The organism is Cryobacterium aureum (assembly GCF_002954245.1).
GTDB classification, from domain to species: Bacteria; Actinomycetota; Actinomycetes; order Actinomycetales; family Microbacteriaceae; genus Cryobacterium; species Cryobacterium aureum.
The window spans coordinates 1-57,671 of the sequence record NZ_PPTG01000048.1 but is presented as its reverse complement, the minus strand read 5'-3'; the positions used below and the strand labels follow the sequence as shown (position 1 = coordinate 57,671).

Here is a 57,671-nt window from a genome sequence, read left to right as displayed (position 1 = left end):
GTTGCACGTCGACGAAACCGCCGGTCACGGCCAGATCGGGGTGAGCGAAGGCGACTGCTTCGACCAGGGCGGTGATTGCAGCCTGGCCGTCAGCGGAGTTGGTACCGTGCGAGATGGCGACGAGCGCGGCGGGCACGGCACTCGACCGACCGGCACGCGGTCGTTCAGTTCTGGGCCGTTCGCCGAGCAGTGTCATGCCGCAGCGAGTAGTTCAGTCTCGACGGCGACCTCGATGTAGCCGCCGACCACACGGGTTTCGTAGGTGTTCAGCACGAGGGTGGGGTTGGTGAAGCATTCGCCGGTACCGAGGTCGTAGACCTCTTTGTGCAGCGGGGAAGCGATGGTGGGGCGGTCTCCCTTGGAACCGACGATGCCGCGGGCCATGACGTTGGCCTCGGTGTGCGGGTCGCGGTGGTCGACGGCGTAGATCTCGGTCGGCGAGAGCAGAAACAGTGCGATCTGCTTCATGCGAATGAGGGCTGCTTCACCCCAGCTGGGTTCCAGATCGGTCACGGCGCAGGCGCGCTCCCAGACCACTCTGGGGCGGGTCCGTTCAGCGTTCAGGCGGGTCTCATCCAGTGTCAGCGCCTGGTCTGTCATCGTCATCATGCACTCCCGGGGGTTCGTGTTGCGTTGGTCCCACGGTAGGCGAGCCATATTTCGGCCAGTCGCCCGCTATGTTTCCCCCGAGTGAAACCCGCCTCACAGCGGGAACGCCGCACTGTGGGGCTTTCGACCAGTACGGGACACACAAGCGACACGAGGGTGAAACTGCCCCGAACTACGCTCATAATCGCCCCGCTTTGAAAGGATGCTGATGCCAGCTTCTCGTGAAACCGCCTCCGCGTATTCTGCCCCAGACATCGCAGCATTCGATATGGATTCGACGCACGCCGTCACATCATTGAGCCCAGCGGATGCCGCCGGCACCGATTCAGACGCACCGCGTCGCGTCATCGTGATCGGTGGCGGCCCGGCCGCGCACCGCCTCACCGACGCCCTGCATTCCCGCGATACCGAGCACGCCCTCTCGATCACCGTGCTGGCCGAGGAGAACCACCGCCCCTACGACCGGGTGGCACTGAGCCAGCGGCTGGCCGGAATGATCGACCTCACTCTCGAGCCAACGGCGCCGTGGGACAGCGAGCGCATCGCGCTGCGCATCAACGAGCGGGCCACGAGCATCGACCGGGTCGCCCGCACGGTCACGACCGGGTCCGGAGCTGTGCTGGCGTACGACGACCTCGTGCTCGCCACCGGCTCCAGCGCCCCCGTACCGGAGCTGCCCGGCCGCGAACACATTCGGGTGTACCGCACCCTCGACGACGTCGATGCCCTCGTCGATGAACTCGCTGCTCTCACCGTCTCGCTCGGCCGCATCCCCAGGGTCGTCGTGGCCGGCGGCGGTCTGCTCGGCTTGGAAGCGGCTGGCGGGCTGCACAAGCTCGGCGCCGAGTCGGCCATCGTGCACTCCGGCGGCTGGCTCATGTCGGCCCAGCTCGACGAGGGCGGCGGACAGGCGCTCGGTCGGCTGATCGTGGCCCAAGGCATCGAACTGCACCTCGGCACCCGGGCCCGGACCATCCTCACGAACGACGACAACACCGCCGTGACCGGCCTGCAGCTCGGCAACGGCCGCGACATCGCCGCCGACCTGGTCGTCTACGCGATCGGCATCTCACCCCGCGACAAACTGGCCCGCTCAGCTGGACTCACCGTGGGCACCCGGGGCGGCGTCACGATCGGCAACGACTGCCGCACGAGCGACCCCCGCATCTGGGCGATCGGCGAGGTCGCCAGCTGGAACGGCCGCTGCGTCGGCCTGGTCGCTCCCGCCAACGCCATGGCCGAGGTCGTCGCCGATCGCTTGCTCGGCGGCATCGCCGAGTTCACGACCGTCGACGACGCCACCAAGCTCAAGCTGTCCGGCGTCGACGTTGCCAGCTTCGGCGACGCCCGGGCGACCACTCCTGGCTCGCTCGAGATCGTCTACGCCGACCCGGCCCGCGGGCTCTACCAGAAGCTCGTCATGACCAACGACGCCAAAACCCTGCTCGGCGGCATCTTCGTCGGCGACGCCACGCCGCACTCGGCGCTCCGCCCGATGGTGGGCCGCGAGCTCAGCAGTGAGCCCGCCGCCTACCTCTCCGCGGCCGGCGCCGAGGCTCCGGCCGGCGACGAACTCCCCGATGATGCCCTGGTCTGCTCCTGCAACATGGTCTCGGCCGGCGCCGTGCGGCAGGCCGTGCGCGGCGACGAGCACACTGTTGCCTGCACGGAACTGGGCGCGTTGAAGACCCGCACCCGGGCCGGCACTCAGTGCGGTTCGTGCGTGCCGCTGGTCAAAAAGATCCTCGAGGCCGAACTGACGGCATCCGGTCAAACCGTCTCGCACGCGCTGTGCGAGCATTTCGAACTGAGCCGCCAGAAACTATTCGAATCAGTTCGCGTGCTCGGACTCGTCTCGAGCGACGAGATCTTCTCCCGCTTCGGCGCGGGCCGCGGCTGCGATGTCTGCAAGCCCGCCGTCGGCTCCATTCTGGCCAGTCAGAACACCTCCTACATTCTGGATGCCGGCCGCGGCACCCTGCAGGACACCAACGACCGCGCCATGGCCAACATGCAGAAGGACGGCACCTACTCCGTGGTCCCTCGCATTCCGGGCGGGGAGATCACGCCGACCAAATTGGCCGTGATCGCGCAGGTCGCGCTGGATTTCGACCTCTATACCAAGATCACCGGCGGGCAGCGCATCGACCTGTTCGGCGCCCGCCTGGAACAGCTGCCCGATATCTGGCGCATCCTGGTGGACGCCGGGTTCGAGTCGGGGCAGGCCTACGGCAAGGCGCTGCGCAACGTGAAGTCCTGCGTCGGCTCCACCTGGTGCCGGTTCGGCGTGCAGGATGCCGTCGGCCTGGCGATTCGGTTGGAGCTGCGCTATCGCGGCCTGCGCGCTCCGCACAAGTTCAAGTTCGGGGTGTCGGGTTGCGCCCGGGAATGTGCAGAAGCCCGCGCGAAGGACGTGGGAATCATCGCGAGCGACAACGGCTGGAACATGTACGTCGGCGGTAACGGCGGTTTTCAACCCGCGCACGGGCAGCTGCTCGCGACCGACCTCGACGAGGAAACCCTGATCAGGTACATCGACCGCTACATGATGTATTACATCCGCACGGCCGATCGCATGCAGCGCACCGCCCGCTGGATGGAAGACGTGGAGGGCGGTCTCGAGCACGTGCGCGACGTCGTCATCAACGACTCGCTCGGTCTGGCCGAGGAGCTCGAACAGGCCATGCTGGCCCACGTCGACAACTACGAGGACGAGTGGGCCGCCACCCTCGCCGACCCGGAGCGCCTGCGCCGGTTCCGCTCCTTCGTGAATGCGCCGGCCGAACCCGACCCGAGCATCGCGCTCGTTACGGAGCGTGACCAAATACGACCGGCGACCCCGGCCGAACGAGCCTCGTCGAGTACTGTTCTACTAAGTGGAAGCCGCATTCCCGTTCGAAATGAGTAAGCAGATGACAGCCCAGAATTCCCGTACGGCTGGGTCAGTCAGCTCCAGTTCAGTCGTCTCCGGGCCCGTCACCGCAGGCCCCGTCACATTGGTGGGTGGCGGCCCCGGCGCCGCCGAGCTGCTGACCGTGGCCGCCGTGACCGCGCTCGCGCAAGCGGATGTCGTGTTGTTCGACCGCCTCGCGCCGAGCGACGACCTCGCTTCCCTCGCACCCCACGCGACGCTCATCGACGTCGGCAAGCGCGCCGGCAGCCACCCGGTGTCGCAAGCCGGAATCGAAGAGCTCATGGTCGAGCACGCGCTTGCCGGCAAACGCGTGGTGCGGCTAAAAGGCGGCGACCCCTACGTGTTCGGCCGCGGCAGCGAAGAAGTGCTCGCGTGCCATCGCAACGGCATTGCAGTGACCGTCGTCTCCGGCGTCACGAGCGCGATCGCGGTGCCGGCGGCGGCCGGGATTCCGCTGACCCACCGCGGCATCAGCCACGCGTTCACGGTGATCAGTGGCCACGCACCACTCACCGACAACGAACTCGAAGGACTCACCCTGCTCGGCAGCACAATCGTGGTACTGATGGGCGTCGGCACGTTGCCGACCCTCAGCCAGGGACTGCTCCGCCACGGCATGTCGGCGGAGATGGCCGTGGCCATTATCGAGCGCGGCTTCAGCAATACCCAGCGCACCACCGTAAGCACCCTGTCGGCGGTTCTGGCCGATGCCGCAGCGGCCGGCGTGCGTAGTCCCGCCGTTCTGGTCGTCGGCGAGGTCGTGCGTCTGGCCTTCAGCGGCGACGCCGCCGCCGAGGAACTCGTGGCCCGAGCGGCCGAGTTCGCGGGCACCGACTAATGACGGAAACCAACGATGTGACCGGGGGAAGCTCGGGCAGTGAGGCTGTGTCGGGAAGTGGGGCGGCGGCATCCGCTTCTCATCTGCCCGCACTCGATCTGCACGCACACCAGGTGCGCATGCCGGGAGCCGTCGAGCCGATCGAGGTCGCGGCACCGTTTCTGCAGCCGAACCAGCTCGAGGGTTTTCGTATCGGGGTGACGAGCGATCGCCGTTCGAGCGACCTGATTGACGCCTTCGAGCGGCGCGGCGCCCGCGTTGTGCACGCGCCGACCCTGCGCATCGCGCACTCGCAGCAGGACGGTCCGCTGCTCGATGACACCAGAACCCTGATCGCCGCGCGGCCCGATATTCTGCTCGCAACCACTGGCTACGGCGTGCGCCGCTGGTTCGAGGTGGCCGAGGCCGACGGTCTGGGCTCGGAACTGACCGACGCCCTGGCCGAGTCGACCATTCTGGTGCGCGGGCCGAAAGCGCGTGGCGGCATTCGCGCGACCGGGCTGGGTGACTCCGGAATGAGCGACTCGGAGACAACCGCGTCGCTCGTGGACAAGGTTCTGGCCGAGTACCCGCCCGGGCTCACGATCGGCATCCAGGTGCACGGTGCCACCGACGAGGTCCAGCTCGACCGGCTGCGTGCCGTGCACCAGCGCGTGCTGGTCGTGGCTCCCTACCGCTGGATCGCCATGGACGACACCGATGAGCGGGTCTACAAGCTCGTGGAGGCCATCTGCTCCCGGCAGTTGGACTGCGTTACGTTCACGAGCGCACCGGCCGTGCACGCCCTGTTCACCGCTGCGGAGGGAATGGATGTCTACCCCGAGCTGATTGCAGCGCTGCAGACCCAGGTGTGCGCGGCCTCCGTCGGCCCGGTGACCAGTGCGCCGCTGATTGCCGCGGGCATCGCGCCGATTCAACCGACCCGGTTTCGCATGGGCGCGTTGATCCGGTTGGTTTGCGAACACCTGGAACAGAACATGATCGAACGGGTCGAGACCCAGAACGGACTCGTGCAACTGCGCGGCTCCATCGTGCAGGTCAGCGACGAGCGCGTGCAGCTTCCACCGACGGCACTCGCGATTCTGCGTGCGCTCGTGCGGGCGCGCGGCGCCGTGGTCTCCCGCGAAGACCTGACACTCGCGCTGGCCGGCGACTCCGACGACCATGCCATGGAGGTCTCGCTGAGCCGGCTGCGGCAAACGCTCGGCGTGCCCGGGCTAGTCGCAACCGTGGTCAAGCGCGGCTACCGCCTGAACGTGTAGCGCTTCCGGTGACGCTGCTCTGCTCGCCTGTAGCTCGCGTTACGCGGGAGTTGCGTCAGTACGCGGGAGTTCGGGCGTGGCCAGAAGTCCCGCGCGCCGTGAAGCACGAAGGTTACGGGCGAGCGGATGCGTCGGCTTCGGCTTCTGGGGCTGTTTCGACAGCGGATGCTGCGGCATCCGTTTCAGAAGTAGGCGCAGCTTCGGCGTCAGCCGATTCGGCAGCAGGCTCAGCATCGGCCGGGTCCTCGGGCAGCTCCTCGAGCAGCCCGGGCGGCGGCGTGATCGTAACCAGGCCGTTTTTCACGTCAACGCTCGGCACGATGGCCTTCACGAACGGGATCATGACGTCGCCGGTCGGCGTCTTCACGATCAACAGGTCTTGTGCTGGCATGTGCTCGAGGCGACCGATGGTGCCGATGCGCACACCGTCACGCATGACGGCGAGGCCGACCAGCTGGTGGTCGTACCAGGCGTCTTCCTCATCCGACAGCTCGGCGACGTCCGCGTCGATCCAGAGGATCGCCTTTGCGAGCGTTTCGGCCGCGCTGCGGTCAACAATATCCTTGAAAAAACCGACCGCGTGCTGGTTGTACCAGCGCAGTTCGACGAGTTCGATCGTCTTGCCGTGCCAGGCCGAACCGGTCGGAACCTGCAGGGTGAACACGGCGCCCGGGACGAAACGTCGTCCCGGGTCATCCGTGAACAGTTCGAGCTTGATTGCTCCCTTGAGGCCGTGAGCCTTGGTCAGGCGCCCCACCCGTAATTGCTGGGTGCGGTCCTTCTCGCTATCGTCCACTGTCGCGTCGTTCACTGAACTAGAAATCGGTGTCGACGACGTCGACGCGTACGCGTCGACCATCGGCCAGAGCCGCAACGAGGGTGCGCAAGGCCTTGGCGGTGCGACCAGCACGACCAATGACCCGGCCGAGATCCTCGGGGTTCACACGAACCTCGAGCACCTCACCTCGCGGCGAATTCTTTTCTGCAACGTGCACATCGTCCGGGTGATCAACGATCCCCTTGACGAGGTGTTCGAGCGCGGGAGCAAGCAACAGTTACGCCTCTTCGGTTGCTTCGGCAGCAACCTCTTCTACCTTGGCGACCGGCTTCTCGGCCTTGGGCTTGAGAACCGGCTTCTTCTTCTCGTCGGCGACGAAAGCAGCCTTCGGTTCCTTCACCTTGACGGTGCTCTTGGCGTTCTTGTCGCCCTTGAAGATGCCCCAGTCGCCCGTGAGCTTGAGGAGTGCAGCAACCTGCTCGGTCGGCTGGGCGCCGACGCTGAGCCAGTACTGCGCACGCTCGGACTTAACCTCGATGACCGAGGGCTCCTCCGTGGGGTGGTAGATGCCGATTTCTTCGATGACACGACCGTCGCGCTTGGTGCGCGCGTCGGCAACGACGATGCGGTAGTACGGTGCACGGATCTTACCCATGCGCTTCAGACGGATTTTGACAGCCACAATTCTCCAGTGTTGATTCGGTGTTTGGCGAACCTTGGGCCGTGAGCGTGGGGGCACACTCGGCATAAGCTCTATAGGATCACGTTGCACCGAGATAGAGGGTCGGGCACAACGGATCGCGACTAATCATTGTGTCAGAGATTGCTCACATTGTGATAATCGAACCTCAACGGCTTTCACCGGCCCACCCAAGGAGCCCCCGTGCCACTCGAATTCGCCCGATCTGCCCGCTCCACCGTGGGCATCGAGTGGGAGGTCGCCCTCGTCGACCGCAACACCGGCGATCTGGTGTCGATCGCCGACGAGGTACTCGACGCCCTCTGCGGCCCGGACGGTTCGGCGCACCCCACCATCACCGGTGAACTCCTGCTCAATACGGTCGAGCTGGTGTCCGGCGTACACGACACCGTCGGCCACGCGGTAGCGGATGTCGCCAGCCAGCTCGGCGAGGTACGGCGCGTTCTGACCGACCGCGACGTGGATGTGATCTGTAGCGGCTCGCATCCGTTCGCCCAATGGTTCGACCAGACCATCACCGACAAGGCGCGCTACCACAAGCTCATCGACCGAACCCAGTGGTGGGGGCGCAACATGATGATCTGGGGCATTCACGTGCACGTGGGCATCGAGGACAAGGCCAAGGCCATTCCGATCATGAACGGCTTGCTGACCTACGTGCCGCATTTGCAGGCGCTCAGCGCGTCGAGCCCGTTTTGGGCCGGCGTCGACACCGGCTATGCCAGCAACCGTTCCCTCATGTTTCAGCAGCTGCCGACCGCCGGCCTGCCGTGGGATCTGCCCGACTGGGAGGCGTGGGAGCGCTACGTCGATGACATGGCGGTGACCGGCATCATCGAAGACGTCACCGAGGTGCGCTGGGACATCCGCCCATCACCGCGCTGGGGCACGATCGAGATTCGCGTCTGTGACGGCGTCTCGACCACCGTGGAGCTCGGCGCGATCGCCGCGTTCATCCAGTGCCTGGTCGAGTGGATGTCCACCCGCCTCGACGCGGGAGAAGACGTACCGCGCATGCAACCGTGGTTCGTGCGGGAAAACAAGTGGCGGGCGGCCCGGTACGGGCTGGACGCCGAGATTATCCTGGATGCGGCCGGCAACGAGTGCCTCGTAACGGATGACGTGCGTCGCCTCATCGAGACCCTCTCCCCCGTGGCCGAGCGGCTCGGCTGCCTGCCGGAGCTGCAGGGCCTCCACCGCATCATCGACGACGGCGGCAGCTATCAACGACAGCTCGCCGTGGCCGCGGCGAACGACGGCAGCCTGTCCGCGGTCGTTGCGGCGCTCAGCCACGAACTCGCGCAGGGGCTCGGCAGCTAGCATGGCGCACCGTCAACGGGCCGATGCGGCCCCTGCGGATGGCGGCCCGGAGAAGACCTGTGCGTCGTGTGGGCGCCGGATCGAGTGGCGGGCGAAGTGGGCGCGCGACTGGAATTCGGTGAAGTACTGTTCGGATTCGTGTCGTAACCGCGGGGTCACCGCAACCGATCTCCGGCTGGAAGAAGCGATCATCACGCTGCTCGCTGCCCGGACGCAGACCGCGACGATCTGTCCATCCGATGCGGCGAAGACGGTCGGCGGCGAGGAATGGCGCGATCTTATGGAACCGGCCAGACGAGCCGCCCGCCGCATGGTCGCCCGCGGTGAGCTGCAGATCACCCAGGGCGGCGCAGTGGTCGACCCATCGACCGCTCAGGGTCCAATTCGGCTGCGGCGGGCGCGCTAGGGGGCTGTCGATCCGGGCTGTGCGAGCGATCACGCCAGATAACATTTGGGTGAGGCAGCAACACGAGAGGTTTTCGAATGGCGAACGATCTAATCCTGGTGACTGGTGCGACCGGCAACGTCGGTCGCGTCGTGGTGGAACGGCTGCTCGCCGCCGGGCTCAGGGTACGGGCCGCGGGCCGTTCTACCGAATCTGTGGCCCGGATTTTCGGTGATCGGGTCGAGGCCGTCGCCCTCGACTTCACTGACAAGGCCACCTGGCCGGCCACATTCGCGGGCATCCAGCGGATGTTTTTGCTGCGGCCGCCGCATCTGGGCAAACCGAAGAAGCAGATGATTCCCGCTCTCGAGTTCGCGCAGCAATCTGGTGTGGAGCAGATGGTCTTTCTCTCGCTGCAGGGCGCCGAAAAGAACAAGGTCGTACCGCACGCCGCCATTGAGGCCTGGCTTCGTACCTCGGGGGTCGCCTGGACGTTCGTGCGCGCCTCGTTCTTTGACCAAAATCTCTCCACCACCCACCTGACCGACATTCGTGATCGCGACGAGATCGTCGTTCCGGCCGGGCGGGGCGCGACCGCATTCGTCGACGCGGAAGATATCGCAGCGATTGCCGCGGTCGCCCTGCTCGACCCGTCAGCCCACGCCGACACCGCCTATACCGTGACGGGAAGTGAGGCACTCACCTACCAGCAGGTTGCCCAGATCTTGACGGCCGAACTCGGCCGCCCCATTCGGTATGCACGGCCCGGCATCGTGCGCTACCTCCGACACGCACGCCGCACCCTCGGCATGCCGTGGGGCATGGTTTTGGTCACTGCTGCGATCTACACCACTGCCCGTCTCGGCATGGCGGCCGAGCTCACAGACACGGTGCGCACGGTCCTCGGCCGCGAACCCATTCGCTTCGCCGAATTCGCCCACCGCGAGCGCGCGGTCTGGAATCCCACACAGACGTCAGCCGACCTGCCCTCGACCTGACGATCCCGCTTCTGGTCGGCTACCTCGCCTGAAGACTCAGTTGCCGTGTGCCTCGATCGAAACCGGCTGCCATTCGTTCCACGTCGCCAGTCGTGACTCGTAGTCCTTCGTCGCGATGCCCAGGGGTGCCTTGCCGAAGAAGATACGCAGTGGCGGTTTCTGTGCATCGACGACCTTGAGGATCGCGCCCCGGGTGGCCTTCGGGTCACCGGGATCGTTTGCGGAGGGACGGCTCGCCGCTGCCTGTCGCACATCGGCGTACTCCGCCATCTCCTCGCTCCGCGAGGCGGAGGGACCCGACCAATCGGTCGAGAAGCCACCGGGTTCCACCAGCGTCACGTGGATACCGAAGCCTGCAACCTCCTGTGAGAGTGACTGCGAAAAGCCCTCGAGTGCCCACTTCGACGCATGGTAGATACCGACGGTGGGAAAGGCGCTGATACCGCCGATACTCGATACCTGGATGATGTGACCCGAACCCTGCTTTCGCATGACGGGCACCGCCGCTTGGGTGATCCAGAGCGCGCCGAACAGGTTCGTCTCGATTTGCGCTCGGGCCTCGCCTTCGGTCAATTCCTCGACCATGCCGAAATGACCGTACCCAGCGTTATTGACGACGATATCGAGCTGACCGAAGTGCTCGGCCGCCCTCTGCACGGCCGCGAAATCCGCATCCCGGTCCGTGACGTCGAGCCGAATCGGCAAAAAGGTATCCGGATACTTCTCAACGAGAGCATCGAGAGTATCCAGCTTTCGTGCGGTGCCTGCGACGCTGTCGCCACGCTCTAGCGCAGCTTCCGTCCACTCGCGGCCAAAGCCCTTGGACGCGCCAGTAATGAACCAGGTCTTGCTCATGGGTAAGTTCCTCTCAATGGATGACCGACACGGGAAACGTTCGACTCTCGCGCCCTGACCGCTCTAACTCTGGCGAACCTACTACGCGATCGCTGCGGTGGCGACCGGTCGCCGTCCCTCAGCATGTGGCTGCGGGGCCGAATTGAATCAGGCGTTTTTGCTGTCGCGCCAAGCCAGCCAGTCGATGGCTTTGCCCAGGTCGTAGTCCGGCCCGGTGATTCCGACGGTGAACAGGCGGGTACCGAGGTCGTAGAGTGCGTCCGCGTCAGCGATGGTACGCCCGCGAAGCTCGGTCGAGATTTCGATCTCGGCGATATCCCGGCCGACCTCGTCGCACCAGGCGCCGAGCACACCGAGCTTGTGCTCGAGTACTTCTGGGTTGGAGAACGAGTGCCAGATGTCGGCGTGCTGGGCGACGATGCGCAGCGTTTTCTTCTCGCCGCCGCCGCCGATGAGTACCGGGATGTCGCGGGTCGGCGGCGGGTTCAGCTTGGCCCAGCGGGCCTCGATGCGGTTCAGGCTGTCGTCGAGGGCGTTCAGCCGGGTGCCGGGGGTGCCGAACTCGTAGCCGTACTCCTGGTAGTCGCGCTCGAACCAGCCGGCGCCGGTTCCGAAGATGAAGCGTCCGCCGCTGATGTGGTCGATCGTGCGGGCCATGTCAGCCTGCAGATCGGCGTTGCGGTAGCTGTTGCAGTTGACCAGGGCCCCGAATTCGATTGTCGTGGTCTGCTCGGCCCAGGCGGCGAGGATGGTCCACGATTCGAAGTGCAGGCCGTCGGGCTCTCCGCTGAGCGGAAAGAAGTGGTCCCAGTTGAATGCGACGTCGAAGCCTCGCGCCTCGACCTCGGTGAGCGTGTCCCGAATCTTGGAGTACTCGGCGTGCTGCGGAGCGATCTGCACGCCGATGCGCACATTCTGGTTCATCGTTGAAGTCATACAACCAGCCTAGAGCCGCGCCGCGACCGAGAACTGGACGTGTTCAGAACGCGGGTTCCCAGCACGCACGCGCCGGGCCCACCTTATGAACACGGGCCCAGTCTATAAACTGGGCCCGTGGACGGGGCCTGGGCCCCGTCCACAAAATAGCCTTGGGCACCCGCGCAGAGGCTCAGCGCCTGTCCACCGCTCGAGCTGGGTCCGGGCCCACCTTATGAACACGGGCCCAGCCTATAAACTGGGCCCGTGGACGGGGCCTGGGCCCCGTCCACAAAATGGCCCGGCGCAGGTTGGCGAACTAGCGGCCGAGCATTTTCTGCAGTGCGGCCATTTCTTCTTCGGTGGGGCCGCCGGCCTTGCCCTTGCCGGGCTGGGCGCCGGAGCCGAGGCCGAACCCGGAGCCAGCGGCATCCGCTGACGCCGTCTCACTCACGGGCTTGACGCCCGAGGCGATCGCGGCGTTCTCGGCGGCACGCTTAGCCGGATTACCCGACTTGGAGCCCTTCTTCTTGGCCACCTGCTTGGGCTTGCCGCCGTAGCCGGCGCCGGGGATCGGGCCCATCCCTGGAATGTTGGGCATGCCGCCCTTGGCGACGGTCTTCATCATCTTGGCGGCCTGCTCGAAGCGCTGCACGAGCTGGTTGACCTCGGTGACGCTCGAGCCTGAGCCCCTGGCGATGCGCAGGCGGCGGGATCCGTTGAGCAGTTTCGGCGTGGTGCGCTCGAGCTTGGTCATCGACTGGATGATGGCCTCGGTGCGCACGATCTCGCGCTCGTCGAAGTTCTCGAGCTGGGCCTTCATGGCGCCGGCGCCGGGCAACATGCTCATCATCTTCTTGATCGAGCCCATGTTGCGCAGCTGCTGCATCTGGCCGAGGAAGTCGTCAAGGGTGAAGGTGTCGGTCGCGAACTTCTCGGCGACCTTGCGGGCCTCGTCTTCGTCGAACGCACCCTGCGCCTGCTCGATCAGGGTGAGGATGTCACCGAGGTCGAGGATGCGGCCGGCCATGCGGTCGGGGTGGAACGGCTCGAAGTCGTCGAGCCCTTCACCGGTGGAGGCGAACATGATCGGTCGCCCCGTCAGCGAAGCGACCGAGAGAGCCGCGCCACCGCGGGCGTCGCCGTCGAGCTTCGTGAGCACCACGCCGGTGAAGTCAACGCCATCCTGGAAGGCCTTCGCCGTGGCGACGGCGTCCTGGCCGATCATGGCGTCGATGACGAAGAGCACCTCGTCGGGATCGATCGCCTTGCGGATGTTGGCGGCCTGCTTCATGAGCTCGGCGTCGACGCCGAGGCGGCCAGCAGTGTCGACGATGACGACGTCGTGCACCTTCTGCAGGGCATACTTCACGCCGTCGCGAGCGACCTTGACCGGGTCGCCGACGCCGTTGCCGGGCTCGGGCGCGTAGACGGCGACGCCGGCCTGCTTCGCGACGACCTCGAGCTGGGTGACCGCGTTGGGGCGCTGCAGGTCGGCGGCGACGAGCAATGGCGTGTGGCCGTCTTTGGCGAGCCACTTGGCGAGCTTGCCGGCGAGGGTGGTCTTACCGGCACCCTGTAGTCCAGCGAGCATAATGATGGTCGGCGGCTTCTTGGCGAACTCCAGCCGGCGCTGCTGGCCGCCGAGAATGGTGATGAGTTCGTCGTTGACGATCTGCACGACCTGCTGGGCCGGGTTCAGCGCCTTGCTGACCTCGTCACCCAGGGCGCGCTCCCGTACCTTGCCGGTGAAGTCCTTGACGACCTCGAGGGCGACGTCGGCGTCGAGCAGCGCTCGGCGAATCTCGCGGACGGTACCGTCGACATCCGCTGCGCTGAGCTTGCCCTTGGTGCGGAGGTTTTTGAACGTCTCGGCAAGACGATCTGAGAGGTTTCCAAAAGTTGCCATGATGCGTTTAGTTTAACCGGTGGCCGCCGCTACTTCGAAACGGATGCGGCGGCGCGCCCGTTGTGTCGATTCGGGCGGGCGTCAGTTGATCACGGGCGGTGCGCTCGGTGCGATCAGCCGTTCGACCGCACGGATGACATTGGCACGTCGGGCTGCTATCGCCACCGAGTCGGAACCGCCGCCGTTCGTCAGTACCACGCCGGGCTCGTGCACCCAGGCGGAAGCAACGCCGAAGACGAGCGTCATGAGCTGCGCCGGCTCCCACGATGCGTCGACCCGGCCGGCGGCCTGGGCCAAACGGATGCGGCGCACCTGTTCGTCTCGATAACCCAGCATGACTTCCAGGGCCGGCAGCCAGGTACCGTCGGTCTCGAGACGCGCCCAGTCAATCATGCGCAGATGGTCGCCGTGCTGCATGGCGTGGTCGAACAAGGCTCCAGCGAAGGCCGGTACGTCGTGGTCGGTAAGCACAGCGTCACTCGAAAACTCGCGCAGATTGAGCTCCAAAACCTCGAGGAAGAGGTGCTTCTTGTCGGAGTAGTAGGCGTAGAGGCGTTCCTTGCTGGCCGACGCAGTCTTGGCGATGCGGTCGATGCGCGCTCCGGCGAGGCCGTAAGCGGCGAATTCTGCGCGCGCAGCCTCGAGAATCCGGGTCTGTGGGTCTGCTCCGTTGCGTGCCATACCCCTAACTATAGCCAACAATTCACGTAAAACGAACTAGTTCGTTTGGTTTTGCCGATAAGGTTGCAGCTATGTCGACCCAGCCTCGCAGTACCGTTCCGCCCGAATCAGTCAACACGATTGAACTCCAGGCCACGCCGCCCTCGTCCGCGGGCGCGGCATCCGCTTCGCTGAAGGACGCGGCCAACCCGCGCCGCTGGTGGCTGCTCGCCATTGTCGCGCTCGCCCAGCTCACCGTCGTGCTCGACGGGACCATTGTGAATATCGCGCTTCCGCAGGCGCAGATCGCGCTCGGCATGAGCGACGGCGACCGCACCTGGGTCGTCACCCTCTACTCGCTCGTGTTCGGGGCGCTGCTGCTGCTCGGCGGGCGCATCGCTGACTTCTGGGGGCGTGAGCGCTCCTTCATCGTGGGGATGGCCGGGTTCGCCATCGCGTCAGCCCTTGGTGGCGCCGCGCAGAGCACCTGGGAACTCCTGGCTGCCCGTGGACTGCAAGGGTTGTTCGCCGCTTTGCTCGCTCCGGCTTCGCTGGCCCTACTCACCGTGAACTTTCCCGGCGGCAAGGACCGGATCAAGGCTTTCGCTGTCTACGGAGCAATCGCCGGCGGCGGCGCGGCCGTCGGCCTCATTCTCGGCGGGGTGCTGACCGAATACGCGAGCTGGCGCTGGTGCCTCTACGTGAACGTGCCGATCGCCGTCGTCGCCATTGCGGCTGCCCTTCCGGTGATCCGGGAAAGTAAGGCAAACGGCAACACTCGGTACGACGTGCCGGGGGCTATTCTCGTGGCGTTCGGACTCGGATCCCTGGTCTTCGGCTTCGCCCAGGCCGAAAATGGCTGGGCCAGCTGGCCCGTGCTCATCTGTCTCCCACTCGGACTGGTGCTGCTGACACTGTTCGTGTTTGTGGAGAGTCGGTCCAATCATCCGCTGTTGCCGTTACGCATTATCGTCAACAAGGTGCGCGGCGGGGCCTTTCTGACCGCTTTGCTTTCCGGCGCTGCCCTGCTCGGCGGGCTGCTGTTTCTCACGCTCTACTTTCAGATCGTGTTGGGCTACACGCCGATTCAGTCCGGCCTCGCCTCACTGCCGATGACCGCGACGATCATGATCGGTGCGGGTGTACTGTCGAAGTTTCTGGCGCGTACCGGCGTGCGCATTCCGATGACCGTCGGACCGGTCGTCGGCGCAGCCGGCCTGCTCTGGCTGACTCAGATCACGGTGGGCGGAAACTATGCCTTCGAGGTGCTTCCGGGGCTGATTCTGCTCGGAACGGGTCTCGCCCTGATCTTCGTGCCACTGCAAAACGTGGCCCTGTCGGGCATCGCCGAGCATGACGCCGGCGCGGCGAGCGCTGCGGTGACGGCCATGCAGCAGATCGGCGGATCACTCGGAACCGCGTTGTTCACCGCGCTCTATACAGCCGCCGTAAGTTCATATCTGGTCGGAAAGGTACCTTCACAGGCCGCACAGTTCGGCGCGCTCGTCAGCGGCTACCAGTCCGCTTTTCTGTGGGCGGCCATCATCATCTTCGCGGCGGCGCCCATTGCATTCTTCCTGGTACGCCCGCGCAAGCAAGACCTGCTCGGCGCGGGGGCTGCGGTGCACCCGGGGTAGCCGGGCACGCTTCCCGCGCACGCTCCCGGCCCACCTTATGACCACGGGCCCAGTTTATAAGCTGGGCCCGGGGACGGGGCCCGGGCCCCGTCCAATTAGCTGTCTAGGGCCACTAGGACCGTGTCGCCGTGCACGTCGATCGTCACGACCAGCAGGCCGTCGGTATCGTCGGGGCTGATGGCATATTCGAGCACGGCGAAGTGCGCCTCGTTACCGGCGTGATGCGGGTGAAAGCCGATGCGCTGCAGGCGCAGCGAGCGCAGAAAGTCGATCTGCTGGTCGCCGGAATCCCAGATGATAGCGTTCTCGATCGCCTCCTGGTCCATCTCTTCAAGCTGCTCGGCGATGTACTGGCTCGTCACCGACACCTCGGCCGACAGGTCGGCCACGAGCGACTCCCTCACCTGCGAGTCCAAATCCTCCATCGAGCCGATCATGGCCGCAGCGATGTCGAGCGCCTCGGCGGTCACCGAATCTTCATCGGGCGAGCTGAGATCGATCTCGACGCTCTGGTCGCCGAGCTCGGCCGAATCCGACCAGTAGACCTCGCCCTCGTCTTCGTCGCCGAGAATTCCGAAGAAATCGTGTTCGATGCTCATAGTGCTCCTCTAAAATTCTTCATCAGCCGACGAGTTTCTGCGCGAATACGTGCGGGGTGAAACCGGTGAGGTCGTTGATACCCTCACCCTGCCCGACCAGTTTGATCGGAATGCCGGTCTTCTCCTGCACGGCCAGCACGAAACCGCCGCGCGCCGAACCGTCGAGCTTGGTCAGCACCAGGCCGGTCACCCCGGCGTGTTCGATGAACGCTTCGGCCTGGGCGAGCCCGTTCTGGCCGGTCGTGGCGTCGAGTACGAGCAGCACCTCGGCGATCGGCCCCTGCTTCTCGACGACCCGGCGAATCTTGGTGAGCTCGTCCATCAGGCCACCCTTGGTCTGCAGCCGCCCGGCGGTGTCGATGAGCACGATCTCGATGCCCTCGTTCTTCGCCTTCTCGACCGTTTGAAAGGCGACAGATGCCGGATCCTGGCCGGTCATTTGCGGCTTCACGATTTGCGCCCCTGCGCGTTCGGCCCAGGTCGACAGTTGTTCCACCGCCCCGGCCCGGAATGTGTCGGCCGCGCCGATCACGACGCTACGCCCGTAAGTATTGAGAAACTTCGCGAACTTGCCGATCGTCGTGGTCTTTCCGACGCCATTGACGCCGACGACGAGCACGACCGCGGGTCGCTCGGACAGTGTGAGGGTGGAGTCGAGTACGGATAGCCGCTCTTCGATGCCTTCGCGGAGCATCCGCTGCAGGTCGGCGGGGTCGGTCGTGTTGTATTTGGCCACCTTGGCGCGCAGGTCGGCGATGACCGCTTCGGTGACATTCGGGCCAAAATCCGCCTGCAGCAGGGCGTCCTCGAGGTCGTCCCAGGTGTCGGCGTCGATGGTCTTCTTCGCGAACATTCCGCGCAGTGCGCCGGAGAGGGACCAGGGGGTGCGTTCAGCCATGTCCCTAGCCTACGGGGGGTGTCGCCGCCTTGCGCGCGGAGAGCGGCGCCGGCCGCCATCACTCATGCCTCGACCGCGGCCGGCGCTGACTCAGCGGATGCCCAGCGCCGGTCTGCGCGAGCGACCCGTCGGCCGATCTATTTGGTGATCGCGAACCAACGAAAGTGCCGACGCAACCTCTGTGACGCCGCATGACAGTGTGTGACAGCACATGACCTCCGCACTGCACCCGTCATGGTGCTGCGCAGTAGCGTGAGTGTCGTCGCTTCGGTTCGTGAAACCCGGGGCGGCGCCGCAAACAGAGGGAGCCGACGTGCCGAACGAAACCGAGACTGTGCACACCACTGCAACCGGACCGAGCAGCGCACCGGTTGCGACCAAGCTGCCGGCAGCCCGTCCGCCGCGCCCGTCAACGCGCCCGAACGGCCAGTGGAAGATCGACGGAACCGAACCGCTCAACGGCAACGAGGTGTGGAAGCAGGTCGACAACGGCATCGCCGTCCGTGGCCGCATCGAGCAGATCTACTCCAAACAGGGTTTCGATTCGATCGACGGCACCGACCTGCACGGCCGTTTTCGCTGGTGGGGCCTCTACACGCAGCGTAAGCCCGGAATCGACGGCGGCAGGACCGCTACCCTCGAACCGGAAGAACTCGAGGACCGCTACTTCATGCTGCGGGTGCGCATCGACGGTGGCCAGCTCACCACCGAACAGGCCAGGGTGATCGGTGAGGTCTCCCGCGACTTCGGCCGCGACACCGCCGACATCACCGACCGGCAGAACGTGCAGCTGCACTGGATCCAGATCGAGGACATGCCGGAGATCTGGCGTCGCCTCGAATCCGTCGGGCTTGAAACCACTCAGGCCTGCGGCGACGTACCCCGCGTCTTCCTCGGCTCCCCCGTAGCCGGCATCGCCGCCGACGAGCTCATCGACCCGACCGAGGCTATCCAGGAGATCGCACGTAAATATCTCGGCACTGACGAATTCGCGAACCTGCCGCGTAAGTTCAAGACGGCCATTACCGGCCACCCCAGCCAGGACGTCGTGCACGAGATCAACGACATCGGTCTCGTGGCGGTCGAGCACCCCGAACTCGGCATCGGCTATGACCTGTGGGTGGGCGGCGCCCTCAGCACCACTCCGCGCTTCGCCGAACGGCTCGGCGCTTTTGTGGCCGAAGACCGAGTGTCCGAGGTCTGGCGCGGCGTCACCTCGATCTTTCGCGACTACGGTTACCGTCGCCTGCGCGGCAAAGCCCGTCTCAAGTTTCTGCTTGCCGAATGGGGTACCGAGAAATTCCGTCGTATTCTCGAAGACGAATATCTCGGATATCCCCTGCCCGACGGGCCCGCCGCACCGCGCCCGAAGACGCAGGGCGACCACATCGGAGTGCACAAGCAGAAGGACGGCCGGTTCTACATCGGCGTGGCCCCCTTCGTCGGGCGAGTCTCCGGCCAGACCCTCGTGAAGCTCGCCGACCTGCTCGAAGCCCACGGCTCGACCCGGCTGCGCACGACCCCGCACCAGAAAATCGTGGTGCTCGACGTGGCGGAAGAGCACGTGGAGCCCCTCATCGCGGCCCTCGACGAGATCGGGCTTTCGGCCCGCCCGAGCCTGTTCCGCCGCTCCACCGTCGCCTGCACCGGCATCGAATTCTGCAAGCTCGCCATCGTCGAAACCAAGCAGACGGCAACGGATGCAATCCTCGAGCTCGAAAAACGCCTCGCCAACATCGATGCCCCGCACCCGATCACCCTGCACGTCAACGGATGCCCCAACTCCTGCGCCCGCATCCAGGCGGCGGATATCGGGCTGAAGGGCCAGCTGCTGCCGGATGGCAACGGCGGTTCCACCCCCGGTTTCCAGGTGCACCTGGGTGGCGGCCTGGCCTCGGTCGATCGCGAAGAAGCCGGCCTCGGCCGCACCGTGCGCGGCCTCAAGGTGACCGCCGAGAATCTCGTCGACTATGTTGAACGACTTGTGCTGCGGTTTTTGGCCGCCCGCACCGACAACGAAACCTTTGCCGAGTGGGCACACCGCGCCGATGAGGAGGACCTCAAGTGAGCGCCATCAATCTGAATGCGCGCACGCTTAAAGCCAGTGCCGCTAAAGCCAGTACCGCGGCATCCGCTGCCCGTGACCTGCCGCCGCGCCGGCCAGCCGCCGAGCTGCAGGCCCTCGCCGAACGAGGCTCAGCCGAACTGGCCGCAGCTGCCAACGGCCGTGAGGCGACCGCGGCCGAGGTCGTCGCCTGGGTTGCCCGCAATTTCGGCGCCGGATCCGTTGCCGTCGCCTGCTCGATGGCCGACGCGGTGCTGCCCGAGATCGTGTCGCGGCAGCTGCCCGGCGTCGACGTGCTGTTTTTGGACACCGGCTACCACTTTGCCGAAACCTATGAGACCCGAGACGCCGTCGCCGCCGCTCTGCCGGTCACCGTCGTCGACGTGCTGCCCCTCACCACCGTGCCCGAGCAGGACGCCCAGCACGGCACCGAACTGTTTGCCCGCGATCCAAACGCCTGCTGCGCGATGCGCAAGGTCGAACCCCTGCAACGTTCCCTCGGCGGCTACGAACTCTGGTTCACCGGGGTGCGCCGCGACGAAGCTCCCACCCGCGCCAACACGCCGCTGGTCACCTGGGACGAACGCAACGGCCTGGTGAAAGTGAACCCGGTCGCCGCCTGGAGCTACGACGAACTCATGGACTACGCCACCGAACATCACGTTCCGGTGAACGTGCTGCTCTCCCAGGGCTATCCCTCCATCGGTTGTGCCCCCTGCACCGCGCCCGTCGCGGCGGGCGCCGATCCCCGTTCCGGCCGCTGGGCCACCCTCGAGAAGACAGAATGCGGGCTCCACCTATGAACTTCGCAACCCACCGCCTCTCCGAACTCGACGTGCTCGAGAGCGAAGCGATCCACATTATTCGCGAGGTCGTCGCCGAATTCGAACGCCCCGTACTGCTGTTCAGCGGCGGCAAGGATTCCGTCGTCGTGCTGCACCTCGCCGCCAAGGCCTTCTGGCCGGGCAAGATTCCCATCGAGCTGCTGCACGTCGACACCGGTCACAACTTTCCAGAGGTGCTCGAATTTCGCGACAAGACCGTGGCCGCCCACGGCGTGCGCCTCGTGGTTGCCCAGGTTCAGGACTACATCGATGACGGCCGCCTGGCCGAACGCGCCGACGGCACCCGCAACCCGTTGCAGACCCTTCCGCTGCTCGACGCGATCGCGGCCGGCCGGCACGATGCCGTCTTCGGCGGTGCCCGCCGCGACGAAGATAAAGCCCGCGCCAAGGAACGCATCCTTTCGCTACGTGACGAATTCGGCCAGTGGGACCCGCGCAACCAGCGTCCAGAGCTGTGGAACCTGTACAACGGCCGCCACACCGTGGGCCAGCACGTGCGTGCCTTCCCGATCAGCAACTGGACCGAACTCAACGTCTGGCGCTACATCGAACGCGAAAACATCGAGCTGCCCCCGCTCTATTACGCCCACGAACGCGAGGTCTACCGCCGCGACAACATGTGGCGTGCGATCAGCCCGGTCAGCCCGGCCAGGGCCGATGAAACCGTCGAACTTCGCACGGTGCGCTACCGCACGGTGGGCGATATGAGCTGCACCGGCGCGGTCGACTCGAATGCGGCATCCGTCGCCGATGTCGTGCGCGAGGTGGGCGTATCCACCATCACCGAGAGAGGCGCAACCCGCGCCGACGACCGCATCTCCGAAGCCGCCATGGAAGACCGCAAGAAGGAAGGCTACTTCTGATGCGCGCGCCAATCGCCGCCATCGGCGCTGCCCTGGCGGCGACGCTGCTGCTGAGCGGATGCTCCGGCGCGGCCTCCGCCGGAAGCGCGACCGGACCGGCCGAAGAACTACGTCTCGGCTATTTCGACAATCTCACCCACGCCCCGGCCCTGGTCGGCCTCGAGCAGGGATTCTTCGCCGATGCCCTCGGCGAGACGACCCTGAACGCCCTGGCTTTCGGAGCGGGTCCGGCCGCAATCGAGGCGCTCAGCGCCGGCGCGATCGATGCCGCCTATGTGGGTCCGAGCCCGGCCGTGAACACGTTCGTGCAGAGCGCCGGGCAGAGTGCGGTCATTGTGGCGGGCGCGACTATCGGCGGCGCCGCCCTCGTCGTGCGCGACGGTATCGACTCCCCCGCCGATCTTGCGGGCACGACGCTTGCGTCCCCTCAGCTCGGTAACACCCAGGACGTCGCCCTGCGTTCCTGGCTCGCAGATGAGGGTTACGAAACCAGCACGACCGGTGGCGGCGATGTGACGGTCGCGCCGACCGACAACGCCCGTGCGCTCACCCTGCTTCAGAGCGGGCAAATCGATGGCGCCTGGCTGCCAGAACCGTGGGTGTCCCGTCTGGTGCTCGAAGCGGATGCGCACGTGCTCGTCGAAGAGGCTGACCTGTGGCCGAACGGTGAGTTTCCCACGACCGTGCTGCTCGTCGGCGCCGATTTCAACCGCGACCACCCGGAAACCGTGCGGGCCCTGCTGGAGGGCCACACGGCATCCATTGCCTGGCTGAATGAGCATCCCACCGAGGCGGCAGCCGTGATCAACAAGAAACTCGCCGCCGATACCGGCAAGCCGCTCGCTGACGCGGTCATCGAGCGTGCCCTGGGTGGCCTGCACTTCACCAATGACCCCCTGGCCGACACTTTTCCGGTCTCGCTGCAGAAAGCGGTCGCCTCTGGCACCGCCAAAAACGGCGACCTCAATGGTTTATTTGACCTGACCCAGCTGAATGGCATTCTCGCCGCAGCGCCAGGCGCGCCCATTTCGGCCGCCGGACTCGGAACGGAGTAATCGCATGACCCTCATCATTGATACCCAGGATCTCGCCACCGAGGCCGCCGTTGCCACTCCAGAAGGCACGCTGTTTCGCTTCGCGACGGCGGGCTCCGTCGACGACGGCAAGTCCACCCTGGTCGGCCGGCTGCTGCACGACTCGAAGGCTATCCTCGCTGACCAGCTCGAAGCGGTCACCCGAACCTCCACTGAGCGCGGCTTCGGCGGCGAAAGCGGCGGAATCGACTTCGCCCTGCTGACCGACGGTCTGCGCGCCGAACGGGAGCAGGGCATCACCATCGACGTGGCCTACCGCTACTTCGCGACGCCCGCCCGCTCCTTCATCCTCGCCGACTGCCCCGGCCACGTGCAGTACACCCGCAACATGGTCACCGGCGCCACCACAGCGGATGCCGTCATCATGCTCATCGACGCCCGCAAGGGGGTGCTCGAGCAGACCCGCCGGCACCTCAGTGTCGTCGCCCTGCTGCGCGTGCCGCACGTGATCATCGCGGTGAACAAGATCGACCTGCTGGACTACAACGAGGCCGCGTACCGAGAGGTAGAGGCATCCGTTCGACTGGTCACCGCCGAACTCGGCATCGCTGACGTGCTGGTTATTCCCGTGTCGGCCCTCGTCGGCGACAACGTCGTCGACCGCTCCGAGCGCACCCCCTGGTATGCCGGACCGAGCCTACTCGAACTGCTCGAAACCCTCACCGTGATCGACGACCGGGGCGCAGCCAGCCAGGCCGCCGAGGCGTTCCGTCTGCCGGTTCAGCTCGTGCTGCGCCCACAGGGCGCTGTTGTCGTTGCCCCGGAACTCGCCGACTCCTACCGCGACTACCGGTCCTACGCCGGCCAAGTCGCCAGTGGCAGCATCAAGGTCGGCGATACCGTCAGCGTCGAGCCCGGCGGCGGCACCAGCACCGTTACCGGCATCGACTTCGCCGGGGTGCAACTCGCGGAGGCATTCGCGCCGCAGTCGATCGCACTGCGCCTGGCCGACGACCTCGACATTGCCCGTGGCGCCGTGATCGCAGCACGAGGCACCCTGCCGCCGGTCACTCGCACCCTGACGGCCGACCTGTTCTGGCTCGACCCGCGACCGCTCGCTCCTGGAGCCCGCGTGCTCGTGAAATTCGGCACAACCGTGCTGCAGGCCCTGGTCAGCGAGGTCACCGGTCGGCTCGACCTGACGACACTCGGCGTCGAACCGGCGACGAGCCTGACCGTGAACGACATCGGTCAGGCCAGCATCCGCTTGTCACGCGATCTGCCTGTTGAGCCCTACACGCAGAACCGCCGCTCCGGCGCGTTCCTCGTGATTCACCCGCAGGACGGCGCGACCCTCGCCGCTGGCATCGTCACCGCTCCCGGCGAGCCCACCCGAGCCGGCGACGGCTCTGGCGCCGGCTCGGAAGTGTCGCCGTGACCGTCTTGACCGACGTCTCTGTTGCCCAAGCCCCGCCCGCGCTGGAGCCGGTCGCGATCACCATCGACAGTCTCGGCAAGCGGTACGGCACCGGTCCGCTCGTGCTCGATAACATCAACCTGTCGATCGGGGCCGGCCAGTTTGTGTGCCTGCTCGGGGCAAGCGGATGCGGCAAGTCCACGCTGCTGAACATCATTGCCGGTCTGGAGAAGCCGACCGAGGGCGCTGTCACCGTGGCGAGCGGCAAGGCGGCCGTCATGTTCCAGGACGCCGCGCTTTTTCCGTGGCTGACCGCAGGACACAACGTAGAACTCGCTCTGAAACTGCGCGGGGTGCCGCGCAAGGACCGCCGCGCCGGAGCCCTGGAACTGCTCGATCTGGTCAACCTCGCCGATGCCGCCGACAAACGACCGCACGAGCTCTCCGGCGGCATGCGGCAGCGGGTAGCCCTGGCCCGTTCGCTCGCGCAGGACCGGAAGGTGCTGCTCATGGACGAACCTTTCGCCGCCCTCGACGCCATCACCCGCGATCTGCTGCACGAAGAGCTCGAACGGGTTTGGCGGCAGACCGGCCGCACCATCGTGTTCGTCACCCACAACGTGCGCGAGGCCGCCCGGCTGGGACAGCGCATCCTGCTGATGTCGTCCCGCCCCGGTCGCATCGTCAACGAGTGGACCATCACCGACGCCGGTTCCCGACGCATCGAATCCCCCGAGGTCGCCCGCCTGGGCGACGAGATCACCGACCAGCTGCGAGAGGAGATTCGCCGCAATGCCAGCTGACACCCGCACTGCAACGGCCCACGACCCGAGCCACGACGAACTGCGGCGCCTGGAAGCAGGCCTGGACTCGCTGCAGGCCGTGCCCGAAACGCCCCGCGGTGCCTTTCGCCGCACGCTCGACGGTGTCATACCGCCAATTCTGCTGCTCGTCGGGCTGGTCGCGGCCTGGCAGGTCTACATTCTGATTGCCAAACCGCGACCTGACCTTATACCCGGCCCCGTGGATGTTTTCGGCGCCCTGGTCAGCGCCTGGAACAGTGACCGCCTGCAGCTCGCCGTGACGACGAGCCTCGAACGCGGCGGTCTCGGATTTCTGATCGCCGTCGCCATCGGCACGCCGATCGGGCTGCTGCTCGCCGAGTGCCGCCCGGTACGGCGCGCACTCGGCCCGCTTCTGTCTGGCTTGCAGGTACTCCCCTCGGTCGCCTGGGTGCCCGCCGCGATCATCTGGTTCGGCCTCAGCGACGCCACCGTGTATTTCGTCATACTGATGGGTGCCGTACCCTCAATCGCCAACGGGCTCGTCTCCGGCGTCGACCAGATTCCGCCGCAGCTGCGCCGCGTCGGCACAGTGCTCGGCGCCTCACGCTTCGAGATGGCCACCCTCGTGGTGTTGCCCGCCGCGCTGCCCGGCTATTTCTCGGGCCTGAAGCAGGGTTGGGCGTTCGCCTGGCGTTCGCTCATGGCCGCGGAGATCATCGTGATCGGTGGAAACATCGGTTTCGGTCTCGGGTCGATGCTGCACCAGAGCCGTGAGCTCGCCGACCTGTCCGGGGTACTCGCCACCATCCTGGTGATCCTCTTCGTCGGGATCTTGGTAGAGCTTGTCATCTTCGCCCCGATCGAGCGTCGCCTGCTGCGCCGCCGCGGACTTATGGCCGCCGGCCTGCGCTGACCCGCGCGCATCCGCTCTTCTTCCTCTCTGTGAAAGGCCTGTCATGACCCACGCTCCCTCCGCCCTGCGCGTCGCCATCATCGGTGCCGGCCCCGCCGGTATCTACGCCGGCAATATTCTGAACCGGCTCGCGCTCGAGGCCGGTCACGAGGTGGCCATCGACCTGTTCGATTCGCTGCCCGCGCCGTACGGCCTGATTCGCTACGGCGTCGCTCCCGACCACCCGCGCATCAAGGGCATCGTCAAATCGCTGCAGGAGATGCTTGATGCCGACACGATTCGCTTCATTGGCAACGTCACCTATGGCACCGACCTCACCCTGACCGACCTGCGCGAGCACTACCACGGGGTAATCTTTGCCACCGGCGCCATTCTCGACGCACCGCTGATCATTCCCGGAATCGACCTGCCCGGCTCGTTCGGCGCCGCCGACTTCGTCTCCTGGTACGACGGGCACCCCGACGTGCCGCTGGAGTGGCCGCTCGACGCGACCGACGTCGCCGTGATCGGCAACGGCAACGTAGCCCTCGACGTGGCCCGCATTCTGGCCAAGCACGCCGACGACCTGCTCAGCACCGACATCCCAGCTTCGGTCTACGCCGGGCTCGCCGGATCCCCGGTCACCGACGTGCACGTGTTCGGCCGCCGCGGACCGTCCCAGGTGAAGTTCACCCCGATCGAACTGCGCGAACTCGCCGACATTCCCGACGTCGACCTCGTTGTCTACGGCGAAGATTTCACGTCCGATCCTTACAGCGAGCAGCTCATCGCCAGCAACAACCAGGTCAAGATCATGACCCGCACACTGAACGGATGGCTGACCCGGCTCCCGCAGGGCGCCTCCCGCCGCCTGCACCTGCACTTTCTGCACGCACCAGTCGAGGTCTACGGCGACGAGCGAGTGGAGGGCATCCGTTTTGAACGCACCGAACACACCGGAGATGGCGGCGTGCGGCCGACCGGCGTCATCGTGGATTACCCGGTGCAGGCCGTCTATCGCGCGGTCGGCTACCGCGGCAGCGCCCTCACCGAGGTGCCGTTCGACGCCGTGCGCGGTGTCATTCCCAACGACGGCGGCCGCGTGCTCGATGCGGCCGGCCAGCCGATCGCCGGCCTGTACGCCACCGGGTGGATCAAGCGCGGCCCGATCGGCCTGATCGGCCATACCAAGGGCGATGCGCTGGAGACCGTGACGCGGCTCCTGGCGGACCTGCCGGCGCTGGTTGCCCGCGAAACGGCTGATGCATCAGCTGAGACGATCTTGGCGCTGCTCGAAGCCCGCGGCGTGGAATACACGACCTGGGCCGGCTGGCGCACCCTGGACGCGCACGAGCAGTTGCTCGGCTCGCAGGACTTGGTCACACCAGGCCGGGAGCGCGTGAAAGTGATCTCCCGCGCCGAACAGGTCGCGATCTCTCGCACGGAAGCGTTGCTGACACTGTGACGTACGTGATCGCACTGCCCTGCGTCGATGTGAAAGATCGTGCCTGCATCGACGAATGTCCGGTGGACTGTATTTATGAGGGCGAACGCTCCCTCTATATCCATCCAGACGAGTGCGTGGACTGCGGAGCCTGCGAACCGGTCTGCCCGGTCGAGGCCATCTACTACGAAGACGACCTGCCCGAACAGTGGGCCGACTACTACAAAGCCAACGTCGAATTCTTCGACGACCTCGGCTCCCCCGGAGGCGCCGCCAAGGTCGGCGTTCTCGCCAAGGACCACCCGGTTATCTCCGCGCTGCCGCCGCAGGGGTAGGGTACCGCCGGGAGACGAGCGCGGGCTAACGGGCCACAGCATCCGCTTAAATCGCAACCGCTTCCAGGGTGATGACAGCGAGGAATCCCCGTCCGAGAACCTCCGGTGTCGGATCATCGCCGCGCACGGTATCGAGGGCAGCCAATTTGGCCTCCTCGCCATTGGCGGTCACGACGGCGGTTCCCTGCAAGAGTAGGGCGAACTGGTCGCTGAACACCGGGTGGGGGCGTTTCTTTGACAGCTCGACGATCGACAGAAAGCCTTTGAACACTCCCCGTCGCGCCATCACGTTCAAATCTTTGGTATCGCCGACTGGCAAGGCGGAGCTGGACACGCTGTCTCCGGAAAACCGGAATGGCCGGTACTGTTCCATGGCGTGCTCTTCGCCGTCGACGGTCACGAGCATCAGCTCGCCCTCTATCACCGTGAGGATGCGGTCCACCCCTGGAAAAGTCGAGAAGTCGCCGGCCGCTGTAACGTCGGCGATGCTGATGCGCCAGTCGAAGTCCACCGCGCCGGCGGGGAAAGATGCCACTTCGCGGGTGGTGCCGCCGCCGTTGCGCCAGGGGGCGGGCCTCAGCGCGTCATATCGAATAATGTGCATGATTTCAGGCTTAGGTTAGCAGACGGCACGAGGCCGTCGGCAGCGACTTTGCAAGCCAAGCCGACTGCGAAGCACCCGGGCCGAGCGGGAGGTGCGCCAGGCGCGCCCTCCCATTACGGTGGTGGTCATGGGTAAGGAACGAGCCTGAGGTCGGCAAGGTGGGTCATCGCAGTCATCGCGGTGGCTCTCGTGATTGCACTCATCCTTTTGTATGCTGCAGGTTTGCTGGGCAACTCGGCGGTGGCGGATGCCTCCGGAGCTTTCGTCGCTTAGACGCGCGACCAACAGTATCGGGCGCGGTCGCGGGTCAACCCGCCGGGACGGGCTCCTGCCGGTCAGCACGAGTCCCCACGCGCTGGCCGACCACGGCGGAGACGCCGTCTTGCCGCATGCTGACGCCGTAGAGGGCATCCGCTATTTCCATGGTGCGTTTCTGGTGCGTGATCACAATGAGCTGGCTGGTCTCGCGTAGGTCTTCAAAAATCGTGAGCAGGCGGCCAAGGTTGGCGTCGTCGAGGGCCGCCTCGACCTCGTCCATGATGTAGAACGGGCTCGGGCGGGCCTTGAAGATGGCGATTAGCAGCGCGACCGCGGCGAGCGAACGTTCGCCGCCGGAGAGCAGCGACAGTCGTTCGATCTTCTTGCCGGCCGGTTTGACCGACACCTCGATGCCGGTGGTGAGCAGGTCGTCGGGGTCGGTGAGCCAGATGCTGCCGCTACCGCCGGGAAACAGCACCGGGAACACGTCGGCGAAGGCCGCCTGGGTGTCATCGAACGCGGCCGAGAAGATGGCCTGCATCTTCTCATCGATGTCGGCGATGATGGTGAGCAGGTCACTACGGGTTTCTGTGAGGTCGGTGAGCTGCTCGGTGAGAAACCGGTGCCGCTGCTCGAGTGCCGCGTATTCTTCGAGGGCAAGCGGGTTGACTCGCCCGAGCTGACCGAGCTTGCGATCGGCAGCGGCGAACCGTTTCTGCTGCTCGGCCCGATCAAAACGGATACCGCCGGCCGCGCCGGTGCCGTCGCCTTCAGAGATTTCACCGTCACCGTCACTCGTGCCTCCTCCGGCCCTCGTGCCATCGGGCGGAATCAACTGGTCGGGACCATATTCGCCGACGAGCACGTCTTCGGTGAGGCCCAGTTCGCTGCCGGCGCGTTCCAGCAGGGCCGCGAGGTGCAGCTTCTTCTCGTAGATCTCGAGCTCGAGCCCGTGCACGTTTTCGGTGATCGACGCCAGCCGCTCACGCAAGGCGTTCTCGTCACGCCGAAGCTGCTGCAGTTCGGTGTTCTGGCTCGCCCGTTCGGCTTCGGCGCTGGCGAGCTGCAGCCGGGCCTCGGCGACCGAGCGGTCGGCCGCGGCGAGCACGGCCGGAAGCGCCTCGGCGACGCGGGAGGCGGCATCCACTTGGCGGCGACGAATGACGGCGCGACGGGCCGCGGCCTCGGCGGCGGTGCGGTCGGCTTCGAGCTGCTGGGTCAGGGTCGTGACCTGCACTTCCCCAGCGCGCACGCGTTCGCGACCGGTTTCCACCTGCAGCCGGGTCTCGACCTCGGTCTCGCGGGCGGCCTCGAGTTCGGTGTACAGGGCATCCCGCAGGGTCGCGTCGAGGATGGGGCGTGGCTGCGACCGGGCGGTGTCGAAGGCAGCGACTGCCCGTGCCGCGACGGCCTCGGCTTCGGTGACGGCCGTGCTGGCGAGCTGCAGAGCGGCGGAGACCCGGTCGACGTCGTCGGCGACGGCCTCCGCGTGCACCGAGAGCCGTCCGCGTCGTTCGGTCACCGTGGCGAGTTGGGTTTCGAAGGCCCGCAGTGCCGCCCGTGCGCTCACCGACTGCTCTTTGTAGGCCTGCAACAGTGTGCGCTGTTCCGAGAACTCGAAGCGCACCCGTTCGATCTGCGAGGTGACGGCCGCGATACTCTCGGCCGCGCGCTCTCGCTCCGCAACGAGTTCGAGTTTGCTCTGCCTGGCACCGGAGCCGCCGCTCACGACCCACGGGCTCAAGACCTCGCCGGCCAGCGTGATGAGCGTGAGATCGTGGGGCAGCTCTGCGGCTCTGGCCACGGCAAGATCGTCGGCAATGACGGTCTGATCGAGCAGACCGCGCAGGCCGGCCGGGCCGTCGATGACGGAGTTCGCCCAGCGAATGCCCGACTGCGCGCCCAATTCGATAGCCGGCACCGCGCTGTCGTCACCATCGGCCACGATCAGCTCAACGCGCCCGAAGTCGGCCTGTTCGGCCTGAACGAGGGCGGCGAGGGCGGCGTCGCGGTTGTCGGCCAGCACGGCATCGGCCAGGGAGCCGAGTGCGGCAGCGATCGCCGCCTCGAACCCCGGTTGAACGCGCACATGGTCGGCCACGAGGCCGCGGATGCCGGCCAGCTTCGCGCCGAGCAACGCCGAGGAGCCATCTTTCTGGTCGAGCGCGAGCGAGAATGCACCCTGCCGCGCTGCCTGGGCGTCTCGTTCCCGCTCGTGCCGGTGCAGCTCGTCACGCAGGCGCTCCACCTCGGCCTCGACTCGCTGCACGGCGGCCTGGGCCAGCTCAAAGGCTTCGGCGAGCTCACCCGAGTCGGGTTCTCCGGCTGGCATCGCGGACTGCACCTCGTCGAGCTGCAGCTGCGCCTTCTGGCTGCGGTCTGTGGCAGCATCGAGCGCGTTTTGCTGACGCAGCTGTTCACCGCGCACGGCAGCGAGCCGCGATGCTGCCGTCTCGGATTGCCCGGTCAGATGGGAGATTTCGAGGTCGTGCTTGGAGACGAGTGCTGCCTGTGCCGCGATGTCCTCGTCGACCGCGTCGAGCCTCGACCGGGCGGCCGCGCTCTGCACTCGTGCATCGTCCCAAGCTATTTGAGCCGCGCCGATGCCTGCGCGCAGCTGCTCCACCTCGGCCGCGGCCTCGGCCAGCATGGTCGGGGTGACACTCGAAACGAGTCCGGTTGACTCGGCCTGCGACCCGAGCAGGGCCAGTCGCTGGTTGGCGAGGGTGTACAGGCCGCGCAGGCGCTGTTGTACCGATTCGAGGGCGTAGCTGGTGCGGCGGGCCAGGTCGACGGCATCGCCGACCTGGGCGAGCTCGAGCCGCTCGACCCGCGTCTGTTTCTGTGAAAGCTGTTCCTGCAGCACGACCCGCTCGGTGTGCCGTTCACTCTCGGTGCGATTGTGCGCGTCGAGCGCAGTGCGCAACGTCACAACATCGTCGGCGAGCAGGCGGGCGCGGGCGTCTCGCACCACGGCAGCGATGGTCTGCGCCTCCCGGGCAATTTCGGCCTGGTGCCCGAGCGGCTTGAGCTGCCGGCGAATCTCCCCCGCGAGATCGCTCAACCGGGTGAGGTTGGTCTGCATGGCATCGAGCTTGCGCAGAGTTTTCTCTTTGCGGCGCCGGTGCTTGAGGATGCCGGCGGCCTCCTCGATAAAGCCGCGGCGTTCCTCGGGGCTCGCGCGCAGCACGGCGTCGAGCTGGCCCTGCCCGACGATGACGTGCATCTCCCGGCCGAGGCCGGAGTCGCTGAGCAGCTCTTGCACGTCGAGCAGTCGGCAGGTGCGCCCGTTGATGGCGTACTCACTCGCGCCGTTGCGAAAGAGCGTGCGTGAGATCGTGACTTCGGAGTACTCAATCGGCAGGGCGCCGTCGCTGTTGTCAATGGTGAGGATGACCTCGGCCCGGCCGAGCGGACCCCGCGTCGACGTGCCGGCGAAGATGACGTCTTCCATCTTGCCGCCGCGAAGTGTTTTCACGCCCTGCTCGCCCATCACCCAGGCGAGAGCATCGACGACGTTGGACTTACCCGACCCATTCGGACCGACGACACAGGTGACGCCGGGCTCGAAGGCAAACGTCGTCGGCTGCGCGAACGACTTGAACCCCTTGAGGGTGAGGCTCTTCAGGTACAACGTGAAACCCTTTCGGTTGACGGCCGCGAACCTGGTCTCGGGGCTGATTCAACGGTACCGCGCCCCACCGACAGTGGCCGGGACATCCGCTGGTCGCAGAGTGTGGCGTGCACAACTGCGAATCCCCGCCAGTTGTCCGCTTGCCGAGGACGTTTTCGCAGCGCGAAGCGAAACTCTCCGCGTTTCTGCACGAAACCAACGCGCGGACTTCTGCCGGTCGCACTACTCTGGCGCAGTATGAGCGACTTCTCGATCGATGAACTCGTCATTCCCACGACACCGAACGCGCCCAGCTGGCCATCCTGGGAGGCAGCCACCCAGGTGCGCAACATCACCGAGGCCGAGGGCTTCGACACGACCGACCTGCAGTACTCGGCCACCGAGCTGCTTCCCGGGTGGCTCAACACGAAATACGACCCCAAACGCATGTTCATAGCACGCGGCGGCGGTACTGTCGTGGGCCGGGCCACCTATGAGACCCTGCTCGACCCGAACGACGATCATGCCTGGCTGAGCGCGCAGGTGCTGCCGGCCTGGCGCAATCGCGGCATCGGCACCGCGCTCGCCGACCTCGTCGAGCTGCTCGCCGCCACCGAGAATCGGCACGAACTGATCGTCTACACGGTGTCAGCGGATGCCGCGGGTGATCGCCTGACCGCCCCGACCGGTTTCGGGTCGGTTCCGCTCGAAAACGCCGAGGTACGGTTTCTACTCGCCCGCGGCTACCGGCTCGAACAGGTGGAGCGCGGCAGCCGGCTCGTGCTGCCCGCCGACGAGCCCCTGCTCCGACGCTTTCGAGCGGATGCCGCGGCGCACGCCGGCTTCGACTACACGGTTCACTGTTGGAGCGAGGCCACTCCGCCGCGCTGGCGCGACGACCTCGCTCTGCTCTATTCGCGGATGAGCACGGATGCCCCGACGGCTGGCCTGGAAGAACCCGAAGACGTCTGGACCGCTGAGCGGCTGGTCAACGAAGAAAGCTTCCGAGCGACGAGCCCGCGGCGCATTCTCACCGCCGCAGCTCTGCACGAGCCAAGCGGGCATCTCGTTGCGTTCACCCAGCTGTCGGTACCGGCCGAGAGCGACCGATCCGTCGGCCAGGAGGACACGCTCGTGCTGCGTGAGCACCGCGGTCACCGGCTGGGCATGCTGCTGAAGACCGCGAATCTGGAGTATCTCGCGCAGGAGAGCCCCGGGCATCCGTCGGTCACAACCTTCAACGCCGAAGAGAACCGGCACATGCTTGCGGTCAATGAGGCGCTCGGCTTCGTTCCGATGGGCTACGAGGGTGCCTGGAAACGCGTCGTGCCGCCCTAGCGGCTCATCCAGACGGGGCCCGGCACGCGCCTGCTAGCCTTGCGGTTTCAGCCTGAGGGGGTTCTGGTGAGCGTACTTACACGGATGAAAGCAGTAGGTCCGGTGTCATATCTGGTCGTCGGGATGCTCTCGGCGATCGTCGGGCTGCTGCCCTGGCTGGTCACCGGGATGCGCCTTCCCATACAGAATTTGTGGGCCAGCAGCACCTTGCCCGAGGACATGCCGATCGCCCTGCTGCCGTTCAGCCAGTACACGATCACCCTCATCGTCGCGGTGGTCGTGACCGGGTCGGCGCTCGCCGGCGGCCTCGCGCGGGTGACGCGCGCACAGCACCCGCGATTCGCACTCGCCGCGATCGTCGTCGGAGTGCTGCTCGTGCAGGTCGTTGCTATCGTGCAGACCGCCGTCACCATCGCCACCGGACTCAGGGAAGGTCCGGCCGCGAAGGTATACCTGTTCGCCCTGACCGCCGGAACACTGGCCGCCAGCCTGATCGGACTGCTCATTCTGGTGCTCATCGCCCGAGCGCCGGCCGCCGGCGCGGTGGTGGCCGTGAGCCTGGCCGCCGTCACCTTCAGCGGCTGGCTGGGCGCGCTCATCGCGCAGCCCTTCGACTTTGAGGTGTCGGAAACGGCCCGGGCTTTGCTGAGCGCAACCCGATGGGTTCCGGCCGTGATCGTGGGGCTCGCCGTGGCCTGGTGCGGCCTGGCAACAATCGGTCGGGTGGCTGGGGCGATCGCAAGTTTTCTCGCCCTCTGGATCGGACCGACACTGTTCACGGCCGTCAGCGCCGCCGTGGGCACTCGTGTGCTCGCCGCCTACCCGGCCGAAATGCTCGATTACGGTGTGCAGGTGTTCTTCAGCGCGCTGGGCGTGAAGGGCGGATCGGCCGCGCTCCTGATCCCAGCGGTCATCGTGATGCTTCTCGGCCTGGTCACTCGCTGGGCCCTGCGGCGCAGGAGCCTCCAGGCGGCCCTGGCCTGACGCCCAGGCGACCTCGCCGCGCCGCTACCGCAGGCGCTGGCAGCGCGGACAGAAGTGCGAGCCGCGGTTCATGAATTGTTCGCGCACAAGGAGGGTGCCACAACGGGAGCACGGAGTGCCCTGCCTGCCATACGCCTCCAGGCTGTGCGCGAAATAGCCGGACTGCCCGTTTACGTTCACGTACTGGGCGTCGAAGCTCGTGCCGCCCTCGGCGAGTGCACGCTCCAGAATGGTGCGCACGGCCGCGAGCAGCGTCGCCGCACGGGCGCGCGACAGCGACGCGGCCGGCTGCTCGTAGTGGATCCGCGCGGCAAAGAGCGCCTCGTCCGCGTAGATATTGCCGATGCCGCTGATCAGGTTCTGGTCGAGCAGCGCACGCTTGATGCCGGTGTTCTTGCGTGCGAGGGCTCTGAAGAAGGCGCTCGAAGAGAACGACGGGTCGATCGGGTCGCGAGCGATGTGTGCGACCTGCGAGGGAATGCGGTACTGCCAGGCAGCATCCGTTTCGCCTGTTCCGAAGTAGCCGCCGGGAAGCCCATCGCTGGTGGCGACCATGGTGTCGACGGCCATGCTGCCAAAGACACGCTGGTCGACGAAATTGACCCACAGCTCGCCGTTGGTCGGGTGTTCCAGCGTCAAGCGGATGCGCAACATGCGATCCGGCGCGGCCCCCGGCGTGCGCAGCAAGACTTGGCCGCTCATTCCGAGGTGAATGACGAGCGCCCGCCCGCTGTCGAGGGGCAGCCAGAGAAACTTGCCGCGGCGAACGGCGGCCAGAATTCGGCGCCCCGTGAGCTGGTCCGTGAATGATCCCGCCGCCGGTACGTGGCGGCGCAGGGAGCGTTCGTCGAAGATTTCGACGCCGGTGACCCGCGCCGCAGTGACCGCCGGTTGCAGGCCGGAGCGCACGATCTCGACTTCGGGAAGTTCCGGCACAGGGGTTAGAGCGCGTCGAGCTGGTCGATGGCGCCTCTGGCCGCGGCCATTTCGGCGAACTTTTTGCTCGGGCCGACGCCCTGAGCGTTAACGGCCGAGCCGATGGCGACGGTCGCGACGAAAACTTTGGAGTGATCGGGACCGCTGGCTTCGAGGGTATAGACGGGAACGCCGACGCCTTTACTCGCGGCGAGCTCCTGCAGACTGGTCTTCGGGTCCATCGACACACCGAAGTGGCCCGGTTCGGCCAGGAGCGGCTCGATCAGGCGCAACACGAACGCGGTGGCGACGTCGCCACCGGCGTCGAGAAAAGTCGCTCCGATGAGCGCCTCGACGGTGTCGGCCAAAATGGATGCCTTATCGCGTCCGCCGGTGAGGATTTCGCCACGACCGAGGCGAATGTACTCGCCCAAACCGAGGCCACGAGCGATCTGCGCCAGCGCGGCCGTGGAGACCAGGCTAGCCCGGCGCTTGGCCAGATGGCCTTCATCGAGGTCGGGGTAGGTGCGGTAGAGCATCACCGTGACGGCCTGACCCAGAATCGAGTCGCCAAGAAATTCGAGGCGCTCGTTGGTAGGAATCCCACCGTTTTCGTACGCAAAAGACCGGTGGGTCAGAGCAAGCTCCAGAATCACCGGTTCAATCTGCACGCCGAGGGTCGCCAACAGGGGCGACCGCTCGGTCTCAACGTTCTTCATCGACCGCTTTCCGGCCTCAAGAGAAGCAGCGACTTAAATGTCGGCGACTTTACGGCCCTTGTATTCCATGAACATCGGGGTGCCGGTGGAGTCGGTGACGACCTTGGCGCGGTGCGGCAGGCTGTAGACGACCTTGCCGCCCTCCATGGTCTTCACGAGGGTGGGAGGCGTGGCCTTCCACTGCGCGCGACGCGAGTGGGTGTTGGAACGCGACATCTTGCGCTTCGGTACTGCCATGACTACTTCTCTTCTCTGCTGTCTGAAACATGGGTGTGGACACCCAGGTCTTTGTCTGTGGAAGCCGTAAACCCCGCAAGCGCTGACCACCGGGGATCGTAGCGCTCGTCGGAAACGAGTTCGGGCAGTTCGGCAAGCGGCTGCCCAGTCTCACTGTCAAGACCAGGGCAATCCCGCCGACATACCGGCTGGAACGGAAGTGCTAACACTACCGCGTCCCGGATCAAAGATTCCAAATCGACATGGTCGTCTAGAATCTCAAACTCGAAGGCTTCCTCCTGAGGATAACCGAAAAGCTCCGCAAACTGAACTCGAACCGGCAGGTCGATGTCTTTGAGGCATCGGCCGCACTCCCCGAGTGCGCGCGCATACACCTCGATGCTCACCAGGATTCCCTCGTGCATGGCCTCGAGGCGCAGCTCGGTCGACAGCGTCGACCCGGCTTTCACGGCCACGAGACCGGCGCCGAGGTCGTCGGGAACGACAATATCGAGGTGGCGTTCGTGCATGGTGCCCGGGCGGTTGATGAGGTCACGCACGTCGACCGTGTACGGCGTCTTCTTGAACTTAGTCACGGTCGTAAATTGTACGCGCTGCGCGTGGGCGTTCCGTTCAGGGAGCGATCGTGTGGGCGCGACGATCTCCGCGCAGCACCGCAGCCAGACTGGCGAACAGCGACGTCGGTGCAAACGTTGCCCGCCAACGGATGCCGACGCTCGCGCCCCCGTGCAGCCCACGCAGCACCCGGGTCAGGTCGGCGGCGAGGGTGTCGGCCCAAACCTGCGACCGGTCGAACCGCGACCGCTCCAACGCGAGGAGTACCCGCTCGAGCGCTTCCGTCGACGCTGGGTCGAGGGTTCTGAGCCGCTCCAGTCGGCCGGCGAAGGCTCGCGGAGTGTCGGTGATCGGCGTCGGTATGCCGTGATCGAGACTGGTGTGCTGCAGTTCGATCCAGGCAAGGCCAGCGCCAGCGCCTCCGGAACGGATGCGCCGCACCCGCGAGCGCCGGAGCATCCGTCTGGCGACCCCGGGCAGAAGGAGCAGTATGAGCCCCAGTGCGCTGAACCCGAATACGGCGAGCAGGTTGTTGGCCTCCACGCTCTGCGGGGTGGTACCACGTTCCAGGGCGGAATCGTCGGCCAGCCGGTCGGGGCTGAGCCCGGGAGCACCCGTGGATGCGGCTCCACCGGGCGTGGTCGTCGGCGTGCCGGTATCCACTGCCTGCTCGTAGCTGGGGACGGTACCGCGGCCGGGCGTCGGCTCGAATCTCACCCAACCGATTCCCACGAAGTACAGTTCCGGCCAGGCGTGCAGGTCATGCGAGTCCACGTTGTACTGCCCGAGCCCCTGCTCGAGATCCTGGGATTTGACGCCGGGCAGGTAGCCGAGCGACACCCGGGAGGGTATGCCGAGGGTGCGGGCCATCGCGGCCATGGTGGAGGCGAAGTGCACGCAGTAGCCGCGCTTTTCCTGAAGGAACACTCCGATCACGTCCACTCCCCCACCGTCGTAGCCGTCTTCAACGGGCGCCTCGGTGTCGTAGATGAAGGCGCTGCTACGTAAATAGTTCTGAATGGCGACGGCTGCGTCATAGTTCGACGTCGATTCCGCCGTCACCTGCCGCGCCGTCTCCTCGATGATCGGCGGCGGATCGACCGGCAGCTGCAGATTGCCCAGAACGCTCGCCGGATAGTCGGTGCTGGAGCGCCGCAGTTGCTCGGCGGTGGGTTTCAACTCCAATGACGACACCGTGTACTCCTGGCCGAGGGTGTTCGCTGTTACGCTCGCGATCGCCCGGGTACGACTGTCCCAATACCAACGCCCCGTGAGGCCATCGATGCTGGTTGCGCGGGCCGGTGCGGGCAGCCAGTGGCTGTTGACACCCTCGATGACGACCGACGTCGACGCTGGCACCGTCTCCACGTTGGCGTCGAGCCCGAATGGCCTCTGAATGTCGTCGACGGTATTGCGCACATCTGCTCCGTCGATGCGTGCCGTCCAGGTCAACCCGATGACCTCATCGAGGGTGAGAAGCGTGAAATAGGGCTGCTGGGTGCCGGTCGAGGTGTAGTGAAATGCCGGTCCGGCCTTGGGCCGACGCAGGTCCTGCCCGAGATTGATCATGGGGCTCACGCCACTGCCGAACAGTAAACCACCGGGCCTTGCCGTCACGAGTCCCCCGGACGTCAAGGCCGGAGCGAGCGTGCTAAGAATCAGGGCGCCCACGATGGTCAGGGATCCCACTACGAATGTGCCGCCGATCCGGCCGCGGCCGCGCGGCCGCTCTGGCCGGTACGCACGCGGCGCACGAGGTCCGGCCGCCAGACGCGTTGTTTCCCGTGCACGACGCACCGACACATCGACCCGCAGCACCAGCAGAAAAGCCGCAGCCGTCACCACGAGCACGGCGACATCGGTCCCGTCGTCGATGATGAAGCCCGGCACGAGGAGCGGCACGAGTGCGCCAGCAGTGCCGAGGGCGGGCCAGCGCAGCGTCACCGCGAGCAGATCCATGAGAACCGCGAGCAGTCCCGCGCCACCGGCGAGTAGAAAGAGGATGCCGAGGGTCACCTCGGCCGGCGTGCTCTGCTGGGCGATCGAGGCCCCGCCGGCGTCGATCAGCCCGCTGAACAGGCCAACGGTTTGCGGCGTCGGAATGATCCAGAACAGTCCGGTTCCAGCGCCGAACAGCAGCGTCATCGTGCCGACCAGCACCGCGCCGCTCGCCACCGGTACGATCGGGCGCGGCAGCCCGAACCGGCGAAACACCGCCGCGCTCAGTAACACCGCGGATCCAACCGCAGCACAAACCCACCACCAGGCGTTGCCGCGCAGCAGGGGCGCGAGCGCCACACAGGAGCTGAGCAACAGGAACAGCAAGCTGAGGCTGAGCGGCCAGAGCGCGGCAGCTGGCCCGCCGCGCCGAGGGCGGGGGGCCAGAGGCGAGCTCACCTGGCGTGCCGGTAGCCGGGGATCTGCGGCCGGGGCCTCCTGGGCGACCAGGCTAGTCATGGCTGGCTCCTCGCTCCCCGCTGACGTCGTTCCACACGTCTTCCAGGTTCTCGGCCGTGGCCAGCTCCACACAGCGCCACCCGGCGGCCTGCAGGCGTTCGCGTGCCGGCGCCCCGACCGTGCGTTGCACCAATGCTACGGCGGGCTCACAGTGACGCGCGAGGGCAACGAGGTCGTCGACATCCGCTTCGGACACGCTCACGAGCATCGCGAATGTCGGAATCGATGGCTGCGCACCCCGCAGAGCTGCACGCAGCGGTGCCCTGCGCTCTGCGGCCAGGCGAGCCCTGCGGGTCGGCCAGGGAACCGGAACCACACTGGCCAGGGCTTCCAGCAGTGCGCGATCACCGCCGGGTGCCCGAAAAGTGGCGGGGACGTCGCCGTGCAGCCCGCCCAAGGTCTGTTGGTCGCCCGGCAGCAACTGGCTGGCCCCCAGCTCGATCACCTCGACGCGGTAACCGGCGTCGAGCAGGTGCACACCAACGGATGCCGCCAGCTCGATCTCGAGTTCAAATGCGGCCACGAGGTGCGGCGGAACATGTCCAGCGCCGAGCCCCGCCGCGCCGGCCAGGGTCGTATCGAGCAGGATGCGGGCCTCCGGGTTGCTGCGCTGCTCTTCCTGACGCACCATGATTTCGCCGTGCCGGGCGGTGGCCGGCCAGTTCACTCGACGCAGGGCATCCCCAGGGCGGTATTCGCGGGCGATGAGTTCGTCGGAGGTGGGGGTGGCCTGGCGCACCAGCTCGCGGATCGACCCGTCGTTGCTGGACTGGGCGAGGCCGCTGCCCGGCAGCGGCGTCACTCGCGGTGTCACGATCAGGTCGTGGGGCGAACCGGCATTTCGATTGCTCTGCGCGAAGCCGAATGGGTCCTGCCGTGACACTCGGAGCGGGCCAACGTCGTACACGCCGCGATGGCGCGGCACGACGGAGTATTCAAGGCGCACGTTGTCGCCGGTCGCACCGTTCCGACCCACGAGAGGCAGTATGGCCGCCGGCGGCGCCTCCACACCGGGCGACGGGATGTCAGCCCACCAGGCACCGCCAAGCGGTGTCGCCGAGAGGTTGCGCAGCTGCAGCGAGACCACAGTCTCACCCCCGACGGGCACGATCGGCGGCCGAAAGACCCGGGTGACCTCGACCCGGGCCGGGCGAAGCGAAACATAACCGGCGGCCACGAGCGGCGCCATGACCATCAGGCTGGCGACGAACAGCATGTCGCGGCTGTTGACCAGCACCGCGTTGGCGAACAGCACGACTCCGGCCGCCAGAATAATCCAGCCGCGCAGCGTGAGACGCGTGGCAAATCGGCCTGCCAGCCGCGTGTACCAGTCGGCAATGACCGACCCGGAATCTCCCACCCCGCGTGCCATGACTACGACGCTCCGGTAGATCCAACGGCACGCACCAGCGGCACCGATCGGGACAGAGCGGATGCCGCGACGCCGACCGGCACCGGCGTGTCGGCGAGGATTCGACGCACGATGTCGTCGATAACCGGACCGCTGTCCTGGTGGTGGTGACCGAGCGCCCGACTGGTGGGAACCAGCCGATGGCCGAGAACGGCCACGGCGAGCGAGTCGATGTCATCGGGCAGCACGTAGTCCCGACCGTTCAAGGCCGCCTGGGCCTTCGCGGCACGAATGAGTTGCAGCGTCGCTCGCGGGCTGGCGCCGAGGCGCAGGTCGCGATCGTCGCGGGTGGCCCGCACCAGGTTGACCGCGTACTCCTTGACCGCACCGGAGGCGAAGACGCCTCGCGCCGTGAGCATCATGTCGCGCAGGGTCTCCCCCGACACCACGGCCGAGATCAGTGCGAGCGGGCTGTTCGTGTCGCGCGAGTCGAGCATCGCGAGCTCAGAGTCGGAGTCGGGGTACCCCATGGAGATGCGGGCCATGAATCGGTCCCGCTGCGCTTCCGGGAGAGCGTACGTTCCCTCCATCTCGATCGGGTTCTGGGTGGCGATGACGGTGAACGGCAGGGCGAGCGGGTACGTGACGCCGTCGACGGTGACCTGGCGTTCCTCCATTGATTCCAGCAAGGCCGACTGGGTTTTCGGACTCGCCCGGTTGATCTCGTCACCGATGACGATGTTGGCGAACACCGGGCCCGGTTTGAACTCGAACCGACGCTCGGCCTGATTGAACACCGATACCCCGGTCACATCGGAGGGCAGCAGGTCGGGGGTGAATTGAATTCGTCCGACCGTGCAGTCCACGGAGCGGGCGAGAGCCTTGGCCAGCATGGTCTTGCCGACACCGGGAACGTCCTCGATCAGGAGGTGCCCTTCGGCCAAAAGAACGGTCAGGGCGATCTGCACGGCCTCGTGCTTGCCATCGATGACCGTCTCAACATTGCGCATGATCCCGCGCCCGGCTTCTTGCAGGTCGCTCAGCTCAACGGTTGTCTCAGCGTCATTCGACGGAACCGACGCCAGTTCCGCCCTGCTTGAATCGATGGAGGAGCGAGTCGGTTTGAGGTTCATACCCGCGAACGCTCCAGATATTCCGCCACGGCCCGCGGCACGTAGGGCGAGACATCGCCGCCGAGACCGGCAACCTGGCGTACCAGGGAGCTCGAGACGTGGGCGTTGGCCGGGTCGGGCAGCAGAAAGACCGTTTCTACCGCGGCCAGATTGCGATTGACGATCGCCATGGGCGTCTCATAGGCCACGTCGACCTGCGAGCGGATGCCTTTCACCAGAACGCTCGCACCGACATCCATGCAGTAATCAACGAGCAGCCCCATACTCCAGCTGGCGACCACGATGTTGGTCGGCAACCCGGCTTCTTTGATGGCCTGTTCCAGCAGTGACACGCGCTGACTGATCGGCAACAGGGCCGATTTATCGGGGTTATGCACCACAAGCACATGGAGCTCGTCGAACAGGCCGGCCGCGCGATCGATCACGTCCAAGTGGCCCAGGGTGACGGGGTCAAATGATCCAGGGACAACGGCGATCCTGCGCATGATCACACCCTACTGCCAGACGCTGACGGAACGCTGCCCAGTGCATCTGCTTTGCTTGGACGTAATCAGCCCTTGTTGAGCCAGCTGCGTTCGGAATCATTCAGGCGGCGCGCGATCGCATCGCGGAGTGCTTCATTGGTCCGGATGCCCGGATCGCCCGTCACCAGATGGTAGGCCGCTTGCCGCACCTGTGCGATCAGGTCGCCGTCGACGGCCACCCGAAGAAAACGCAGTTTCGAGCCGTCACCGGATTGCAGGTCGCCGAGCACATTGCCCTCCCGGCGCAGGGCCAGGTCGAGTTCGGCGAGCACGAAACCATCGAGCGTCGCCGCGACATCACCGATGCGCTGGCGAGCCGGCGACCCGGGCCGGGAATTGGTCACCAGCAAACACAATCCCGCCACACCGCCTCGCCCCACGCGACCGCGCAACTGGTGCAGCTGAGAGACACCGAAGCGATCAGCGTCGAGCACGACCATGGCCGAGGCATTCGGAACGTCGACACCGACCTCAATCACGGTCGTGGCCACGAGAACATCGATCTCACCGGCAGCGAACGCGCGCATGATGCGGTCTTTCTCGTCGCTCGTCATGCGTCCGTGCAGGGCTTCGATACGATATCCGGCCAAGGGGGCGAATTCGCGCAGCTTCTCGTGCACGGTCTCCACATTGGCGAGGGGCATCTTCTTGTCTTCCTCTGAGACTTCTGTCTCGGCCTCTGAGCCTTCTTCGATCTCAACCGGGGAAATGGCCGGGCACACGACGAAGGCCTGGCGCCCGAGAGCGAGTTCCTCGGCCAGCTTGGTCCAGATGCGTTGGAACCAGGTCGGGTGATCGGCCAGCGGAACGACGATGCTGGTGATGCCCTGGCGCCCGGCCGGCAACATGCGAATGGTGCTCACGTCGAGGTCACCGAACACCGTCATGGCGATGGTGCGCGGTATCGGCGTTGCCGTCATGACCAGAACGTGCGGCGGTTCGGCCCCCTTCAGCCGCAGGGTTTCCCGTTGGTCGACGCCGAACCGGTGTTGCTCATCGATGACGATGAGGCCGAGGTCGAAGAAGGTCACGGTGTCGCTGAGCAGGGCGTGGGTGCCGATCACGATGCGCGATTGGCCCGACACGGTGCGCAGCAGGGCCTTGCGCTTCTGCGCGACCGGCAGTTTGCCGGTGAGCAGGGTGGGCATGAGTTCGGCTGCGAGGTCGGGGCCGAGCAGGGCCGTGATCGACCGCAGGTGTTGCCCGGCCAGCACCTCGGTGGGGGCCAGCAGCGCCGTCTGCCCGCCGCTGTCGGCCACCGCGAGCATGGCCCGCAGCGCCACGACGGTCTTGCCCGAACCGACCTCGCCCTGCAGCAGCCGGTTCATCGGGCCCGACCTGGCCATGTCGGTGGCGATCTCGACCGCGCAGATCTCCTGGTCGACCGTGAGCACGAATGGCAATGCCGCATCAAAGCGTTCGAGATACCCGCCGGGTGTTGGCACGCGCGGCTGGGTACGGCGCTCCCGCGCGAGACTGTGCCGCTGCATGAGGGCGCACTGCAGCACCCAGGCCTCGGTGAACCGCAGCGTCTCTTGCGCGGCCTTCCATTGCTCTGGATTGTCGGGGCTGTGAATCCAGCGGATGGCCTGGGTATGGTCGAGCAGACCGTTCTCGACCCGCATGTCCTGCGGTACCGGGTCTGGCAGGTGGCCCAGGCGTCGCAGCACCTGGTCGATCATGGTCTGCAGGCTCCAGCTGGTCTCCGCGGCCGTTGCCGCGTAAATCGGAATGAGCGGTTTCTGGCGAAGTCGCACGGTCGGGTCGTCGCGCGCTTCTTCTTCTTCGCTTTCAAAGGTCTTGTAGGACGGGTTGGCGAGTTGACTACGGTTCTGGTACTTCGACACTTTGCCGGAAAAACTGCCACGCAGCCCCGGGCGTAACTGATCGAGGCGCCATTGCTGGCTGTTCTTGCCGAAGAAGGTGAGGATGAACTCGCCTCCACCGTCGGAAATCACCACCTCGACGATCGTGCCGCGCCGCGACGCCATGCGCTTCTCGTGCGCCGAAATAATGTCGGCGATGACCGTGATGTTGGCGCCGGGAGTTAGTTGGTTCAGCGGCCGGAGCACTTCGCGGTCGGCGTAGTCGCGCGGATAGTGGCTGAGCAGGTCGCTGACGGTCTGAAAACCGAAGGCTTTGAGCAGGGCGGTGGCGTGGGTGGCACCCAGAGCAATCTTCAGGGGCGTATCGAGCGTGAGCGGGGCGAGCTGAGGCACCGGCAGAGCAACACCGTCGAATTCAGGGCCATTGGCAGCGCTCGAACCGGTCATGGTTTCATCGTAAACCGAGCCTCTGACAGGGCAGCTAGGCTCGATGGGTTATGACGCGAATTATTTCCGGGTTTGCCGGCTCCTTGACTTTGGCGGTTCCGAAATCGGGAACCCGACCGACCAGCGACCGGGTGCGCGAGGCCATCTTCTCGGCACTCGACTCGCGCGACGCGCTGCACGGCATGCGCGTTCTCGACCTGTATGCCGGATCGGGCGCCCTGGGACTCGAAGCGGCGAGCCGCGGAGCGCGAGTGGTGACACTGGTCGAGAACAGTTACGGCGCAGCGGCCCTGTGCCGCAAGAACGGCGAGGCGGTGCAGCGCTCAGCGCCAAAGGGTACGGAGCTGAAGATTGCGGTGTCGTCGCAGGCGGTGCAGTCGTTCCTGGCGGCGACCAAAGACGGCTTCGACGTCGTCTTCATCGACCCTCCGTATGACCTCACTGAGGTTGAGCTGGGACACAATTTGAGTGCGCTCGCCCCGCTGCTGGCCGATGAGGCGCTCGTGGTGCTGGAGCGCAGCTCCCGCTCGCCCGAACCGCACTGGGGCACCGGGCTCGAGCTCGATCGTCGCAAGGACTACGGCGACACGACCGTCTGGTACGCCTCACCACCCGAACTGAATTAGCCCGCCGCACCGTCCCAGCCGCGATAGGGGTCCCAGCCGCCCTGGTCGTGCGCGACGCCGTCCACGGTGATCGTGCCGACATTCACAGCGGATGCCGCCACAACCGTTCCGAGGCGCCGAAACCCCGTCGGCAGAACGGCGTCCGGCGGGAAAGTCGCCAGCAGGCCGTGGTCTTCGCCGCCGCCGAGTGCAACCTCAATGCGGTCTCCGAGGCTCGCGGAGTCGAAATCGATGCCCACGCCGCTGGCCCGCGCTATGCGTCCGGCGTCGATGGCGAGCCCGTCGGAGACATCGAGCATGGCCGTCGCGCCAGCGAGGGCTGCACTCGGTCCGCTCGCTATCGGCGGCACCGGGGTGAGCTGGGCGGCCACCTCGGTGGGGTGCGAGACCTTGAGGGCATTGGCGCGGCCAAGGTTGGGTATTCCATCGGCGTCGACCCCCAGGCGAAACAGCAGCTCGAGACCACGACCGGCGTCGCCGAGCCGCCCGGAGAGCGCCACAACGTCGCCGGGGCGCGCTCCCGAGCGCAATACGGGCTCACGTCCCTCCAGATCGCCGAACGCCGTCACAGCCAGCGTGAGGGCGTCTGAAGCGGAGAGGTCGCCGCCAACCACCCCGCAGCCGGGTGCGAGAGCCTCGCAGCAGTCCCGCAGCCCGTCGGCGATGCCCTCGAGCACCGAGACGGGCGTCGACGGCGGTGCGGCAATCGCTACGACGAGGGCGGTCGGGCGGGCACCCATTGCCGCCACGTCGGAGAGGTTGGTGGCGGCGGCTTTCCAGCCGAGATCATGCGGTGTCGACCAGGCCAGGCGAAAGTCCGGCCCCTGAATCATCATGTCGGTCGTCACCACGAACCGTCCGTCGGGCGATGCGATAACCGCCGCATCGTCGCCGGGGCCAAGAAGCTGCGCCGCCGCGGTCGGCAGCCGAGGAAAGATTCGGCCGAGTACGGCGCCTTCGCTCAGGTCGGCGAGAGTTTCGACGGCGGCGGTAGGCGGGGCTGAACGCGGGGCATCCGCAGCAGTGGTCATGTAAGAAACGGTAACCTGAATACGATGTCTCACCCATTCCTGCTCCTGCGCTTCGCTCCCCGTCGTTTTATCGCCGTCGCCACCGTGCTCGCGAGCTCACTGCTGCTGGCGGGCTGCGCCGCCGCCGTGCCGCTGACCCCGGCCGCCGATGCCACCAATGTGGCCTGCGCCGACGTGATCGTGCACCTGCCGTCGACCGTCGCCGACGAGTACTCGCGGGAGACGAATGCCCAGGCAACAGGTGCCTGGGGCGACCCGGCGGCCGTGCTGCTGCACTGCGGCGTTCCGGTGCCGACGCCCACGACCCTGCCCTGCCTGAACATCAATGGCATCGACTGGATCGAAGATGACTCTGACGCCCCGACCTACCGCTACACGACCTACGGGCGCGACCCGGCCATCGAGGTCGTCATCGACTCCGAAGCGGTGAGCGGCTCAACGGCGCTCGTCGACGTGGCCAATGCGGTCGGGTATGTTCCGGCGACCGGTGCCTGTGTCGGCGCCGAAGACGTGCAGCTGCCTACCGACGGGGCTACAACCGCGCCATAGGGAACTCCGAGCGTGTTCCGCCGATCGGCCCGCGCTGGCCGATCGGCCTGAGTGCACGGCGGCTAAATACGACGGCGGGATGGCTCTGCTCCGAGCGCTGCAGCGGGTCGGTCGCCTCCACTTCGCGCTACGCGGGAGCTGCGCCGCTGCGCGCGAGGCGGAACTCCGGCGCACTGGCGCAGGTCGAGCGACACTCGTTGCGCTGCAGTTCTAGCCAGACTCGAATTCCAGCGCATTGGCGAAGATCCCGGGCATTGGCGTACTGCCCGCGGAGCTCGGCGGGGCGGTGCAGTCGTGCCGCGACGCGTGGCCGGCGGGCGTTTAGGAACCGTGGCGGGCGTGGGCGATGGCCACCGCGATGAGTTCGTCGATCAGCTCGGGGTAGGTGTACCCGCTGGCCAGCCAGCAGCTCGGGAACATGGAGATGCTCGTAAATCCGGGCATGGTGTTGATCTCGTTGATCACCCAGCCGGTTGCCGTGAGAAAGAAGTCCACCCGGGCCAGTCCCGCGCCGCCGATGGCTTCGAACGCGGCGATCGCCAGTAATTGCACCTCGGCCAGTTCCTCAGCGGCCAGCGGAGCAGGGCAGACCAGGTCGACACCGGGCGCGTCCAGGTATTTCGCGGCGAAGTCGTAGAAGTCGCGGCCGGTCACGACGACCTCGCCGGCCACGGAGGCGCGGGTCGGCTCTCCCGGACGTCCCTGCAGCACGGCGATCTCGAGTTCCCGCCCCAGGAGCCCGGATTCGATCAGCACCTTGTTGTCTTCGGCGAGCCCCACCGTCATGGCTTCGGCCAGTTGCTCCGGCGTTGACACCTTGCTGACTCCGACGCTCGAGCCGGCGCGCGCGGGCTTCACGAAGGCGGGCAGGCCGAGCTGTTCGAGGGCCGCGTAGCCCATTCCTGGCGCCTGCGCCCAGTCATCCGCTGTGAGGGTACGCCACGGCGCCACCGGCAGGGCCGCCTGCTGAAAAACGGTCTTAGCGAAGTGCTTGTCCATACCCAAAGCGGATGCGAGCACCCCAGACCCGACATACGGCAGGCCGAGCAGATCGAGCATGCCCTGGATGGTACCGTCCTCGCCGAACGGTCCATGCAAAATCGGGAATACAAGGTCGACGGGGCCAAGGGAACGCTCACCGGAAGCGTCGACGACAGTCAGTTCCCGGCTCGACGCGCTCTGCGGCCAGCGCACCCGAGTGCCGTTGTCGGCGACAACGGGCAGGGCCTGAGCGTTCAGGGCGAACTTGGCCGGGTCGTTGTCTTCGAGAACGAACGCACCGTCGCGGGTGATTCCAACGGGAAGGACGTGGTATCGCTCAGGGTCGAGGGCTGCCAGCACCCCGCCCGCCGTGGCGCAGCTGATCGAGTGTTCGCTGGAACGCCCTCCAAAGAGAAGCACCACCGTGAGCTTGTCCATCGTCAAGTGTCCTTTCGCCCTGCGGTTCGCCGGAGTCAGTTGTGAGGTGCGGCGCAATGTCGCGGGGGTTGAGTGTGCCGTCGAGCACCTGGCGTACCTGCTCCACGATGGGCATATCGACGCCCTTGGCGCGGGCAAGCTCGAGAACGGGCTTCACCGAGGCGAGGCCCTCGGTGGTCTGCTGCATCTGCTTGACGACGTCATTGATGCTGTAGCCCTGGCCGAGCAGCCGCCCGGCCGTGTTGTTGCGAGACAGCGGCGACTGGCAGGTGGCAATCAGGTCACCGAGGCCGGCCAAGCCGGCCAGCGTCTCAGCCTGGGCTCCATAGGCCACAGCGAAGTCCGTCATTTCCACCAGGCCGCGCGTGATGATCGACGCCTTGGTGTTTTCGCCGTAACCGACGCCGTCGACGATTCCGATGGCCACCGCGATGAGGTTCTTCAGGACACCGCCGAACTCGGTGCCGATGACATCGGTGTTGATGTACGAGCGAAAGTAGCGGTTGGTGGCCAGTTTGGCAACGGCCTGCGCGGTTTCAAGGCTCGCAGACGAGACTACGGCGCCGGTGGGCTGTTCCTTGGCGATTTCGAGCGCGAGGTTCGGCCCACTGATCGCCGCTATGCGATCGGGGCCGATGCGCAGCACCTCTTCGATTACCGTGCTCATGCGCATGCCGGTGGAACGCTCGACGCCCTTCATCAGCGAGATGACGATCGCGTTCGCGGCCAGGTACGGTTCGACCTGCGTGAGGTTCTCGCGCAGGGACTGGCTCGGCACCGAGACGAAGACCATTTCGGCGCCGGCCAGGGCGAGGTCCAGACGGCTCGTGGCGCGTAGGCCCACCGGCAGGTTCACGCCGGGCAGGTAGTCGCTGTTGCGGCGGGCTTCGGAGATTTCGCGGGCCAACTCGGGGCGGCGAGCCCACAGAACGACGTCGGCACCGCCATCCGTCAGAATTTTGGCGAAGGTAGTTCCCCAACTTCCCGCCCCGAGAACCGCCACCCGAGTGCCTGGTTGAATCTTGGGCTGCTGGGGGGTTCTAGGCTTCAAAACGACCGGTCTCCTTCTGATTGTGCTCCGACGGGTTCCAGCGCTTGGTCGGGGCCTTCTCGCCGCGCAGATCTTCGAGCAGCGCCGTGATGGCAACCATCACGACGGCGGTCGCCTCGTTGAGTGTCGCGGTGTCGAGGCTGCGCCCGCGAAACTGGGCGAGGTCGAGCGGGTCACCGATTTTCACCCGGATGGTTTTGCGCGGAAACAGGCTGATCTTCTTGGAATACCGTGGCATCAGCTTCTGGGTGCCCCAGTGGGCGGCTGGCACGATCGGAATGCCCTGCTCGAGCGCGATACGCACGGCTCCGGTCTTGCCGCGCATCGGCCACAGGTCAGGGTCACGGGTGAGCGAACCTTCCGGGTAGACGACCACGATCTGGCCTTTTTCAACCAGACGTTGGGCGGCCTTGACCGGCTGGCTTCCGCGCACCGATCCGCCGCGCTGCACCGGAATCTGGCCCGATTTGGCCAGCACCCAGCCGAGGACCGGAATACTGAAAACGGATGCCTTCGCCAGAAACCGCGGCAGCCGCCCCAGCTTCCAGGCCACGACGCCCATGACCACTGGATCGATCTCGCTGTAGTGGTTCGGCGAGAAGACGAACGCACCGCTGCGCGGAAACTTGTGGGCGTCGATAATCTCGTATCGGGCCGCAAGGTTCATCACCGGCAGGATCAGCCCGGCGAGAATCCAGAACGCCGAAGGCCGGCTCTTCTCCGAACGGATTCGGGTCGGCGACTCGGGGGCTGCTGGCACGTCTTCATTTTCAGGCACGCGCCTATTATCCTTCGAGATCGAAGTCCGCCCCCAAAAGCCGCAGCTTGCCGATGAAGTTCTCGTAGCCCCGGCTGATGATACCCACGTTGCTGACCGTTGAGGTGCCCTCGGCCGAGAGCGCGGCGATCAGGTGGCTGAAGCCGCCGCGCAGGTCGGGCACGACGATGTCGGCGCCGTGCAGCTTCGTCGGGCCGGTGATGACGGCCGAGTGGTTGAAGTTGCGCTGCCCGAACCGGCACGTGTGGCCACCGAGGCATTCCTTGTGAATCTGAATGGTCGCGCCCATTTCCACCAGCGCATCGACGAAGCCGAACCGCTGTTCGTAGACCGTCTCGTGCACGATCGACGTGCCGTGTGCCTTGGTCAGCGCGATGACGAGCGGCTGCTGCCAGTCCGTCATGAAGCCGGGGTGAACGCCTGTTTCGATGATGACGGGCTTGAGGTCGCCACCGGGGTGATAGAAGCGGATGCCGTCGTCACAGATATCGAACGCGCCACCGACCTTGCGGAAGACGTTGAGAAAGGTGATCATCTCGGGCTGCCGGGCTCCACCGACGAAGATGTCGCCGTCGGTTGCGAGGGCCGCGGCAGCCCAGCTGGCGGCCTCGTTGCGGTCGAACAGGGCGCGGTGGTTGTAACCCACCAGGCGTTCGACGCCCTCGATGCGGATCACTCGGTCGGTATCGACCGTGATGATCGCTCCCATTTTCTGCAAAATGTTGATGAGATCCATGATCTCGGGCTCGATCGCCGCGCCCTTGAGCTCGGTGAGGCCGTCAGCACGCACCGCGGTGAGCAGCACCTGTTCGGTCGCCCCCACGCTCGGGTACGGAAGCTCGAGCTTGGCGCCCCTAAGACCGTTCGGAGCCGACATACGGATGCCGTTCGGCTGCTTCTCGACGACGGCACCAAACTTGCGCAGCACTTCGAGGTGAAAATCGATCGGGCGGTCGCCGATTCGGCAACCGCCGAGGTCGGGGATGAACGCCTCGCCGAGTCGATGCAGCAGCGGCCCGCAGAACAGGATCGGGATCCGGCTCGAGCCGGCATGAGCGTCGATCGCGGCGAAGTGCGCGCTCTCCACGTCGACCGGGTCGAGGATGAGGTCGCCGGGTTCGGCGCCCTCGGTCACCTTGACGCCGTGCACCTCGAGCAGCCCCCGAACGATCCGAACATCACTGATGTTCGGAACGTCCTTGAGCACGCTCGGGGTTTCCCCGAGCAGAGCGGCGACCATGGCCTTGGTGACGAGGTTCTTCGCCCCCTTCACCTCGATCCGGCCGACCAGCGGAATACCGCCGCGGATGGTGATCTTGTCGGCGGTGAGGCCAACGGAGGCCCCGTGGTTCTGAGCACTCCCCCGCTCGTTCGCGTCGTCGTTGAGCCTCGCGTTGTTCAATTTCTTCGCCTCTTGATCACGCCGGGTTTCGCTGAGAGTGCTCACAAATTACCTGTCCTCGTGCAAATTGGTGCCATACAAATTAACGCGTTGAGATTGATTCCGGGGACTGCGCGGGAAGGGTTTGGGGCAACCACGACTCTCGCGTCGTTTCGAATTCGCTGATGCGCGCTTCGTTCCGTAGCGTCAGCCCGATGTCATCAAGACCTTCGAGCAGCCGCCATCTAGTGTAATCATCGATCTCAAAATTCACGGTCAGATCGCCGACACGCGCGGTTTTACTCACCAGATCCACGGTCAACTCAATGCCAGGGTCGCTCTCGATCAGGTTCCACAGGGTTTCGGCATCCGCTTCACTGATCTGGCCGGCGAGCAGCCCCTGCTTGCCGGAGTTGCCGCGAAAGATGTCACCGAATCGGGGGCTGAGCACCACGTCGAACCCGTAGTCGCGCAGGGCCCAGACCGCGTGTTCACGCGAGGAACCGATTCCGAAGTCGGCCCCAGCGATGAGCACGCGCCCGCCCTGGTACTCCTTCTTATTGATGACGAAGTCCGGGTCGAGGCGCCAGGCCGCGAACAACGCGTCTTCAAAGCCGGTGCGCGTGACGCGCTTGAGATGCACGGCGGGGATAATCTGGTCGGTATCGACGTTGGAACGGCGCAGCGGCACCGCGATGCCGGTGACGGTCGTGAATTTCTGCATGGTTACTGATCTCCAGCCTGGTCGAGGTCCCACGGACTCGAGAGCGTGCCGCGAATGGCCGTGGCGGCCGCGACGAGCGGCGACACCAAGTGCGTGCGTCCGCCTTTGCCCTGACGTCCTTCAAAGTTGCGGTTGCTGGTCGAGGCGCAGCGTTCGCCAGGTTCGAGCTGGTCGGGGTTCATACCGAGGCACATCGAACAGCCGGCGAACCGCCATTCGGCACCGAAATCGAGGAAAATTTTATCGAGCCCCTCGGCTTCGGCCTCGATGCGCACTCGCGCGGAGCCGGGTACGACCATCATGCGCAGTCCCTCGGCCTTGGTTTTGCCCTTGATGATTTCAGCGGCGGCGCGCAGGTCTTCGACCCGGCTGTTGGTGCAGGAGCCGAGGAAGACGGTATCGACCCGAATGTCCTTCATCGGAGTGCCGGCCGCGAGATCCATATATTCCAGGGCCCGCTCGGCCGCCGAGCGCTCGTTGGCGTCGACGATCTCGTTGGGGTTCGGAACGGATCCGCTCAGGGACACGCCCTGGCCGGGGTTGGTGCCCCAGGTGACGAACGGTTCGAGCTCGTTAGCGTCAATAATGACCTCGGCGTCGTAGCTCGCGCCCTCATCCGTGGCCAGCGTCTGCCAGTAGGCGACGGCAGCATCCCAGTCGGCGCCGCGGGGCGCGTGAGCACGGCCTTTAAGATAGTCGTAGGTGACCTGGTCGGGTGCGACCATGCCGGCGCGGGCGCCAGCCTCGATCGACATGTTGCAGATGGTCATGCGCCCCTCCATGGAGAGAGCGCGAATGGCCTCACCACGATATTCGAGCACGTAGCCGGCTCCCCCGCCGGTGCCAATTTTGGCGATCACGGCAAGGATGATGTCCTTCGCGGTGACTCCCGTGCGCAGGGCACCATTGACCGTGATGGCCATGGTCTTGAACGGGTTCAGCGGCAGCGTCTGGGTGGCCATGACGTGCTCGACCTCGCTCGTGCCGATGCCGAGCGCCATGGCCCCGAAAGCGCCGTGGGTAGAGGTGTGTGAGTCGCCGCAGACCACGGTGATGCCGGGCTGGGTCAGGCCGAGCTGCGGGCCGACGACGTGCACAATGCCCTGCTCGATGTCACCGAGAGAGTGCAGACGCACGCCGTATTCGGCGCAGTTGCGACGCAGGGTCTCGATCTGGGTGCGGCTAGTCAGGTCAACGATGGGCTTGTCGATAGCCAGCGTCGGCGTGTTGTGGTCTTCAGTCGCGATGGTCAGATCAGGACGGCGGAGCGGGCGATTGGCCAGGCGCAGACCGTCGAAGGCCTGAGGGCTGGTGACCTCGTGCAATAGGTGCAGGTCAATATAGATCAGGTCGGGCGTGCCGTTCTCGCCCTTGGTGACGAGGTGCTTATCCCAGACTTTCTCGGCGAGGGTACGAAGGCCAATGCCGGAGCGTTTTTGCGAAGTGGGTATTACGTTGGTCATTTTGAGCGTCTTCCTCACGAATCGATGGCAGCCACGCTGAACGCCGCGACGAGGGAGGCCTCAGGACAGGGACTCGTCGCGGCACAGAAGAAGTCGGCTCAGCACCATGGCTTCAGGGTAACACCTCGCCCAGTCACTCGGCTCGCGAATGCTTGCTCGGACGTTCAGTCGAACGCCGACTCCAGGTAGACGACACTCACGTTGTCGTGGCCTCCATGCTCGATGGCTTGGTCAACGAGAATGTCGGCGACGCTGCGCCCCGCGGCATCCAGGCGGATGTCCATGGCCAAGACCCCCGCGATCGCCGCGTCGTCGAGTTCTTTGGTCAGCCCGTCGGAGCAGATCAAAAAGGACTGGTGGGCCAGGGCCGGCAGCAGCCAGACGTCGGCATCGACAAACTCGTCGGCGCCGATCGCTCGGGTGATGACGTTGCGCTCTGGATGTTTCTCGGCGTCGTCGACCGAAATCAGGCCAGCGTCGACCATCTCCTGTACTGCGGAATGGTCAACGGACAACTGGGCCAAAACACCGTCGGTCCAGGTGTAGACGCGGGAATCGCCGACGTTGAAGGCCATCCAGTGGTAGCCGCCGGAATCGCCGGCGTCGACGAAGGCGATGCCGGCGAGGGTGGTTCCCGACACTGCGGTGCCGTAGTCATCGGCTCCGCTCAGATCGCGTACGGCGTCGTTCGACGAGTGGATGGCATCGAGGATGCGCTCCGGCGTCGAGGGCAGATCGCGCGCGATGTGCTCGTCGAACACCCGAAGTACCGTCTGGCTGGCGACCTCACCCTGGGCGTGGCCGCCCATGCCGTCGGCTACGAGGAACACTGGGGACTGCGCGAAAACGCTATCCTCGTTGATCTTGCGCACGCTGCCGACATCGGTGCGCACGCTGAAAGAGAGGCGGGCGACAGCGGTGGAAAGTTCAATCCTGCTCTGCTGTTGCAGAGTCATGAGAGCTCCCCGCTCGCCGACGCCCGGCCTCGATCTGTCATTCGTTGACGTTTACCGAAATCTCTTCGGCCAGCGTGTGGCCACGCTTTTTGGCATCGTGACCAGCCTTGATCAGGCTCGCCACTGTAGCCACGGCCATACTGCCGATGATTACGCCAAGCGAGGTCCAGGTGCCGATCTCGGGTGCCCAGAGCATGGGATCTCCACCATTGATGAAGGGGACTTCGTTGGTGTGCATCGCGTGCAGCACGAGCTTGACGCCGATGAAGCCGAGAATGACCGCGATGCCGTACTTGAGGTATTCAAGACGTTCGAGCAGTCCGCCGAGTAGAAAGTACAACTGGCGCAGGCCCATGAGGGCGAAGATATTGGCCGTGAACACGATGAAGGGACTCGTCGTGATGCCGAAGATCGCTGGAATGGAATCGAGGGCGAAGATGAGGTCGGTGGTGCCGATCGCGATGAACACGATCAGCATCGGCGTGAAGATCTTCTTGCCGTCGACCAGCGTGCGCACCTTGGAGCCATCGAATTTTGACGAGATTCGAATGCGGCGGCGGAGCAGACGGATGACGCCGTTCTCTTTTTCTTCCGTTTCTGCCTCAGAGGAGAACGCCTGCTTCACGGCGGTATAGAACAGGAACGCGCCGAAGATGTAGAAGATCCAGGCGTAGCTTTCGATCAGTTGGGCGCCGAGCAGAATGAAGATACCGCGCAGCACGAGAGCGATGATGATACCCACCATCAGCACTTCCTGCTGGTATTTTCGCGGCACGGAGAACCGGGCCATGATGATGACGAAGACAAACAGGTTATCGATTGACAGGCTGTACTCGGTCAGCCAGCCCGCGAGAAATTGACCGGCATGTTCAGCGTCACCGAGAACCAGCATCAAGAGGGCGAAAATGAGCGCGAGCCCAACGTAGAACGCCACCCAGAGTCCGGCCTCGCGCATGCTCGGAACGTGCGGGCGCTTATAGACGATGAGCAGGTCGGCGACCAGAATAAGGGTCAAAACGACCAAAGATCCAGCTTCGAACCAAAGAGGCAGGGCGAGTTCCACGGGGGCCTTTCAAAAATGAGGGGGTCGGGTATAGCAGAACCCGAAAGTCTCTCCCGCACCGATAGCGTCCAAACGGAACCAATCGATACCACCGCGACCGGGGCCCCGCCAGCGCGGCCCGTATTGACGATCGCGACATAGAACCCGATTGGGCCCAGAGGGATACTCCCCTTCGCTTGCAGAATTCTATCAGTGCGGCGGCCTCGCTCGCACCCGGTCGGAAGAGCCCGGGTGCGCAGTTTGCTTACTGACTGATGTGACGGGGGATATTCCGGGTCCGGAGCCGCAGGATCAGCAGGAGGACACCGGCGAGAAACAGCAGCAGTGCAGCGCCGCCGACCGGTGTCGCGTCAATTCCGGTGCGGGCGAGTTCGCTCGTTTCCGGGGAGCCCTCTGCAATCCTGACGCTGCCGGTGCCGGCGCCGATCCTGGTGCCGGCACCGGTGCCTGAGTTGATGACAGAGATCGTCTCCGACGCCAGTTGCGCAGTCGAGGAAGTCACGCCGATCATCACGATGTGGTGCCGGCCGGCCGCTGTCGCCGCGGGGACGATGACGCTGGTCACGATGGCGCCGTTTGCATTAGCTGTGACGGTTGACAGCAGCACGGGTGTGGAGTGGATCCAGATCTGAACGGACTCCCCGGGATCAAAATCGGCTCCGGTGACAGCCAGCGACTCACGTGCACCCTCCGTAACGGTTTGTTCGAGAGTGGTATTGGTCGGCGGCGTGGTGGCCACCACGAATCTCTGGCTAACCGAGCGCGCATTTCCATGTGTGTCTTCGGCCGTTACGACGAGGTCGACGTTTCCGTCGGCAAGCGCTGCGGGCTCAACCGTCCAGATGCCACCGACCTGCACCGTTGCGGTCAACACCTGTCCGGCCACCGTGACTGACACTGTCGCGCCGATCGGGGCATCCGTCGTTCCCGACAGTGTCGGCGTGGTGTCGCGCGTTCGACCCGTCGGAGCCACGGTCACGGCTACAGTGGGCGCGGTCGTGTCGACAGTTAAGACCTGGGCTGACGTTGCGGGGATGTTCGTTGCGCGGTCCACAACGGTTACCGCGACGGTGTAGTCGCCGTCGGTGGAGATCTCGGCCGATTCGACCGACCAGGTTCCGGCAGCCGTCACGGTCGTGGTGAGAACCTGGCCGCCGATCGTTACGGTCACAACCGACCCGGCCGCAGCCGTCGAGGTACCGACGAAGTTCGGGGCTGAATTGTTGGATGCTGCCGCCGCGCCCCCGGTGACAGTGACATCGGGGGCCGCGACCACGCTGTAAACCTGAGTTGCGATACCCCTGTTACCGGCGGCATCCGTGATCGACGCCGTCATGGTGTGACCGCCCTCGGCGAGCGCCCGGGCGGTCACCGACCACGTGCCGCCCGCAATGACTGTGGCGGTGAGTGTCTGGGTCCCTACCCGAACGGATACCGCGGTGCCGACGGGTGCATCGGACGTGCCCGAAATGGTCGGTGTCGTATCGACGCTGGTGCGTGCGGACCCACCAGAAATGGACAGGAGGGGCGCGAGGGTGTCGAGCGTATACGTCTGTGTCACGGTTTCGCTGTTACCCGCCGGGTCAGTGACCACAGCGGAAACTCGGTGAATACCGTCGCTGAGTGCGCCGGCGGTGACCGACCACGCGCCGTCGATAACGGTGGCGGACAAAGTCTGGTTGGCCACGGTGACGGTGACAACGGTGCCGTCGGCCACATCCGTTGTGCCCGAGATGGTCGGGGTGGCGTCGTTGATCAGCGTGGAACCCGCGACTATGGCCAGCGAGGGACTCGTGGTGTCCAAGGTGATGGTCTGGGTCGCCGTGCCGGTATTACCGGCAACATCCGTGATTGAAACGGTGATGGCATTCTCGCCCTCGACGAGGGCCGCGGCCGTGACCGACCAAGTACCACCGGCAACAACCGTGGTCGCCAGCGTTTGGCCCGCAACGAGCACAGCGACCGCCGTACCGACCGGGGCATCCGTCGTACCCGAAATGGTCGGCGTGCCATCAGCGGTCGTCCGCGACGAACCACCGGAAATGACCAGCGACGGCGGCGTCGTGTCCAGAGTGATGGCCTGACTCCCCGTGCCGGCAACGCCGTCGACAGTGATGGTGACGACGGCCGCGTAGACACCATCGGTACCGAGGTCGACCGCGAGTAGCGACCAGGCACCAGCCGTCACTGTCGATGACACCGTGGTGCCGTCGATCAGCACAGAAACGACGCTGCCATCTGCCGCGTTGGTCGTGCCGGAAATAGTCGGAGTTCGATCGCGTGTCGTCAGCGTTGTCCCACCCGCAAAGACCACGGTCGGTGCCTCAGCATCGTGAGTCAAGGCCTGCGTGGAGCTGCCACTGTTACCCGCCAGATCCGTGACTGAGACGATGATGGTGTGCGCTCCCTCGATGAGGGCCGCGGCCGTCACCGACCAGGTACCACCCGTAACAACATTTGTCGTCATCGTTTGGCCGCCAACCGCCACAGTGACCGCCGTACCGACCGGGGCATCCGTCGTACCCGAAATCGTCGGCGTGCCATCAGCCGTCGTCAACGACGAGCCGCCGGTAATGACCAACGATGGCGCCGTCGTATCAAGCGCCAGACTCTGCGTCGCCGTACCGGTATTGCCGGCAACATCCTTGATCGAAACGGTGATGGTGTGCGCTCCCTCAACGAGGGCCGCGGCCGTCACCGACCAGGTACCAC

Annotated in this window: 52 protein-coding genes (1 of these 52 running past the window's edge); 20 read left to right on the top strand and 32 right to left on the bottom strand. The window is 65.7% G+C overall.

Features of this window, described 5'->3' with window-relative positions; all coding sequences use genetic code 11:
* Positions 1-196, bottom strand: the 5' end (the start) of a protein-coding gene (locus CJ028_RS17095; RefSeq protein WP_105036420.1) for a sirohydrochlorin chelatase. Its footprint begins 587 nt before the window's first position; only the first 196 of its 783 coding nucleotides appear in the window; its start codon is at positions 194-196; the stop codon falls past the left edge of the window.
* Positions 193-609, bottom strand: a complete 417-nt coding sequence (nirD, locus tag CJ028_RS17090; protein WP_240607389.1) for a nitrite reductase small subunit NirD — start codon at positions 607-609, stop codon at positions 193-195. The genes CJ028_RS17095 and nirD overlap by 4 nt, the downstream gene beginning before the upstream one ends.
* A gap of 268 nt (positions 610-877) precedes the next feature.
* On the opposite strand from nirD, the gene nirB reads away from it, so the two are divergent.
* From nirB to CJ028_RS17075, 3 genes are read left to right on the top strand one after another with little or no spacing between them, the layout of a single operon-like run.
* Positions 878-3,517, top strand: coding sequence for a nitrite reductase large subunit NirB (nirB, locus tag CJ028_RS17085; protein WP_105036914.1), 2,640 nt, complete (start codon positions 878-880; stop codon positions 3,515-3,517).
* A 4-nt stretch (positions 3,518-3,521) separates the two neighbouring features.
* Positions 3,522-4,361 carry a uroporphyrinogen-III C-methyltransferase gene (cobA, locus tag CJ028_RS17080; protein ID WP_240607387.1) on the top strand — a complete coding sequence of 280 codons (840 nt, stop codon included), beginning with the start codon at positions 3,522-3,524 and terminating at the stop codon, positions 4,359-4,361.
* The gene (locus CJ028_RS17075; RefSeq protein ID WP_240607386.1) at positions 4,361-5,623 is read left to right on the top strand and encodes a uroporphyrinogen-III synthase; all 1,263 of its coding nucleotides are present in this window, start codon (positions 4,361-4,363) and stop codon (positions 5,621-5,623) included. The genes cobA and CJ028_RS17075 overlap by 1 nt, the downstream gene beginning before the upstream one ends.
* A 112-nt stretch (positions 5,624-5,735) precedes the next feature.
* Here CJ028_RS17075 and rimM read toward each other — a convergent pair whose 3' ends face one another.
* Genes rimM through rpsP form a run of 3 tightly spaced genes read right to left on the bottom strand, consistent with a single transcriptional unit; the run spans position 5,736 to position 7,083 of the window.
* Positions 5,736-6,434, bottom strand: a complete 699-nt coding sequence (rimM, locus tag CJ028_RS17070; protein ID WP_338064149.1) for a ribosome maturation factor RimM — start codon at positions 6,432-6,434, stop codon at positions 5,736-5,738.
* 4 nt (positions 6,435-6,438) lie between these two features.
* Positions 6,439-6,675 (bottom strand): RNA-binding protein, encoded by a 237-nt coding sequence (locus CJ028_RS17065; RefSeq protein ID WP_035879344.1) that lies wholly within the window; start codon positions 6,673-6,675, stop codon positions 6,439-6,441.
* 3 nt (positions 6,676-6,678) lie between these two features.
* On the bottom strand, positions 6,679-7,083 hold the full coding sequence (rpsP, locus tag CJ028_RS17060; RefSeq protein WP_092108903.1) for a 30S ribosomal protein S16: 405 nt from the start codon (positions 7,081-7,083) through the stop codon (positions 6,679-6,681).
* A gap of 201 nt (positions 7,084-7,284) precedes the next feature.
* Here rpsP and CJ028_RS17055 point away from each other — a divergent pair, with 201 nt between their 5' ends.
* From CJ028_RS17055 to CJ028_RS17045, 3 genes are all read left to right on the top strand, one after another.
* Positions 7,285-8,421 carry a glutamate--cysteine ligase gene (locus CJ028_RS17055; protein WP_105036417.1) on the top strand — a complete coding sequence of 379 codons (1,137 nt, stop codon included), beginning with the start codon at positions 7,285-7,287 and terminating at the stop codon, positions 8,419-8,421.
* A gap of 1 nt (position 8,422) precedes the next feature.
* Positions 8,423-8,827 (top strand): DUF2256 and DUF3253 domain-containing protein, encoded by a 405-nt coding sequence (locus CJ028_RS17050; protein ID WP_105036416.1) that lies wholly within the window; start codon positions 8,423-8,425, stop codon positions 8,825-8,827.
* A 77-nt stretch (positions 8,828-8,904) separates the two neighbouring features.
* Complete coding sequence (locus tag CJ028_RS17045; protein WP_105036415.1) at positions 8,905-9,804, top strand: NmrA family NAD(P)-binding protein; 900 nt, start codon at positions 8,905-8,907, stop codon at positions 9,802-9,804.
* A gap of 36 nt (positions 9,805-9,840) precedes the next feature.
* On the opposite strand, the gene CJ028_RS17040 is transcribed toward CJ028_RS17045, so the two are convergent.
* From CJ028_RS17040 to CJ028_RS17025, 4 genes are all read right to left on the bottom strand, one after another.
* Positions 9,841-10,659, bottom strand: coding sequence for an SDR family oxidoreductase (locus CJ028_RS17040; protein ID WP_105036414.1), 819 nt, complete (start codon positions 10,657-10,659; stop codon positions 9,841-9,843).
* A 147-nt stretch (positions 10,660-10,806) separates the two neighbouring features.
* Positions 10,807-11,595: an LLM class F420-dependent oxidoreductase gene (locus CJ028_RS17035; RefSeq protein WP_105036413.1), complete on the bottom strand. Its 789-nt coding sequence runs from the start codon at positions 11,593-11,595 to the stop codon at positions 10,807-10,809.
* A gap of 298 nt (positions 11,596-11,893) precedes the next feature.
* The gene (ffh, locus tag CJ028_RS17030) at positions 11,894-13,483 is read right to left on the bottom strand and encodes a signal recognition particle protein (RefSeq protein WP_105036412.1); all 1,590 of its coding nucleotides are present in this window, start codon (positions 13,481-13,483) and stop codon (positions 11,894-11,896) included.
* Between the two features lie 81 nt (positions 13,484-13,564).
* Complete coding sequence (locus tag CJ028_RS17025) at positions 13,565-14,164, bottom strand: TetR/AcrR family transcriptional regulator (RefSeq protein WP_105036411.1); 600 nt, start codon at positions 14,162-14,164, stop codon at positions 13,565-13,567.
* A 71-nt stretch (positions 14,165-14,235) separates the two neighbouring features.
* On the opposite strand from CJ028_RS17025, the gene CJ028_RS17020 reads away from it, so the two are divergent.
* Positions 14,236-15,780: an MFS transporter gene (locus tag CJ028_RS17020; protein WP_105036410.1), complete on the top strand. Its 1,545-nt coding sequence runs from the start codon at positions 14,236-14,238 to the stop codon at positions 15,778-15,780.
* Between the two features lie 95 nt (positions 15,781-15,875).
* On the opposite strand, the gene CJ028_RS17015 is transcribed toward CJ028_RS17020, so the two are convergent.
* Entirely contained in the window at positions 15,876-16,379 is a 504-nt protein-coding gene (locus CJ028_RS17015; protein WP_105036409.1) for a DUF2004 domain-containing protein, read from the bottom strand.
* Positions 16,380-16,401: 22 nt separating this feature from the next.
* Positions 16,402-17,277: a signal recognition particle-docking protein FtsY gene (gene ftsY / locus CJ028_RS17010; protein WP_105036408.1), complete on the bottom strand. Its 876-nt coding sequence runs from the start codon at positions 17,275-17,277 to the stop codon at positions 16,402-16,404.
* 334 nt (positions 17,278-17,611) lie between these two features.
* Here ftsY and CJ028_RS17005 point away from each other — a divergent pair, with 334 nt between their 5' ends.
* The 9 genes from CJ028_RS17005 to fdxA all read left to right on the top strand — a co-directional run bounded on the left by CJ028_RS17005 (position 17,612) and on the right by fdxA (position 26,957).
* Positions 17,612-19,345: a nitrite/sulfite reductase gene (locus CJ028_RS17005; protein WP_439099062.1), complete on the top strand. Its 1,734-nt coding sequence runs from the start codon at positions 17,612-17,614 to the stop codon at positions 19,343-19,345.
* A 77-nt stretch (positions 19,346-19,422) separates the two neighbouring features.
* Positions 19,423-20,145: a phosphoadenylyl-sulfate reductase gene (locus tag CJ028_RS17000; protein ID WP_105036911.1), complete on the top strand. Its 723-nt coding sequence runs from the start codon at positions 19,423-19,425 to the stop codon at positions 20,143-20,145.
* Positions 20,142-21,050 (top strand): sulfate adenylyltransferase subunit CysD, encoded by a 909-nt coding sequence (gene cysD, locus CJ028_RS16995; RefSeq protein WP_240607385.1) that lies wholly within the window; start codon positions 20,142-20,144, stop codon positions 21,048-21,050. Before CJ028_RS17000 ends, cysD begins: the two co-directional genes overlap by 4 nt.
* On the top strand, positions 21,050-22,105 hold the full coding sequence (locus tag CJ028_RS16990; RefSeq protein WP_105036406.1) for an ABC transporter substrate-binding protein: 1,056 nt from the start codon (positions 21,050-21,052) through the stop codon (positions 22,103-22,105). Before cysD ends, CJ028_RS16990 begins: the two co-directional genes overlap by 1 nt.
* A gap of 4 nt (positions 22,106-22,109) precedes the next feature.
* A complete protein-coding gene (locus CJ028_RS16985) occupies positions 22,110-23,522 on the top strand; it encodes a sulfate adenylyltransferase subunit 1 (RefSeq protein WP_105036405.1) in 1,413 nt (470 codons plus the stop codon).
* Positions 23,519-24,304, top strand: a complete 786-nt coding sequence (locus CJ028_RS16980) for an ABC transporter ATP-binding protein (RefSeq protein ID WP_240607384.1) — start codon at positions 23,519-23,521, stop codon at positions 24,302-24,304. Before CJ028_RS16985 ends, CJ028_RS16980 begins: the two co-directional genes overlap by 4 nt.
* Entirely contained in the window at positions 24,294-25,199 is a 906-nt protein-coding gene (locus CJ028_RS16975; RefSeq protein WP_105036404.1) for an ABC transporter permease, read from the top strand. The genes CJ028_RS16980 and CJ028_RS16975 overlap by 11 nt, the downstream gene beginning before the upstream one ends.
* A 43-nt stretch (positions 25,200-25,242) precedes the next feature.
* Positions 25,243-26,643, top strand: a complete 1,401-nt coding sequence (locus tag CJ028_RS16970) for an FAD-dependent oxidoreductase (RefSeq protein WP_105036403.1) — start codon at positions 25,243-25,245, stop codon at positions 26,641-26,643.
* Positions 26,640-26,957, top strand: coding sequence for a ferredoxin (gene fdxA / locus CJ028_RS16965; RefSeq protein WP_105036402.1), 318 nt, complete (start codon positions 26,640-26,642; stop codon positions 26,955-26,957). The genes CJ028_RS16970 and fdxA overlap by 4 nt, the downstream gene beginning before the upstream one ends.
* A gap of 46 nt (positions 26,958-27,003) precedes the next feature.
* Here fdxA and CJ028_RS16960 read toward each other — a convergent pair whose 3' ends face one another.
* Together CJ028_RS16960 and smc are read right to left on the bottom strand one after the other, a co-directional pair.
* Positions 27,004-27,561: a HutD/Ves family protein gene (locus CJ028_RS16960; RefSeq protein WP_105036401.1), complete on the bottom strand. Its 558-nt coding sequence runs from the start codon at positions 27,559-27,561 to the stop codon at positions 27,004-27,006.
* Between the two features lie 307 nt (positions 27,562-27,868).
* The gene (gene smc, locus CJ028_RS16955; RefSeq protein WP_105036400.1) at positions 27,869-31,453 is read right to left on the bottom strand and encodes a chromosome segregation protein SMC; all 3,585 of its coding nucleotides are present in this window, start codon (positions 31,451-31,453) and stop codon (positions 27,869-27,871) included.
* A gap of 237 nt (positions 31,454-31,690) precedes the next feature.
* Here smc and CJ028_RS16950 point away from each other — a divergent pair, with 237 nt between their 5' ends.
* Positions 31,691-32,770: a GNAT family N-acetyltransferase gene (locus tag CJ028_RS16950; protein ID WP_105036399.1), complete on the top strand. Its 1,080-nt coding sequence runs from the start codon at positions 31,691-31,693 to the stop codon at positions 32,768-32,770.
* Between the two features lie 66 nt (positions 32,771-32,836).
* The gene (locus tag CJ028_RS16945; protein ID WP_129590532.1) at positions 32,837-33,754 is read left to right on the top strand and encodes a hypothetical protein; all 918 of its coding nucleotides are present in this window, start codon (positions 32,837-32,839) and stop codon (positions 33,752-33,754) included.
* A 24-nt stretch (positions 33,755-33,778) separates the two neighbouring features.
* On the opposite strand, the gene mutM is transcribed toward CJ028_RS16945, so the two are convergent.
* From mutM to CJ028_RS16900, 9 genes are all read right to left on the bottom strand, one after another.
* The gene (gene mutM, locus CJ028_RS16940; protein ID WP_105036397.1) at positions 33,779-34,690 is read right to left on the bottom strand and encodes a bifunctional DNA-formamidopyrimidine glycosylase/DNA-(apurinic or apyrimidinic site) lyase; all 912 of its coding nucleotides are present in this window, start codon (positions 34,688-34,690) and stop codon (positions 33,779-33,781) included.
* Between the two features lie 5 nt (positions 34,691-34,695).
* Positions 34,696-35,388, bottom strand: coding sequence for a ribonuclease III (gene rnc / locus CJ028_RS16935; protein WP_105036396.1), 693 nt, complete (start codon positions 35,386-35,388; stop codon positions 34,696-34,698).
* 33 nt (positions 35,389-35,421) lie between these two features.
* On the bottom strand, positions 35,422-35,625 hold the full coding sequence (gene rpmF / locus CJ028_RS16930) for a 50S ribosomal protein L32 (protein WP_105036395.1): 204 nt from the start codon (positions 35,623-35,625) through the stop codon (positions 35,422-35,424).
* A 2-nt stretch (positions 35,626-35,627) separates the two neighbouring features.
* A complete protein-coding gene (locus tag CJ028_RS16925) occupies positions 35,628-36,164 on the bottom strand; it encodes a YceD family protein (protein ID WP_240607383.1) in 537 nt (178 codons plus the stop codon).
* A gap of 73 nt (positions 36,165-36,237) precedes the next feature.
* Entirely contained in the window at positions 36,238-38,637 is a 2,400-nt protein-coding gene (locus tag CJ028_RS16920) for a transglutaminase TgpA family protein (protein ID WP_105036394.1), read from the bottom strand.
* Positions 38,630-40,009, bottom strand: a complete 1,380-nt coding sequence (locus tag CJ028_RS16915; protein ID WP_105036393.1) for a DUF58 domain-containing protein — start codon at positions 40,007-40,009, stop codon at positions 38,630-38,632. Before CJ028_RS16915 ends, CJ028_RS16920 begins: the two co-directional genes overlap by 8 nt.
* Positions 40,010-40,011: 2 nt before the next feature.
* Entirely contained in the window at positions 40,012-41,121 is a 1,110-nt protein-coding gene (locus tag CJ028_RS16910) for an AAA family ATPase (protein ID WP_105036392.1), read from the bottom strand.
* A complete protein-coding gene (gene coaD / locus CJ028_RS16905) occupies positions 41,118-41,606 on the bottom strand; it encodes a pantetheine-phosphate adenylyltransferase (protein WP_092341312.1) in 489 nt (162 codons plus the stop codon). Before coaD ends, CJ028_RS16910 begins: the two co-directional genes overlap by 4 nt.
* A 65-nt stretch (positions 41,607-41,671) precedes the next feature.
* Positions 41,672-43,918 (bottom strand): ATP-dependent DNA helicase RecG, encoded by a 2,247-nt coding sequence (locus tag CJ028_RS16900; protein ID WP_105036391.1) that lies wholly within the window; start codon positions 43,916-43,918, stop codon positions 41,672-41,674.
* Between the two features lie 50 nt (positions 43,919-43,968).
* Here CJ028_RS16900 and rsmD point away from each other — a divergent pair, with 50 nt between their 5' ends.
* Positions 43,969-44,544 carry a 16S rRNA (guanine(966)-N(2))-methyltransferase RsmD gene (gene rsmD, locus CJ028_RS16895; RefSeq protein WP_105036390.1) on the top strand — a complete coding sequence of 192 codons (576 nt, stop codon included), beginning with the start codon at positions 43,969-43,971 and terminating at the stop codon, positions 44,542-44,544.
* Here rsmD and thiL read toward each other — a convergent pair.
* Positions 44,541-45,575 (bottom strand): thiamine-phosphate kinase, encoded by a 1,035-nt coding sequence (gene thiL, locus CJ028_RS16890; protein WP_105036389.1) that lies wholly within the window; start codon positions 45,573-45,575, stop codon positions 44,541-44,543. The two genes, rsmD and thiL, sit on opposite strands and share 4 nt — an antisense overlap.
* A 24-nt stretch (positions 45,576-45,599) precedes the next feature.
* Between thiL and CJ028_RS16885 the strand changes: the two genes are divergently transcribed.
* The gene (locus CJ028_RS16885) at positions 45,600-46,124 is read left to right on the top strand and encodes a DUF3515 family protein (RefSeq protein WP_105036388.1); all 525 of its coding nucleotides are present in this window, start codon (positions 45,600-45,602) and stop codon (positions 46,122-46,124) included.
* A gap of 321 nt (positions 46,125-46,445) precedes the next feature.
* On the opposite strand, the gene CJ028_RS16880 is transcribed toward CJ028_RS16885, so the two are convergent.
* The 9 genes from CJ028_RS16880 to CJ028_RS16840 form a co-directional block, all read right to left on the bottom strand.
* Positions 46,446-47,543, bottom strand: a complete 1,098-nt coding sequence (locus CJ028_RS16880; protein WP_105036387.1) for a D-alanine--D-alanine ligase family protein — start codon at positions 47,541-47,543, stop codon at positions 46,446-46,448.
* The gene (locus tag CJ028_RS16875) at positions 47,443-48,594 is read right to left on the bottom strand and encodes an NAD(P)H-dependent glycerol-3-phosphate dehydrogenase (RefSeq protein ID WP_240607381.1); all 1,152 of its coding nucleotides are present in this window, start codon (positions 48,592-48,594) and stop codon (positions 47,443-47,445) included. Before CJ028_RS16875 ends, CJ028_RS16880 begins: the two co-directional genes overlap by 101 nt.
* Positions 48,584-49,324: a lysophospholipid acyltransferase family protein gene (locus CJ028_RS16870; RefSeq protein WP_240607451.1), complete on the bottom strand. Its 741-nt coding sequence runs from the start codon at positions 49,322-49,324 to the stop codon at positions 48,584-48,586. Before CJ028_RS16870 ends, CJ028_RS16875 begins: the two co-directional genes overlap by 11 nt.
* 55 nt (positions 49,325-49,379) lie before the next feature.
* Positions 49,380-50,687 carry a UDP-N-acetylglucosamine 1-carboxyvinyltransferase gene (gene murA, locus CJ028_RS16865; RefSeq protein ID WP_240607449.1) on the bottom strand — a complete coding sequence of 436 codons (1,308 nt, stop codon included), beginning with the start codon at positions 50,685-50,687 and terminating at the stop codon, positions 49,380-49,382.
* Between the two features lie 169 nt (positions 50,688-50,856).
* A complete protein-coding gene (gene leuD / locus CJ028_RS16860) occupies positions 50,857-51,477 on the bottom strand; it encodes a 3-isopropylmalate dehydratase small subunit (RefSeq protein ID WP_105036385.1) in 621 nt (206 codons plus the stop codon).
* A gap of 2 nt (positions 51,478-51,479) precedes the next feature.
* A complete protein-coding gene (gene leuC / locus CJ028_RS16855; protein ID WP_205684080.1) occupies positions 51,480-52,940 on the bottom strand; it encodes a 3-isopropylmalate dehydratase large subunit in 1,461 nt (486 codons plus the stop codon).
* A 164-nt stretch (positions 52,941-53,104) separates the two neighbouring features.
* The gene (locus CJ028_RS16850; RefSeq protein WP_105036384.1) at positions 53,105-53,896 is read right to left on the bottom strand and encodes a PP2C family protein-serine/threonine phosphatase; all 792 of its coding nucleotides are present in this window, start codon (positions 53,894-53,896) and stop codon (positions 53,105-53,107) included.
* Between the two features lie 37 nt (positions 53,897-53,933).
* Entirely contained in the window at positions 53,934-54,959 is a 1,026-nt protein-coding gene (locus tag CJ028_RS16845; protein WP_105036383.1) for a TerC family protein, read from the bottom strand.
* 244 nt (positions 54,960-55,203) lie between these two features.
* Positions 55,204-57,671, bottom strand: a 2,468-nt coding sequence (locus tag CJ028_RS16840) for a beta strand repeat-containing protein (RefSeq protein ID WP_105036382.1), incomplete at its 5' end; no start/stop codon positions are given.

Coding starts and splice junctions, on each gene's coding strand:
- nirB (WP_105036914.1), top strand. CDS start 878: ATGGATTCGACGCACGCCGTCACATCATTGAGCCCAGCGGATGCCGCC.
- CJ028_RS16885 (WP_105036388.1), top strand. CDS start 45,600: ATGTCTCACCCATTCCTGCTCCTGCGCTTCGCTCCCCGTCGTTTTATC.
- CJ028_RS17025 (WP_105036411.1), bottom strand. CDS start 14,164: ATGGCACGCAACGGAGCAGACCCACAGACCCGGATTCTCGAGGCTGCG.
- ffh (WP_105036412.1), bottom strand. CDS start 13,483: ATGGCAACTTTTGGAAACCTCTCAGATCGTCTTGCCGAGACGTTCAAA.
- leuC (WP_205684080.1), bottom strand. CDS start 52,940: ATGACCAACGTAATACCCACTTCGCAAAAACGCTCCGGCATTGGCCTT.
- cysD (WP_240607385.1), top strand. CDS start 20,142: ATGAACTTCGCAACCCACCGCCTCTCCGAACTCGACGTGCTCGAGAGC.
- coaD (WP_092341312.1), bottom strand. CDS start 41,606: ATGCGCAGGATCGCCGTTGTCCCTGGATCATTTGACCCCGTCACCCTG.
- rsmD (WP_105036390.1), top strand. CDS start 43,969: ATGACGCGAATTATTTCCGGGTTTGCCGGCTCCTTGACTTTGGCGGTT.
- CJ028_RS17035 (WP_105036413.1), bottom strand. CDS start 11,595: ATGACTTCAACGATGAACCAGAATGTGCGCATCGGCGTGCAGATCGCT.
- CJ028_RS17040 (WP_105036414.1), bottom strand. CDS start 10,659: ATGAGCAAGACCTGGTTCATTACTGGCGCGTCCAAGGGCTTTGGCCGC.
- cobA (WP_240607387.1), top strand. CDS start 3,522: ATGACAGCCCAGAATTCCCGTACGGCTGGGTCAGTCAGCTCCAGTTCA.
- CJ028_RS17015 (WP_105036409.1), bottom strand. CDS start 16,379: ATGAGCATCGAACACGATTTCTTCGGAATTCTCGGCGACGAAGACGAG.
- CJ028_RS16910 (WP_105036392.1), bottom strand. CDS start 41,121: ATGAACCTCAAACCGACTCGCTCCTCCATCGATTCAAGCAGGGCGGAA.
- CJ028_RS16950 (WP_105036399.1), top strand. CDS start 31,691: ATGAGCGACTTCTCGATCGATGAACTCGTCATTCCCACGACACCGAAC.
- rnc (WP_105036396.1), bottom strand. CDS start 35,388: ATGAAGAACGTTGAGACCGAGCGGTCGCCCCTGTTGGCGACCCTCGGC.
- CJ028_RS16970 (WP_105036403.1), top strand. CDS start 25,243: ATGACCCACGCTCCCTCCGCCCTGCGCGTCGCCATCATCGGTGCCGGC.
- CJ028_RS16850 (WP_105036384.1), bottom strand. CDS start 53,896: ATGACTCTGCAACAGCAGAGCAGGATTGAACTTTCCACCGCTGTCGCC.
- CJ028_RS16975 (WP_105036404.1), top strand. CDS start 24,294: ATGCCAGCTGACACCCGCACTGCAACGGCCCACGACCCGAGCCACGAC.
- rpmF (WP_105036395.1), bottom strand. CDS start 35,625: ATGGCAGTACCGAAGCGCAAGATGTCGCGTTCCAACACCCACTCGCGT.
- CJ028_RS16900 (WP_105036391.1), bottom strand. CDS start 43,918: ATGACCGGTTCGAGCGCTGCCAATGGCCCTGAATTCGACGGTGTTGCT.
- CJ028_RS16985 (WP_105036405.1), top strand. CDS start 22,110: ATGACCCTCATCATTGATACCCAGGATCTCGCCACCGAGGCCGCCGTT.
- CJ028_RS16915 (WP_105036393.1), bottom strand. CDS start 40,009: ATGGCACGCGGGGTGGGAGATTCCGGGTCGGTCATTGCCGACTGGTAC.
- CJ028_RS17020 (WP_105036410.1), top strand. CDS start 14,236: ATGTCGACCCAGCCTCGCAGTACCGTTCCGCCCGAATCAGTCAACACG.
- ftsY (WP_105036408.1), bottom strand. CDS start 17,277: ATGGCTGAACGCACCCCCTGGTCCCTCTCCGGCGCACTGCGCGGAATG.
- CJ028_RS17050 (WP_105036416.1), top strand. CDS start 8,423: ATGGCGCACCGTCAACGGGCCGATGCGGCCCCTGCGGATGGCGGCCCG.
- nirD (WP_240607389.1), bottom strand. CDS start 609: ATGATGACGATGACAGACCAGGCGCTGACACTGGATGAGACCCGCCTG.
- leuD (WP_105036385.1), bottom strand. CDS start 51,477: ATGCAGAAATTCACGACCGTCACCGGCATCGCGGTGCCGCTGCGCCGT.
- CJ028_RS16920 (WP_105036394.1), bottom strand. CDS start 38,637: ATGACTAGCCTGGTCGCCCAGGAGGCCCCGGCCGCAGATCCCCGGCTA.
- CJ028_RS16960 (WP_105036401.1), bottom strand. CDS start 27,561: ATGCACATTATTCGATATGACGCGCTGAGGCCCGCCCCCTGGCGCAAC.
- thiL (WP_105036389.1), bottom strand. CDS start 45,575: ATGACCACTGCTGCGGATGCCCCGCGTTCAGCCCCGCCTACCGCCGCC.
- CJ028_RS17075 (WP_240607386.1), top strand. CDS start 4,361: ATGACGGAAACCAACGATGTGACCGGGGGAAGCTCGGGCAGTGAGGCT.
- CJ028_RS16880 (WP_105036387.1), bottom strand. CDS start 47,543: ATGGACAAGCTCACGGTGGTGCTTCTCTTTGGAGGGCGTTCCAGCGAA.
- CJ028_RS16990 (WP_105036406.1), top strand. CDS start 21,050: ATGCGCGCGCCAATCGCCGCCATCGGCGCTGCCCTGGCGGCGACGCTG.
- CJ028_RS17045 (WP_105036415.1), top strand. CDS start 8,905: ATGGCGAACGATCTAATCCTGGTGACTGGTGCGACCGGCAACGTCGGT.